The organism is Acrocarpospora phusangensis, assembly GCF_016862995.1.
GTDB classification, from domain to species: domain Bacteria; phylum Actinomycetota; class Actinomycetes; order Streptosporangiales; family Streptosporangiaceae; genus Acrocarpospora; species Acrocarpospora phusangensis.
On record NZ_BOOA01000016.1, the window covers coordinates 56389 to 109730 of the forward strand.

Genomic DNA, 53342 nt, shown 5'->3' on the forward strand with positions numbered 1-53342 from the left:
GACTGCACGCCCGGCACCTGCGCTCGGTAAAAGCTGCGGCCGAGCGGGAGGCCGGGTTGCTGGAGCAGGCGGTGGCCCCCCTGCTGCGCCGCCGGGCGCCCGGAGCCCTAGACCACGCTGAGGAATCCGCGCGCGAGATCTCCGTGCTTCTGCTGCGTTTGCACGCCGCGCTCCTCAATGAGAGGGTTCGGGGCGTTCTCGGGCGCTGACACGCGTCCCGCTCTCGGGTGTTACGTTGAATGCCTGGTGATATATGCCGCATCCCGGAGAGTGAGTCGCCCGTGTTGCAGATGGAGGTCGTGGGGGTCCGCGTTGAGATGCCCTCGAACCAGCCGATCGTCCTCCTCAAGGAGGCGAACGGTGACAGGTACCTGCCGATCTGGATCGGCATGACCGAGGCAACCGCGATCGCGCTGGCTCAGGCCGAGGACCCGCCGCCACGGCCGCTCACCCATGATCTGTTCCGGGACGTGCTGGACGCGCTGGGGATCCAGTTGCGCACCGTGAACATCGTCGCGCTGCGTGACGGGATCTTCTTCGCCGACCTGGTGTTCTCCAACGGCGTAGAGGTCAGCGCCCGGCCCTCGGACTCGATCGCGCTGGCGCTCCGCACCCGCGCGTCGATCTTCGCCAGTGAGGACGTGGTCCGGGAGGCCGGGGTCAGCATGCCCGACGAGCAGGAGGACGAGGTGGAGAAGTTCCGCGAGTTCCTCGACAACATCACGCCGGAGGACTTCGGGCGTGCCGGTTGAGATCGGTCGATTTTTCGGCTTCACGACGCGCCGATCGCGGTCGTTGACTGAGGCTTGCGCCAGTCCTACCGTGCAAGGGAAACCACGGTTGTAGTTCAAGAACCCCCAGATCAGGCCGTGGGATGAGAGAAAGCCGGAGGTCCGCAGTGGCGGTCAGCAGCGGCGAGGGTAAGACGGCCGGGCATGATCCGGTTCAGCGCGAGTCGGCGCGGGAGCGCGCCGGCGAGCAGGGCCTGCTGTTCGACGAGCGGCCTGCGGCGGTTGCCGACGACATCGGCTACCGCGGCCCCACGGCGTGCTCGGCGGCCGGGATCACCTACCGCCAGCTCGACTACTGGGCGCGCACCGACCTGGTCCAGCCGACCATAAGGGCGGCGCAGGGCTCCGGCTCCCAGCGGCTCTACAGCTTCCGCGACATCCTCGTGCTCAAGGTCGTCAAACGCCTCCTGGACACCGGGGTGTCGCTCCAGCAGATCCGTACCGCCGTGCACCACCTGCGGGAACGCGGGGTCAACGACCTGGCTCAGATCACCCTGATGAGCGACGGGGTGAGCGTCTACGAGTGCACCTCGGCCGACGAGGTGATCGACCTGCTGCAGGGCGGGCAGGGCGTGTTCGGCATCGCGCTCGGGCGGGTCTGGCGCGAGGTCGAGGGATCGCTCGCGGAGCTGCCGGGGGAACGCGCGGAGGTCGGCCTCCCGCCTGAGGCCGACCACCCCTCCGACGAACTGGCCCAGCGCCGACGCGCCCGGAAGACCGGTTGAGAGCGTTCCGCCTGGGTAGCGGTATGGTTGTTAGCAGCTGACGACCTTGTGCGGGAGAGTCCCTTCCACTGCCAGTAGGAGGGGCGCCGAAGGAGCAAACCTCCCCGGAATCTCTCAGGCACCGGTACCGCACGGGCGAGGCGACTCTGGAAAGCGTGCCGTACAGCCAGGCGGCCGCACCGAAGGGGAAAGCCAGGCGCCTCATCAGGCACTGGTGAAGCTCTCAGGTCCGATGACAGAGGGGGAGACCGCAAGAGCGGCCGGCCGCGGCCGGGCGCGATGGTCTACGCCCTGGAGCCCTGTCATGACCGTATTCTCCGAATTTGTCGGCCGTCATATCGGTCCGTCCGCTGACGAGCAGGCCCGCATGCTGGCCGCCGTCGGTTACGCCACCACCGAGGACCTCGTGGGCGTGGCCGTGCCCAAGGCCATCAGGACCACCGACCCGCTGGCCCTGCCGCCCGCGCTGAGCGAGGCCGAGACCCTCGCCGAGCTGCGCGAACTGGCCTCCCGCAACCAGGTGCTGACCTCGATGATCGGGCTCGGCTACTACGACACGATCACGCCCGGCGTGGTGCTGCGCAACGTGCTGGAGAACCCGGGGTGGTACACGGCGTACACGCCGTACCAGCCGGAGATCTCGCAGGGGCGGCTGGAGGCGCTGCTCAACTTCCAGACCGTGGTCACCGACCTGACCGGCCTGGACGTGGCCGGGGCCTCGCTGCTGGACGAGGGCACGGCCGCCGCCGAGGCGATGACCCTGGCCCGCCGGGCCTCCCGGCAGCGCAGCGCGGTGTTCGTGGTGGACGCGGACGCGCTGCCGCAGACCAAGGCCGTGCTGGCCACCCGGGCCGAGCCGCTCGGCATCGAGCTCGTCGAGGCCGACCTCGGCGGGGAGCTGCCCGAGTGTTTCGGCGTGCTGGTGCAGTACCCGGGCGTGAGCGGGCGGGTGCGGGACTTCCGCGACCTGGCCGCGCGGGCGCACGCGATGGGCGCCGAGGTGGTCGCCGCCGCCGACCTGCTCGCGCTGACGCTGCTGGAGACCCCCGCCGCGCTCGGCGCCGACATCGCGATCGGCTCCTCGCAGCGCTTCGGCGTCCCGTTCGGGTACGGCGGCCCGCACGCCGCCTACCTGGCTGTCCGGGAGGGACTGCAGCGGCAGATGCCCGGCCGCCTGGTCGGGGTGTCGGTGGACGCCGACGGCCGGCAGGCGTACCGGCTGGCGCTGCAGACCAGGGAGCAGCACATCCGCCGGGAGAAGGCCACCAGCAACATCTGCACCGCGCAGGTCCTGCTGGCCGTGATGGCCTCCATGTACGCGGTCTACCACGGCCCCGACGGCCTGCGCCGGATCGCCCGGCGGGTGCACGGGCACGCGGCCCTGCTCGCCGAGGGCCTGCGGGCCGGCGGCGTCGAGGTGGCGCACGGGGAGTTCTTCGACACCGTGCTCGCCCGGGTGCCCGGCCGGGCCGCCGCGGTCGTCGGGGCCGCCCGCGAGCGGGGCGTGAACCTGCGCCTGGCGGACGCCGACCACGTGGGCGTCTCCTGCGACGAGAAGACCACCCAGGCGCACCTGGAGACGGTCTGGGCGGCCTTCGGGGTGCCCGCGGTCTCCGGCGGCCCGGCGGCGCTCCCGGCGGCCCTGGAGCGCACCTCGGGCTTCCTGGAGCACCCGGTCTTCCACACTCACCACTCCGAGACCTCCATGCTGCGCTACCTGCGGAAACTGCAGGACAAGGACATCGCCCTGGACCGGTCGATGATCCCGCTGGGCTCGTGCACGATGAAGCTCAACGCGACCACCGAGATGGAGCCGGTGACCTGGCCGGAGTTCGCCGGCATCCACCCGTTCGCGCCGGCGGACCAGGCCGGCGGCTACGCCGAGCTGGTCCGGACCCTGGAGTCCTGGCTGGCCGAGGTGACCGGCTACGACGCCGTCTCGCTGCAGCCCAACGCCGGGTCGCAGGGTGAGTTCGCCGGGCTGCTGGCGATCCGCGCCTACCACCGGGCCAACGGCGACCTCGGGCGGGACGTCTGCCTGATCCCGTCCTCCGCGCACGGCACCAACGCGGCCAGCGCGGTCATGGCCGGCATGCGGGTGGTCGTGGTGGCCTGCGACGAGGACGGCAACGTCGACCTGGGCGACCTGGACGCCAAGATCGGGAAGCACCGGGCCGCGCTCGCCGCGATCATGGTCACCTACCCGTCCACGCACGGCGTGTTCGAGGAGGCCATCGCGGACATCTGTGCCCGGGTGCACGACGCGGGCGGCCAGGTGTACGTGGACGGGGCCAACCTCAACGCGCTGGTCGGCCTGGCCAAGCCGGGCGAGTTCGGCGCCGACGTGTCGCACCTGAACCTGCACAAGACCTTCTGCATCCCGCACGGGGGCGGCGGCCCGGGTGTCGGGCCGGTGGCGGTCAAGTCGCACCTCGCGCCGTACCTGCCGGGTAGGGGCGTGGGGGCGGTCAGCGCGGCGCCGTACGGGTCGGCGGGGATTCTGCCGATCTCGTGGGCGTACGTGCGGATGATGGGCGGCGAGGGGCTGAAGGCCGCCACCGAGCAGGCCATCCTGTCGGCCAACTACCTGGCCGTACGGCTCGCGCCGTACTACCCGGTGCTCTACACCGGCCGGGACGGGCTGGTCGCGCACGAGTGCATCGTGGACCTCCGCAAGATCACCAAGGACACCGGGGTGACCGTGGACGACGTGGCCAAGCGGCTGGTGGACTACGGGTTCCACGCGCCCACCATGTCGTTCCCGGTGGCCGGCACGCTCATGATCGAGCCCACCGAGAGCGAGGACCTGGCCGAGCTGGACCGGTTCGTGGCGGCCATGGTCGCGATCAGGGGCGAGATCGACAAGGTCGGCTCCGGCGCGTACGACCGGGAGGACAACCCGCTCAAGAACGCGCCGCACACCGCCGCGAACGTCACCGCCGACGCGTGGCCGCACGCCTACACCAGGGCCGAGGCCGCCTACCCGGTGGCGTCCTTGCGGGACTGGAAGTACTGGTCGCCGGTGGGCCGGATCGACCAGGCGTACGGTGACCGGAACCTGGTCTGCGCGTGCCCTCCGCTGGAGTCCTACGAGGACTGAATTACGTTCCCTTTGCGCATGTCTGCCGCGCCGCGGGGCCTCCAATCGTTAGGATCTCGATGATCCTTTCGTATTGGAGGCGCCCCCCTCATGACGGCCATCGATCCGCGGGCCGGTGCGGTCCGGCAGCTCGACGAGGCACGCCGTCTCTACGAGACGGGACAGCTGGACGAAGCCGCCGCGATCTTCGCCGCGCTGGCCGCGGACGAACGGTCGCCGGACCGGGAGCAGGCGGCGGCCGGGCTGGCCGTGGTGGCCGAGCGCATGGCCGAGATCCTGCTGGAGGAGGGCGATCCGGGGCAGGCGGCCGACCTGCTGCTGGAGGCGCTGGCCGTGCCGGGCGTGGCGGACTCGGCGCGCCTGCGGGTGCTGCTGGGCATCGCCCATCTGGAGCTGGCCTGCGCGGAGTTCGCGGGCGCGGTCGAGGCCGGGCCGGACGCGGACACGGCCGCGCTGGCCATCGAGCTGCTGGCCCGCACGCTGCCGCTGCGCGGGCGCGACGGCGACGCGGAGACGGTCTGGCGCTACGGTCTGGACCACGAGGACGGTGCCCTCGCGGCCCAGGTCAAAGAGCGGCTCGACCGGCCCTGAGAGCCGGGCGAGCCCGGGGGACCGGGCGGCTAGTGCCGCCGGCGGCCGAGCGCGTAGGCCACATTGATCAGCACGATGCCGCCCCAGGCCAGGAACAGGCCCACGACGCCCGCGTTCCCGGCCGCGATGGCCGTCAGCGGGATGGCGATGCCGAGCGAGCCGAGCGCCACGGGGATATGGGAGTTGTCGGGCTTGGCGGGCTTCTGGCCAGGGTGCGAGGACGCGGTGGCCACTTCCGCCCGGACCCGCGCGGTGATCTCGCGGTCGAGTTTCTCCAGGAACGAGTCGACGAGCGCGTCCTCGTACTCGGGACCGAGGTCCCGCCGGGCTTCGAGGGTGGCTCGCAGTTCCTCACGGGGCAAATGAGTGTCCGGCACGTAGTCAAATCTGTCACACGCCCGGCATGACGTCATCCTCCCTTCGGAGGACGAATCGGTAATGCCGCAGGGGGAGCGTGGCGGGCCCGCGGAGGAGGGGCGCTAGCGTCGGGGTATGGAGATCGAGACGCCGTCCGGTCCCGGCCTGGCCGAGATCGACGACGCGGCCGAGCCGTGGCTGCTGCTGGCGCTCACGCACGGGTCGGCCGGGGGAGTCGACGCCGTGGACCTGCTGGCGGTGCGGGACGCGTGCCTGGCGGCCGGGGTGAGTGTGGCCCGCGTGGTCCAGCCGTTCCGGCTGCGCGGGGCGCGGGCGCCCGGCTCCGCGGTCAGGCAGGACGAGGCCTGGCTGGCGCTGATGTCGGCGCTGCGGGAGCTGCGGCCCGGGTTGCCGCTGGTCCAGGGCGGGCGGAGCAACGGCGCCCGGGTCGCCTGCCGTACGGCGACGGCGGCCGGGGCGGCGGGCGTGGTGGCGCTGGCCTTCCCGCTGCACCCGCCGGGCAGACCGGAGCGGTCGCGGGCGGGCGAGCTACGCGGCGCGGGCGTGCCCGTTCTGGTGGTCAACGGCGACCGGGACCCGTTCGGGGTGCCGGAGCGCGCGGACGCGGACAGGCTCGTCGTGCTCCCGGGGGAGGGACACGATCTGAAGAAGGATCCGGCCCTCGTGGGCACGGAGTCGGCGCGATGGCTGAAGACGCGGATCAGACCAGGGCTCAGGCGGCCGAGCTAGCCATGTCGGTGGGCCGGTGCGGGGCGATCACGACACCGTTGGGGAGCAGCTCGCCGGTGTCCTCGAACAGGACGACACCGTTGCACAGCAGGCTCCACCCCTGCTCGGGGTGGGCCGCGACGGTACGGGCGGCTTCTCGATCCTTCGCTTCCGCGCTCGGACAGGACGGGTCATGAGGGCACATCGCCGGGGCTCCGTGTCTTTCTCGGGTCGCTCGTTGGACGGATCCCTCAGGTGTGCGGGGGACGAGCGCTGTGGTTGACGTATCAGTGGACTACACCAGTGTGTGGTAGGTCACTCTCGGAGGACATAGCCCGTTAGGACGATTTTCAACCGGTCCAGCTGGACGACCCCCGACGTGTGATCTGCGACACAAGAGTGCCCTATGGACGATAACAGCCCAAGCGCGACACGCCGTCGTTCCGGTAAATGAGTGGTTACATCCCACCCGCCCGGGCTAGACCGGCCAGCACCGCGTCCAGGCCGCGCTCGAAGTCGTCGTCGCCCGAATCGACCCTGGCGTGCTCCACCGTCGCGTCCGGGTCGGCCCAGCCGGAGCGCTGCACCTCCACCGCCACGCTCCCGAACATGTACGCGCGCAGCGTGCGCACCGCCCCCGCCGGGTCCGGCAGGCCCGCCTCGCGCAGGTGCTCGACCTGGTTGGCGATCGTGGCCAGGGCCATGCCCTTCGGCGGCTTGGTCAGCGCCAGGGACAGCACGCCCGGATGCTCCAGCAGCGCGGCCCGGCCGGCCCTGGCCCAGGCGCGGGCCACCTCCTGCCAGTCCTGCCCCGGAGGCTCCACGTGGATGGTGGTGACGTGCTCGGCGAGCGCGTCCATCAGCGCCTCCTTGCCCCGGGGGAGGTGGTGGTAGATGGCCATCGCCTCCACCTGGAGGGCGTCGCCGAGCCGCCGCATGGTCAGCCGCCGCAGGCCCTGGCCGTCGGCGATGTGCAGGGCCGCGTCGATGATGCGCTCCCGGGAGAGCGGGACGGGCGGTCTCTTGGCAGGCATGCCGAAGATCCTGCCACATGGCCTTACTTCGTACAGGCCGCCGCGCGGGCCGCCCTCGGTGACGGGGTCGCGGCCGGGACCGCGTACGCTACGGGCAGTAGGCATTGAGCTGAAGGCACTGAGCTGATTTCAAGGGGCTGACGATGGCGTTTTTCCGTCCGCGGGTGAGCCGGGAGGCGGAGGTCCGTTACCACGCCGACCAGGAGGCGGCGAAGGGCTATCCGGCGACGCTGGAGCGGGCCAGGACGGCGGAGCGGGAGCTGCGCGCCAAGCAGGCCGCGGGCGCGCGGGGCGAGGAGCTGCGGGAGGCCGGGGTAGAGCTGGACAAGGCGATCTCGGCGGCGCTGCGCTCGGCCGAGTCGGCCCAGCGGGCCACCTTCGGCGTCAAGGCCTACGACGACCGCATCCGCCGCAGGAAGGGCCGGGCCACGCCGGACGGCGCCAAGTGGACCGCCGAGGTGGACCGCCTGCGCACCCTGCGCGAGGAGCACCGCCTCAGGGGCATCGTGCGGGTGCCCTAACCAGGGGTCGCGGCCCGATCCGATCACGGATCGCGTATCCGCCCGGCACGTGCCGCCGCCGGAGCTTACCGTGAGGTACGGGAGGGCGGATGGCCGGACGGGCGCGATACGCGGCGGGCAAGCCGTGCTGGGTCGATCTCGGCACGGGGGACCTGGCCGGGGCTGAGGAGTTCTATCACGGGCTGTTCGGGTGGGATTTCGAGCCGCGCGGCCGGACCCACTCGACCGCGCTGCTGCGGGCGCAGCCGGTGGCCGGGCTGGGGCCCGCCCGGGAGGCCGGGTGGGTCACGCACATGGCGGTGGACGACCTGAACGACACCGTCGAGGCGGCCGTACGGGCCGGGGGCCGGCTGCTGCACGGGCCTGAGCAGGTCTTCGACGAGGGCCGGGAGCAGGGCTGGGGGGCGCTGCTGGCCGACCCCGCCGGGGCGGTGTTCGGCGTGTGGGAGGAGCGCGACCTCCCCGGCGCGGCCATGCACCACGTGCCCGGCACGTTCTGCTGGCACGAGCTGGCCGTGCGCGACACCGAGGCGGCGGCGGGCTTCTACGGGCGGGTGTTCGGCTGGCAGGGCCGGGTGTCCGGCAGCTACACCGAGTTCGACCTGCGCCGGCCGCGGGAGACCGTGACCGGCATGGTGGAGATGACCGACGCCTGGCCGGACGAGATCCCGCCGCACTGGATGGTGTACTTCGCGGTGGCCGACTGCCTGGCCGCGGCCGACCGGGTGGAGGAGCTCGGCGGGGTCGTGGAGATCCCGCCGTTCGCGCTGCCCTCCGGGCGGGTGACGGTGGCCGCCGACCCGCAGGGCGCGGTGTTCTCGCTGATCGAGCTGGCCGGCTAGCTGGCCCAGTCCAGCAGCGGGATGGTGTTGCTGGGGTGGCGCAGCTTGGACAGCGACTCCTTCTCCAGCTGCCGGATGCGCTCCCGGGTCAGGCCCAGGTGCTTGCCGATCTCGTCCAGGGTGTGCGGCTTGCCGTCGGCCAGGCCGAACCGCAGTGCCATGATGCGCGCCTCACGCGGGGACAGGTTGGACAGCACGCCGCGCAGCTGCTCGGCCAGCAGCTGCCGGTCCACCACCTCGGAGGCCTCCAGCGAGTCCACGTCCTCGATCAGGTCGCCGATCCGGGTCTCGCCGTCCTCGCCGATGGTGGAGTCCAGGCTGATCGGCTGGCGGCTGGTGCGCAGCAGCTCCTCGATCTGGTCGGGGGTCTTGTCCAGCTCCACGGCCAGCTCCTCCGGCGTGGGCTCGCGGCCGAGGCGCTGGTGCATGTCCCGCTCCACCCGCGACAGCTTGGACAGCATCTCCAGCACGTGCACGGGCAGCCGGATCGTCCTGGCGGAGTCGGCGAAGCCGCGCTGGATGGCCTGGCGGATCCACCACATCGCGTACGTGGAGAACTTGAAGCCCTTGGTGTAGTCGAACTTCTCGACGGCCCTTATGAGGCCCAGGTTGCCCTCCTGGACGACGTCCAGCAGGGCCATGCCGCGGTCGGTGTACTTCTTCGCGACCGAGACGACCAGGCGGAGATTGGCCTCCAGCATGTGGTCCTTGGCGCGGCGGCCGTCCTCGATCACCCACTCCAGGTCCTCGCGGAAGCCCGGCGGGAGCCGCTTGCCGGACTCCTCGGCCTCCTCCAGCTTGTACTCGGCGTACAGGCCGGCCTCGATCCTGCGGGCCAGCTCGACCTCCTGGGCGGCGGTGAGCAGGGTCCTGCGGCCGATGGACTTCAGGTACGTGTGGACGGAGTCGCCCATCACGGAGGTGTTGTCGTCGATGTCGATCGACTGGGCCTCCGCCTCGGCCTCCTCGGCGTCGAACTCCTCGTCGGCGACCGCCTCGGGGGCCTCCTGCGTCTCGGGCACGGCGGAAGTCTCGGTGGTCTCGGTGGTCTTGCTCGTCTTGGCAGCCGTGGTGCTCCTGGCCTTGGGAGTGGCCTTGGGAGTGTCGGCCAGGCTCACGCCGGCCTCGGTCAGCTCCCGCAGCAGGGCGCGGCCCTCGGCGGGGCTCACCCCCGCCTGGGCGAAGGCCTTGCGCAGCTCGGACAGGGAAAGGTGACCCTGCGCGCGACCTCGCTCCAGAAGCTGGTCGAGCGTCGTGGGGGTCTTCTCGCGCGCACGCGAGCTCGCCACGGCGGTTCGGGGCATGCGGACACCTCCTCCTTGACTTCATGCATAAAGTGGTTCTGGATGGGTTGTTTCCGGCCCGGTCAGGGAGTCGGCGGCGGTGGCTCGTCGCTCCGGCGTGCCAGTAGCAATAACGCGAAAAGGCGTGATTTGTTCCCAGGAACACCAGAAGGGGGCGGCGGTCGGCCCGCCCAGTGGTTCAGTTCAGCGGTTCAGTTCGGCTTGATGCTGATGGACACTTCCGGAATCGGCATCGGCTGAGCGTCCTCCAGCCGTTCCTTGGTCCAGTACTCGGTGATCTCCGCGGGGTTCCCGGGAAGATGGGTGGAGACCACGTAAGGCTCGGGCTCCTCGCTCGTCTCCACGGGCGCGGGAGTGGCCCGGGTGACCTCCTTCAGCTGGAGCGGCTCCTGCAACCGCCCGCCCGCCGCGGTCTGCGCGACGGCGACCCCGCCCACGAGGATCACGCCGACGACTCCGGCGGAGATCAGCATCCTGGGGGTGGGGAACAGCATCGGTACGTCCTCCCGGTGGCAGGCTTACGTCACATATGACGAGCGCAGGTCATATTTGGTTCCGCAAGGCGACCATATCGGGTTTACCGCTCGCGAGCAGCGGGAGGGAACGAACGCGCATGACCGCACGCGGCGCGGCGTAGGCGGGCAGGCGCTCCTTGGCGTAGGCGCGCAGTTCGTCGAGCCCGGCGGGACCGGCGATGACGGCGACCACGATCTCGCCCCACTCCGGGTCGGGACGGCCCAGCACGGCCACCTCGTCCACGCCGGGATGCCCGGCGAGCACGGCCGCGACCGCCCCGGCGACCACCTTCTGCCCGCCCGTGTTGATCACGTCGTCGGCCCGGCCGAGCACGGTCAGCCGCTCCCCGTCCCAGGTACCGAGGTCGGAGGTGACGAAACGCCCGCCGCCGAACGGCTCCCCGAACCGGTAGCCGGCGAACAGCACGGGACCGCCGATCATGATCCGGCCGTCCGCGCCGATCTGGAGGTCCACGTCGTCCAGGGGCGTGCCGTCGTACACACAGCCGCCGCTGGTCTCGCTCATGCCGTAGGTGGTGACGATCCCCGGGTGGGCGGCCAGCAGGTCCGGGGGAGCGGCGGCGCCGCCCAGCAGGATCGTGCGGAACCCGGACAGGTCGGCGCCCGCGTCCACCAGGCGGCGCAGCTGCGTCGGCACCAGGGACACGTGCTCGGCCACGGCCCCGGTCACCGCGCGCACGGAGAATCGTTCCCGCACGACCGGCTCGGTCTCGCTGAGCATGGCCCTGACCAGCACCTGAAGCCCCGAGATGTGGGAGGTCGGCAGGCAGCACAGCCAGCGTTCCCCGGCCCCGGCCCCGATCCTCTTGAGCGAGGCCGTCGCCGACGCGACCAGGGCCTCCGCCGTCAGCTCCACGCCCTTCGGCGTCCCGGTGGACCCGGAGGTGGCGATGACCACGGCCACCTCGTCCCGGACCGGCGCGCCGCCCGCGACCGGCTCCACGCCGTCCGGGGTGACCACGTGGGTGGGGCGCAGCGCGTCCAGCGTCGCGTTCAGGGCCGCCGCCGGGAGGCCGGGGGAGAGGGGCAGCACGGCCGGGCCGCCGCCGAAAACGGCGTTCCGCACCGATTCCAGGAGTTCCGGGCCGGGCGGGAGCAGCAGGGCATGGAGCGCGCGTTCTGGCACATCCGCAAGATTAGTCCGGCGGGCCGCGGACGTGCGGTTGCGGCGCGGCGGCTGGGAGGCCGCCGACGGGTGGTGCGAGGCTTGGTCCCCTGATCGGCACCAGCCCTGTGGAGGAGAGCGCGACGATGACGCGGGTCTTCGGCATTCCCATGAGCCTGCGGTTCCGCGGCCAGACGGACCGGCAGGGGGTGCTGCTGCGCGGCCCGGCCGGCTGGGGGGAGTTCTCCCCCTTCCCGGAGTACGGCCCCGCCGAGTGCGCCCGCTGGCTCGCCTGCGCCCGCGAGGCCGCGTACGACGGCTGGCCGGACCCGGTGCGCGCGTCGATCCCCGTCAACGCCACCATCCCGGCCGTGCCCGCGCGGCGCGCCCACGAGCTGGCCAAGGCGTCGGGCTGCGGGACCGCCAAGATCAAGGTCGCCGAGCGCGGCCAGGACTTCGCCGAGGACCTGGCCCGGGTGGAGGCCGTCCGGGACGCGCTCGGCCCCGGCGGCAGGATCAGGGTGGACGCCAACGGCGCCTGGGACGCCGCCGAGGCCGTCCGGCGGCTCAAGGAGCTCGACCGCTTCACCCTGGAGTACGCCGAGCAGCCCTGCGCAACCCTGGACGAACTGGCCGAGGTCAGGCGCAGGGTGGACGTGCCCATCGCCGCCGACGAGTCCATCCGCAGGGCCGAGGACCCGCTCCGGGTGCGCGCCGCCGAGGCCGCCGACATCGCCGTGGTCAAGGTCCAGCCCCTGGGCGGGGTACGGCAGGCCCTGCGCGTGGTCGAGGCCTGCGGCCTGCCCGCCGTGGTGTCCAGCGCCGTGGAGACCTCCGTGGGACTCGCCGCCGGGCTCGCCCTGGCCGCCGCATTGCCCGAATTGCCGTACGCTTGCGGCCTCGGGACCATGTCCCTCCTGACCGGGGACGTCGTCGTGGACTCGCTCGTCCCGGTGGCCGGGGAGATCGCCGTACGGCGCCCGGAGGTGGACGAAGCCGCGCTGGCGCGCTTCGAGATCGAGTCGCCGCAGTGGGTTCGACGGATGGAGGAGGCGGCCGCATGGCTCGCGCGCTGAAGGGTGACATCGGCCGTACCTCCCGCACGGCGGGCCTGTCGTGAATCCGGCCACCGCGCTGGCGACGGTGCTCGTGGACGAGCTGGTCCGGTGCGGGCTCACCGAGGTCGTGCTCGCGCCCGGCTCCCGCTCAGCCCCGCTGGCCCTGGCCGCGCACGCGGAGTCGCGGCTGCGGTTGCACGTGCGCATCGACGAGCGGTCCGCCGCGTTCCTCGCTCTCGGGCTGGCCAAGCGCGCCGAGAAGCCGGTCGTGCTGATCTGCACCTCCGGCACGGCGGCCGCCAACTTCTTCCCGGCCGTGATCGAGGCGCACGAGTCGGGGGTGCCGCTGCTGGTGCTCACCGCCGACCGGCCGCCCGAGCTGCGCGGCACGGGCGCCAACCAGACCATCGACCAGGTGAAGCTCTACGGCTCCTCGGTCCGCTGGTTCGCCGAGGTGGGGGTGGCGGAGGAGCGTCCGGGACAGGTCGCGTACTGGCGGTCGCTGGCCTGCCGCGCCTACCAGCGGGCGGCCGGGCCGATGGACCCCGGTCCGGTCCACCTCAACGTGGCCTTCCGCGAGCCGCTCGTCCCCGACGGCGACACCACCTGGTGCGAGTCGCTGGAGGGCGACGCCGGCGGCCCCTGGATCAGGTCCAGGGTGGCGCCGCCGTCGGCGGCCCTGCACATCTCCCCGACCCGGCGCGGCGTGCTCGTGGTCGGCGACGGCGCGGCCAACGTGCGGCGCTACGTGGCCGCGGCGGGCATGGCCGGCTGGCCGGTCCTGTCCGAGCCCAGCGGCAACGGCCGGTACGGCGACCACGCCGTCTCCACCTACCACCTCCTGCTCGGCAACCAGGCGTTCGCCGAGGCGCACGTGCCCGACGTGGTGGTCACGCTGGGGCGGCCCGGCCTGTCCCGGCCGCTGCTGTCGTGGCTGAAGCGCGCCCCCGAGCACATCGTCGTCGCCCAGGACCTGACCAGGTGGCCCGATCCGACCCGGTCGGCCACCCAGGTGGCGCAGGCGGTGGAGATCCCGGTCACGGCCGGTGACGACGACTGGCTGAACTCCTGGCGGCACGCCGACCTCACCGCCCGCGACGCGGTGGACCAGGTGCTGGACTCGGGCGGGCTGAGCGAGCCCAGGACGGCCAGGGACCTCGGCTCGCTGCTGCCCAACGGCGCCCAGCTGTTCTGCGGCTCCTCGCTGCCCATCCGCGACCTGGACTGGGTGATGCGCCCCCGGCGCGGGCTGCGGCTGATGGCCTGCCGGGGCGCGTCCGGCATCGACGGCGTGGTGTCGGCGGCGATCGGGGCCGCGCTCGCCCACAACGGGCCCTCCTACGCGCTGGTCGGCGACCTCACGTTCCTGCACGACCAGAACGGGCTGATCCTCGGCCCGCGCGAGCCCCGGCCGGACCTGTGCCTGGTGGTGGCCAACAACGACGGCGGCGGGATCTTCTCGATGCTGCCGCAGGCGGGCCTCGGCGCGCCCTTCGAGCGGGTCTTCGGCACGCCGCACGGGGTCGATCTGGGGTATCTGGCGGCGGCGACGGGCACGCCGTACACGCGGGTGGAGGAGCCGGACGAGCTGTCGCGGGCGATCAAGGGCGACGGGCTGCGGATCGTGGAGGTGCGGACCGACCGGGCCGCCTCGGTGACGGTCCGCGGCGAGCTGCGCCAGGCCGCCATGGACGGGCTGGCCACCCTGGGCTACTGACGGCCGTCCGCAGGTCCGCCGCAAGGCGCGCCTGAGAGGCTCCGTGGTCGGAGCAGCCTTCCGGTCAGGGAAGAATGAGCTGTCCGGGACGACAGGGGTGAGCATGCACGTCGAGGAATGGTTGCAGACGATTCCGGCCATCTGGGTCTACGCGCTGGTCGGCGCGGTGATCGGGCTGGAGAGCCTCGGCATTCCCCTGCCCGGGGAGATCGTGCTGGTCAGCTCGGCGCTGCTCGCCGCCAAGGGTGTCGTGGACCCGGTGACCGTGGGGGTCTGCGCCAGCACCGGCGCCATTGTGGGCGACTCGATCGGTTACCTGATCGGCAAGAAGGGCGGCAAACCGCTGTTCGACCGGCTGGGCCGCCGCTTCCCCAAGCACTTCGGGCCCGAGCACATCGCCAAGGCGGAGTCGATGTTCCAGCGGCACGGGATGTGGGCGGTCTTCTTCGGCCGGTTCGTGGCGCTGCTGCGCATCCTGGCGGGGCCGCTGGCGGGGGCGCTGCGCATGCCGTACTGGCAGTTCCTGGTGGCGAACGTGCTGGGCGGGATCGCCTGGGCGGGCGGCACCACGGCGGCCGTGTACTACCTGGGCGTGGTCGCCGAGCAGTGGCTGAAGGGCTTCTCGTGGGTGGGTCTTGTGGTGGCCGCGCTGTTCGGGATCACCTCCACGCTGTGGCTGCGCAGGCGGGTCGCGGCCAGGGCGGCCGGGGATGTCACCGCCGACGCGGTCAGCGCTCGATCAGCGTGACCTCGAGGGAGTAGTGCGAGGCGCGGTAGGAGTGCGAGCCGTGCTCGACCGCGCGGCCCTGGTCGTCGTACGTGGTCCTGACCATGGTGAGCAGCGGCGCGCCGCGGCGTTCGCCGAGCAGGCGGGCCTCGGACGGGGAGGCCGCGCGGGCGCCGATGCGCTGGTTGGCCACCCGCATGCGCACGCCCGCGCCGCGCAGCAGCTCGTAGAGGCCGCGCTCGGTCAGGGCGTCGGCGGTCAGCGGCGCCAGTCCCGGCGGCAGCCAGTTGCGCAGCAGCGCGAGCGGCTCGCCTGAGGCGAAGCGCAGCCGCTCCACATGCACGACCTCGGCGCCGATCGGGACCGAGAGCGTCTGGGCGACGGTCTCGTCGGCCGGGAGGGCGCCGATGGACAGCACCCGGGTGGCCGGGTCCTGGCCGGCCCTGCGCAGGTCGTCGTAGAGGCTGGTGAGCTCGACCGAGCGTTTGACCTGGCCGTGCACGACCTGGGTGCCGACCCCGCGCTTGCGCACGAGCAGCCCTTTGTCCACCAGGTACTGGATGGCCTGCCGGATCGTGGGCCGGGACAGCCCGAGCCGGTCGGCCAGCAGGATCTCATTGTCGAGGCGGGAGCCGGGGGTCAGCTCGCCGGTCCTGATCGCCTCCGAGATCTGCTCGGCCACCTGGAAGTAGAGGGGGACGGGGCTCGACCGGTCCAGGTCGAATTCCAGCCGGGTCGAGGTCACTCTCCGAGGTTAGCGGAGGTCAGAATGTCCTGACAAACATGGGGTGTGGTGTCAGGAGGCGCCGAGGTCGCGGGCGAAGTCGCTGATCCGGCGGCGCCACTCGGCCAGGGCGGCCTCCGGGTCGCCGGAGTCGGGCGCGGTGACGACCAGGCGCGCGCCGTGGCCGGTCCCGTCCGACAGGTCCCACTCGGCGGGCGGCCAGCCGGCCGCCTCCAGCGCGGCCCGCGCCTGCGGGATGGGCTTGGTGAGCTGGCGTTCGAACCGTACGCCCGCCGGCACGCGGACGCCCTCGTCGAGGTGGAAGCGGATGACGTACTCCTCGTGGAGTTCGGGGAAGTTGCCCTCGGGCGGGGTGAAGGGCCTGCCGTCCAGCAGGGACTCCAGGGCGACCAGGCAGGTCTGCCAGCCGGAGGCGTAGCTGGCCGCCGCGTACCGGTCGTCGAAGGTGTGGGTGAAGATCAGCAGGCAGCCGCCGGCGGGGTCGGGGCGGAGCTCGAAGCGGGCCAGGTCCTCGCGCTCGCGCGGCATCGAGCTGGGGGCGTGCTCGCTGAAGGCGAAGACGCGCGGCGGGTCCAGTTCGGTGATGACGGCCTTCAGCACGGTGCCGGCGCCGTCGTCGAAGATGATCGTGCCGCCGGTGCGCAGGTCCATCTCCGCGACCGGGAACGGGTACCACGCGCCGAGGTGGCCGGGCTCGGTGATCGCGCGCCAGACCTTCTCGACCGGGTGGGCGAGTCTCCTCTCCATCCGCAGCACGGTCCTGCCGTCCACGGTCCGCAGGGTCTCGTTCATCGATCGTCCTCCATCGTGTCCAGGTGGGCTTCCAGGCGGTCGAGGCTGCCGGCCCACAGCCGCCGGTACGGCGTGAGCCACGTGTCGATCTCGGCCAGTGGCGCGGGGCACAGCTCGTACCAGCGGCGCTGGGCGTCGATGCGGACCTGGACGAGACCGGCCTCGCGCAGTACGCGCAGGTGCTTGGAGGTGCCCGGCTGGGTGAGGCCCAGGCGGGCGGTCAGTTCGCCGACCGGGTGCGGGCGCTCCAGGAGCAGATCCAGGATGCGCCGCCGGGTCGGCTCGGCGAGCACGTCGAACAGCACACCTCGAATATACCTCGATAGGAATATACCGGCAAACGAATATAGGACATACTTTGTAAAGCTCGGTACGCTGGGCGTATGCCGTACACCACCGTCGCCGAGGTCGTCGAGCACGAGACCGAGGTGCGGCGGTCGCGCTTCCTGTGCGCGCTCGGCCCGGCCGGCTCCGAGGAGGAGGCCCGCGCGTTCATCGCGGCGCGGCGGCGCGGCGACGCCTCGCACAACTGCACCGCGTACGTGATCGGCACCCGCGTCCGCAGGGCCGACGACGACGGGGAGCCCGGCGGCACCGCGGGCACGCCGATGCTGGACGTGCTGATCCGCCGCGGGTACGCCGACGTGGTCGCGGTCGTCACCCGCTACTTCGGGGGCGTGCTGCTCGGCGCGGGCGGCCTGGTCCGCGCGTACGGCGGCGCGGTGGGGGAGACCCTGGACCGGGCGTCGCCGATCACCATGGTCCCGGCGCGGCTGGTCACGGTCACCGTCGGCCACGCGGACGCCGGGCGCCTGGAGAACGACCTGCGGGCGGCCGGCCATCCGCCGCGCGGCGTCGCCTACGGCAGCCGGGTCGCCTTCGAGGTGGCGGTCGCCGAGAGCGGCCTGCCCGGATTCACGGACTGGCTGGCCACCGCCACCGCGGGCCGGGCGCGCGCGGTGCCCGGCGACGGGCTGCACGTGCCGGCGGGCTGACCGGTCAGCCCTCCAGCGCGTACCGCATGACGCGGAACTTGGCCTGGGCTTCGGCTAACTCCTGGACGGGGTCCGATTCGCCCATGATGCCGCAGCCGGCGAAGAGGCGGGCCCGGTCGCCCTCGACGGCGGCGCAGCGCAGGGCGATGCCCCACTCGCCGTCGCCGCGCGCGTCGATCCAGCCGACCGGGCCGGCGTAACCGCCGCGGTCCATGTCCTCCAGTTCGCGGATGACCTCCAGCGCGGTCGCCGTCGGGGTGCCGCCGACGGCGGCGGTCGGGTGCAGGGCGGCCACCACGTCGAGCACGGACGCGCCGTCGGACAGCCGCCCGGTGACCCGGGTGGCCAGATGCTGTACGTTCGGCAGGACCAGCAGTTCGGGCCGGTCCGGCACGTCCAGGGTGGCGCAGAGCGGGTCCAGGGCGTCCCGGACGGAGGCGACGGCGCAGACGTGCTCGTACTGGTTCTTCTCCGAGCCGAACAGGTCGCCGGGGTCGGAGCCGGTGGGCGCGGTCCCGGCCAGCACGAGCGACTCGATCGCCCGGCCGGTGTGCCGGACCAGCAGTTCCGGCGTGGCGCCGACCAGGCCGCCGACGGAGAAGGTGTAGCACTCCGGGTAGCGGCGGGCGAGCCGGGCCAGCAGGGCGCGCGGGTCGATCCCGCGGTCGGCGGTGGCGATCAGGTCGCGGGCCAGCACGACCTTGTCCAGGCGCCCGCCGCCGATCTCCTTGACCGCGGTGGCCACCGCGTGCTCCCACTCCATCGCGGTGAGCGCGCCGTCGCTGTAGCGGATCCGGCCCGGCGTGCGGACGGGGGTCATCAGGTCCAGCGCGTCCTCGCCGATCGTGGTCAGCCAGGACCGGCCGTCCCGGCGGGCCAGTACGGTCCTGGGCACGACGAGGGTGGACCCGGCGGCGGAGGCGGGGTCGAAGGTGAACGAGCCGAAGGCGACCGGTCCCGAGCCGGGCAGGCCGACCGGGTCGTCGATCTCGGCCGTACGGAAGATCGAGGCGAGCCAGGCGCGGGCCCAGGCGAACCGGGCGGGGCCGGAGAGGCCGGCGGGGACGCGCACACTCGCGGCCTCCCCCCAGCCGACGAGGCCGTCGCCGTGCCTGACCCAGGCGTGGGGCGCGACGCCGGGGAGGCGCGCGATCAGGTCACCGGGGTCGCTGACCGGAACCGTGCGAACCACCAGGGGACGTTTTAGTCCGAGAGCGACACTCACTCCACACACTCTACGCAGAAACTGAACGTGTTCGACATTGGGTCGCCTTCAGGCGGGTGCGCGGTGTCAAGCGCCGATAGGAACTCGGTCATGGAAGGGACGCCTGCCCGGATGGTGATAGAGCAACCATCTGCGTGATCTCTAGCTTGGGCTCCCGGAGGTGCCCATGATCAGGAAGATCACGCCCGTGCTCGCCGCCCTCGCGCTGTGCTGGCCCGCCACGGCCCCGGCGGCCGCGGCGGCCAGGTCCGAGCCGGTGGTGCTGGCGGCGCTCGGGGACTCGATCAGCGTCGGCTTCAACGCGTGCGGCTGGTACGTGGCCTGCACCTCGCGCTCCTGGTCTGCGGGGGACCATCCGGACGTCAACAGTCACTATCTGCGTCTGCTCGCGGCGGGCCAGGCCGTCAAGGGACGGAACCTGAACTTCGCCGTGTCGGGCTCGACCAGCGCCGACCTGCTCGGCCAGGCGGCCAGGGCGGTGGCGGCGAAGGCCACGTACGTGACCATACTGATCGGCGCGAACGACGTGTGCGCGCGTTCGGAGAAGTCGATGACGCCGGTCGCGGTCTACCGCCAGCGCGTCGCGGCGGCCCTCGGCAAGCTGCGTCCGACCGGGGCGCGGGTCTTCCTGGCCAGCGTCCCCGACCTCAAGCACCTGTGGCGGGTGGGCAGGGACAACGTGCTGGCCCGGGCGTTCTGGTCGGTGGGCAAGGTCTGCCCGGTGCTGCTGGCCGCACCGGCGTCCACCGCGAAGAAGGACGCGGAGCGGCGGGACCGGGTGCGGGCGCGGGTCGTCGCGTACAACGCCCAGCTGGCGGAGGCCTGCGCCGAGTACGGCCCGGCCTGCCGCTACGACGGCGGCAAGGTCTTCGGCTACCCGTTCTCCCTGGACCAGGTCAGCGGCTGGGACTTCTTCCACCCCAACGCGGCCGGCCAGCGGGCCCTGGCGGAGATCACGTACGAGGAGATCGCCGAGCACGCGGGGGTCTAGTCACAGCCAGCCGTTGTGGCGGGCCAGCCGGGCCGCCTCGACCCGGTTCCTGGTGCCGGTCTTGCCGATCGCGGCCGACAGGTAGTTGCGCACCGTGCTCTCCGACAGGTGCAGCCGGGCGGCGATGTCCGCGATCGTGGCGCCGTCCCCGGCGACGGCGAGCACGTCCCGCTCCCGGTCGGTGAGCGGGCTCGGCCCGGTGCCGAGCGCGGCCGCCGCCAGGGCCGGGTCGATCACGCGCTCCCCGGCCAGGACCCGGCGGACGGCGGCGGCCAGTTCCTCCACCGGGCCGTCCTTGACCACGAAGCCCCAGGCGCCCGCCTCCATCGCGCGCCGCAGGTAGCCGGGGCGGCCGAACGTGGTGACGATCAGCACCCGGCAGCCGGGGATCCGTTCGCGCAGGTCGGCGGCGGCGTCCAGGCCGCTGCGGCCGGGCATCTCGATGTCCAGCAGGCACACGTCCGGCCGGGCCTCCAGGGCGGCCGCCACCACCTGGTCGCCCCGGCCCACCTGGGCGACGATCTCCATGTCCGGCTCCAGGCCCAGCAGCAGCGCGAGCGCCCCGCGCATCATGGTCTGGTCCTCCGCCAGCAACACCCTGATCATGCCGGTACGGTAACGCGCAGCCGGAACCCGTCCTCCCCGGCCACGGCCAGCCGCCCCCCGGCCGCCTCCACGCGTTCCCGCAGCCCGCCCAGGCCGTTCCCCTCGACGGGTTCCCGCGCGCCCTTCCCGTCGTCGACGATCTCCAGCTCCAGCTCTCCCGCCTGACGCAGGGTGATCCGGCAGGAGCGCGCGGCGCTGTGGCGTACGACGTTCGTCACCCCTTCGCGTACGGCCCAGCCGAGCAGGGCGTCGGTCTCGGGCGGCAGCGGTACGGACGGGGCCTGGACGAGCACGCCGATGCCCGCGTCGGCGAGCACGTCGCGGGCGGCGGCGAGCTCCGCCTCCAGGCCGCGCCCGCGGTATCCGGTGACGGCGGCGCGCACCTCGGCCAGGGCCAGGCGGCCGATCTGCTCGATGTCGGCCGCCTGCCGCGCGGCGGTCTCCCCGTCGCCGGGGATCAGGCGGCGCACCGCCTCGGCCTTGACGACGATGACGGAGAGGGTGTGGCCGAGCAGATCGTGCAGGTCGCGGGAGAAGCGCAGCCGCTCCTCGGAGACGGCCACCCGGGCGAGTTCCCTGCGGGTCTCGGTGAGCTCGTGGATGGTGTCCCAGAGCTGGACGATGATCCACGGGATGAGCCCGGCGACGAACACCCCCCACCCGGAGAAGATCATGGCCAGCGGGCCGAGGCCGGCCTGGGTGAACACGCCGACCGCGGCCAGGGCGAGCAGCAGGATCATGCCGAGGGCGCCGCGCACGGCGGTCCCGGTGGCGATCGCCGCCATGGTGAGCACGAACGACCAGGCGCCCTGAAAGGCGACGCCGCCCGCGACGGCGACCGTGATCAGGGCGGGCAGGGCCAGCCGCACGGCCCTGCCGCGGTCGGCGAAGGCCAGCCTGACCGCCCAGAGGTAGAGGACGGCGGCGGCGGCGAGCGCGGCCCAGGACAGCCAGGCCGGCTGGTTGCCGCCGGACACCGTCTCGGCGGCGGGGAACCCGGTGAGCACTACCCACACGTAGATGCCCGCCTTGTCGGGGGTGCGCACGGGCTCCATCACACCACGCGCCCGCTGCGCAGGTAGCCGAAGCGGGCGTAGCCGGCGAAGACGGCGAACCAGCCCAGGAGCACGAGGGCCGAGCGCAGGTCGGGGGAGTGGTCGAAGGCGACGCTCCACGACAGGTTGGCGTAGCCGTTGACCGGGCTCCAGGAGGCGGCGGCGCCGAGCCAGCCGGGGAAGTTGGTGGTCGGGAACCAGAGCCCACCCACCACCGATAAGCCGATATATCCGGCTAAGTTGGCGGAGGCGGCGTTCTGCGGGGAGAGCAGGTAGCCGTTGCCGAGGGCGAGCAGGCTGAACGGGATCGTGCCCGCCCAGAGCAGGGCGATCACCGTGATCCACTGGACGGGTTCGAGGCGCACCTGGTTGACGAAGGCGCCCGCGGCCAGCACCAGCGCGATCGCGGGCACCACGATGATCGCGGAGGTGGCCGTCTTGCCGGCGATGACCCGGGCCGGGCTGATCGGGGTGAGGCGGAGCTGGCGCATCCAGCCCAGGGACTTGTCCTCGGCGGTGCCGGTGCCGTTGCTGAAGACGCCGCCCAGCGCGCCGTACGCGGCCATGCCGATCATCGACCAGAGGGCGCCCTCCGGCCGGGCCTCGGCGGGGATGGCGAGAGTGGAGAAGAGCAGATACATGGTCACCGGGACGGCCAGGCCCATCACCACGTAGCCGCTGTCGCGGGCCGTCTTGCGCACTTCCAGCCGGATGTAGGCGATCATGCCCAGTCCTCCTTCGAGGTCAGCGCCAGGAAGGCGTCCTCCAGCGGGCTTCCCGCGGCGAGCGCGGCCGCTTCCTTGATCTCCGCGCCGGTGCCCTCGGCGACGATCCGGCCGTCGCCCATGACCACGATGCGGTCGGCGTACCGGTCGGCCTCCTCCAGGTAGTGGGTGGCGAAGACGATGGTCCTGCCCCGGTCGGTGAGGCGGCGCATGGCGGCCCAGAAGTCGCGGCGGGCCCGTACGTCCAGCGCGGCGGTGGGCTCGTCCAGGACCAGCAGGCCGGGGTCGCCGGCCAGGGCCATCGCGAACCGCACCCGCTGGCGCTGGCCGCCGGACAGGCGGTCCACGCGCGCCCGTTCCAGGCCGGTGATGTGCGCGGTGGCGGCGACCTCGGCCAGCGGCATCGGGCCGGGATAGCAGGCCCGGACGAAGGTCAGCAGCTCCTTCACGGTGACCCGCGGCGGCGTGCCGCCCTCCTGCTGCATCGCCCCGACCCTCCCTTCCCGTACGGCCTGCCGGGGGTCGCGGTCGTAGAGCCGCGCGGTCCCGGAGTCCGGGCCGACCACGCCGAGGAGCATGCCGATGGCCGTGGACTTCCCGGCGCCGTTGGCCCCCAGCAGGGCCAGGGTCTGGCCTTCGGGGACGGTGAGGGAGAGTCCCGCGACGGCGGTGACGTCCCGGTAGCGCTTGTGTACGTCGTCGAGGACGACTGCGTTCGTCATGCTCAGGACGGTATTTTCCGGGCCGTCGCGGGGGCAGGCCGTGCCGTACTCGATCGGGCGGGACAAATGTCACGGGTCACCTCGTTGTGAGGTGTAATCAAGTAAGTGGTGTAGGAGAGCGGGTGCGCATGGACGAGTACTCCCTGATCGTCTCCTCCGTGGCGGCGGAGCTGACGCCGAAGGTCGCCGCCATCAAGGCCGGCAGGTCCAGCGGCTCCGCCGTGGTCTTCACGGCGGACGGCTTCCTGCTGACGAACGCGCACGTGGTCGGCTCGGCGCGGACCGGCTCCGCCGCGTTCTCCGACGGGACCACCGCGGAGTTCGCCGTCGTGGGCGCGGACCCGCTGTCGGACCTGGCGGTGCTCCGGGCGCTGGAGCCGACCCCGCCGCCGGTCACGCTGGGGGACAGCGACGGGCTGGTGGTCGGGCAGCTGGTGGTGGCGGTCGGCAACCCGCTCGGGCTGGCGGGTTCGGTGACCGCCGGGGTCGTGTCCGGGCTCGGGCGTTCCCTCCCGGCCCGGAGCGGGTCGGCGGTACGCCTGATCGAGGACGTCATCCAGACCGACGCCGCGCTCAACCCCGGCAACTCGGGCGGCGCGCTCGCCGACGCGCGCGGGCACGTGGTGGGCGTCAACACGGCGGTCGCCGGGACCGGGCTGGGGCTGGCCGTGCCCGTCAACGCGACCACGCGCTCGATCGTGGCCGCCCTGATGCGCGACGGCCGGGTCCGGCGCGCCTACCTCGGCCTGGTCACGACGCCCGCGCCGCTGCCCCCGGCCATCCGCGAGCGGGTGGGGCAGCCGAGCGCGCTGCGGGTGGTCGAGGTGGTGCCGGGCTCCCCGGCGGCGCGGGCGGGATTACGGGCGGGGGACCTGGTGCTGAGCGCCGGGCGCCGGCCGGTGGGGGACGCCCAGGGGCTGCAGCGGCTGATGTTCGCGGAGGCGATCGGGCGGCCGTTGCCGGTGACGGTGCTGCGCAACGGCGCCCTGGTGGACGTGATCGCCGAGCCGACGGAGCTGACGCCTTACTCTACTTTGTAAAGGCGACCGCCCGGAGCAGCGCGGAGAGGTCGGCGGGACGGGAGAACATCGGCCAGTGGCTGGTGGAGAGTTCGCGGATCTCCCACTCCGGGCCGGCCATCGCGGCGAAGTACGGGTGGCCCTGAGCCCTCAGCTCCGCGATCTCGGCCGTCGAGAACTGGCAGCTCACCAGCGTCTTGGGCAGCTTGTCCCACGCGCCGGTGAGCGCGAAGGGCCGGCTGATCGGGCCGTACGGGTGGGCGGTGGCGCGGGCGGTGATCAGGTCCATGGTCTCCCGGGTCAGGCCGTCCAGGCTGGTGCCCGCCTGGCCCTGGATCTCCAGCGGGACGAAGGGCAGGCGGAAGCCGTCCACCAGGGCGGCCTCCACGTCCTCGCGGCCCGCGAGGTCGATCTGGGCCACGCCGTCCGGGACCGGGCCGCTGTCGACGTACACGATGCGGGCGACACGTTCGGGGATGCGGTCGGCGGCCGCCGTGACCACGCCGCCGCTGCCGCTGTGGCCGACCAGGATCACGTCGTGCAGGTCCTCGTACGTGATCAGGTTCACGATGTCGGCGATGTGGTCGTCCGGGGTGAGGGCGGGCGAGGCCAGGTGGGCGCGGTCGGCCAGCCCGGTGAGGCTGACCGGGTACGCGGTGTGCCCCGTCGCACGCAGATCGGCGACGACGTCCTTCCAGGCCCACGCGCCCAGCCAGAAGCCCGGAACCAGAACATAGGTGCTCATGCTTACTCCTTCGGTTCGTTGACTCGACCGTACGGAAATATCCGGACAGAATCGGTCCTGATATGACGACGAATCGTGTGCTGACCCTGCTGGAGCTGTTGCAGGCCCGGCCGGGCCTGACCGGGCCCGAACTGGCCGCCCGGCTGGACGTGGACGAGCGCACGGTGCGCCGGTACGCGGCCCGGCTGACGGAGCTGGGTGTCCCGGTCGTGGCGGATCGCGGGCGTTACGGCGGGTATCGCCTGCTGCCGGGCTACAAGCTGCCGCCGCTGATGCTCTCGGAGGACGAGGCCGCGGCCGTGGTGCTGGGCCTGCTCGCGGGACGGCACAACGGGGTCGCCCTCGGCACGGAGAGCGCCTTGGCGAAGATCGAACGCGTGCTGCCGAAGGCTCTGGGCGAGCGCGTCCGCGCGATCTCCGAGACCGTCGGCCTCGCCTTCCACCGCCCCGCCTCGCCCCCGCTCCCCGCCTCCGTCCTGCTCTCCCTCGCGGACGCCGCCCGCCGCCGGCGCCGAGTCCGCCTCTCCTACCGCTCGTTCCGCGGCGCGCCCACCACCCGCGACCTGGACCCCTACGGCCTCGTCCTCAACTCCGCCCGCTGGTACGTCACCGGCTTCGACCACCTGCGCGGCGAACTGCGCACCTTCCGCGTCGACCGCGTGACCTCGGCCGAGGTCCTGGAAACGCCCTTCCCGCCCGCTCCCGACGATTTCGACCCGGTCGCGCACGTCCTGAACAGCCTCGCCGGAGTCCCCTTCCGCCACGAGGTCGAGGTCATCGTCCACGCGCCCCTCCCCGAGGTCCGCCGCCGCGTCCCCCCGACCGCGGCGACCCTGACCGCGGTCGACTCCGGCGTACGCCTGGTCGCCCGCGCGGAACGCCTCGACGGCATGGCCCAGATGCTCGCCGGCCTCGGCTGGCCCTTCACAGTGATCCACCCAGCAGAACTCCGCAGAGAGATCACAGCCCTCGCGGACCGCCTACGCAAGTACGCCGACGCCTAGCAGCGCCTCAAGGCCGCCGCTCCTCGCCGTTATCCGGCGCTGTCCTCCGGTGACCGGTCTCGGAGGTCGCGGAGGAATTTGTCCCAGCGGGCGCCTATGACGGTCATGTCGTACTCGGCGGCCGTGGTCTGGGCCTGGGTGGCGAGTTTCGTGCGGAGGTCGGGGTCGGCGATGAGGCTGGAGATGGCGTCGGCGAGGGCGTGGATCTTGCCGGGGGGTACGAGCAGGCCGTCGTGGCCGTGGGTGATGATCTCGGCGGGGCCGGTGGGGCAGTCGTAGGCGACGACGGGGACGGCTTTGCTCATGGCCTCGAGGATGGTCATGGGCATGCCTTCGCGGCGGCTGCTGAGGACGTTGACGGCGGCCTCCCCGAGGGCGGCTCCGACGTCTTCGGCCGCGCCCATCAGGTGCACGCTGCCGGTGAGCCCTTTGTCCTCGATCGATTGCCGGAGTTTGTCCTCACGCGGGCCGCGGCCGTAGATGCGCAGCGTCCACTCGGGGTGACGCTGGTGCACGTGCGCCCAGGCCCGGATGAGGAGATCATGGCCTTTCGCGTGGTTGAGGCGGCCGATGGCGACGGCCACGGGTTCGGTGCGGCGGGCGGGCGGGCCGTTCAGGCGGGTGACCGCGTTGGGGATCTGCGCGAGCCGCCCGGGCCGGCGTTTGAGCGCTTTCCGGTACGCCCTCAGGTCGGCCTGGGTGAGAGTCACCAGGGCGCTGAGCCGGCCGTACCGGCGGAGGATCTGCTTGCGGGTTTCGGGCTGGTGGGAGGCGAGGTTGGCGTGCTCCTGCCCGATGGTGATGATCTCCGGTCCCGCGGCTCTGGCGATGAGCAGGTTGAGGGCCGGGCGGGTGCCGATGAGCACGCCCCGGCGGCGGCCCCGGATGTAGCGCAGCAGGGCGAGGTCGGTCCTGAGGGTGAACCAGTGACTCGCGGTCTCGTCCGCCGGCGTGAGCCGGCTGCGGAACCGATTGAGAATTCCCTTCCGGCCGTTCACACGGTCGTCGAGATAACGGACTCGAACCCCCGGCGGGACATCGAAGAACGGCTCCGGGCTTTCACGTACGACGCTGACGATTTCGACGTCGTGGTTTCTGGCGAGATGCCCGGCGAGATTGAAGACGGTGCGGATGGTGCCGCCCATGCCGTTGGCGTGGAGTAACAGGATGCGGATCTCCCGGGTGTCGGGAGGCGGGGCCTTTCTGGCCCGGCGCCGGTCCCGTTCTTCGAGTGCCCTGATGGCGACGCGTCGTACAGCCCCCGGCATCGGCAAAATGAGTTCCCTCTGATCGTGTGTGGTCCCCTCACTTCCCTAGGACGGCTTGGACCGCCCGGATGTTGATGTGATGTGGGTCACATTGCCCGCTGATCAGCGCATTTACAGGCTTGTTGAGTGGTTTCCGGTGAATAGTGGCTGCTCAAGCCTTGATTGGCGATTCGTGGCGAGTTGCCGTTGCCGGCCAACGGCCGGTAAATACCCGACCAGCAAACGGCTAACGATCTTCATGGTTGGGCAGAACGTCGGCACACACCTTGCATCCCGGGGAGGTGCGCCATGGCCTGGTCGCAGGACGAGGAGCGGATGCTGGCGATGATCGAGCGGCACCTCAGCGATGAGGATCCGCGGCTCGCCGCCCGCCTTGAGTCGTTCAACGAGCGCGTGGAGCGCGGGGAACACGGCCGGCGACGGGGTGATCGCCGAAGGCGCAGACGTCCACGGCGCTCCACCGTGGTGATCGCGGTGAGCTGGCTCCTGATCGCGACCTTGATCGCCACTCTCCTGATCATGGCCTTCCGCCACGACGCGGCGGCCGCCCTGATCCTCTAGCGGCCGCCCGGGACGGTCAGAGGCCGTTGAGGAATTGTGCCGCCACGGGGGCGGCGATCTTGCCGCCGCCGCCTCCGCCCTCGACGACCACGGCGAACGCGAGATCCCCCTTGAAGCCGTGGAACCAGGCGTGCGACTCCAGCTCGGGTCCGGTGCCGAACTCGGCGGTGCCGGTCTTGCCGTACGTGCCGTCGGGGAGGCCGGCGGCCTGGGCGGTGCCCTTGGTGACGACGGCCCGCATCATGGCGCGCAGCTGTTCGGCGACGCCGTCCGGGAGGGCCTGCTCGGTGGCCTTCTGCTTGAGGTTGGGGACCAGGGTGGGCGGGCGCCACGAGCCGTCGGCGATGGCGGCGGCCACGGAGGCCATGACCAGCGGGCTGGCGGTGATCTTGGCCTGGCCGAAGGACTCGGCGGCGAGTTCGGCGTCGCTGGTGGCGCGCGGCATGCTCGCCTTCGTGGCCGGCACGCCGATGTTGAGCGGCTGGTTGAAGCCGAGCGCGGTGGCGGTGTCGTACAGGGCCTTGGCGCTGAGGTGCTGTTTGGTGAGGGGGGCGAACGTGGTGTTGCAGGAGTGCGCGTAGGAGTCCAGGAAGCTGAGGGTGCCGTAGGCGGCGTGGTCGCTGTTGCGGATCTTCAGGCCGCCCACGTTGGCGTTCTTGGGGCAGGTGACCTGGTCGGCGGGGTTCACGCCGGCCGCGAGCAGCCCGGCCGCAGTGACGGTCTTGAAGGTGGAGCCGGGGGCGTACCGGCCGTCGAGGGCCCGGTTGAAGCCGCCCTGGTTGTTGACCACGGCCAGGATCTCGCCGGTGGACGGGCGGATCGCCACCAGTGAGGTGGGTTTCTCCATGTCGCGTACGGCGTTCGCGGCCGCCTGCTGCACGTTCAGGTCGAGCGTGGTGGCGACCGCCTTGCCGTCGGTGCCCTCGATGGTGGTCAGGCTCTCCTCCCCGGCCATGACCTCGGTGGTGGGCGTCCCGGCGAGCCGCTTCTGGAAGGTCTCCTGGAGCCCGCCCCGGCCGATGGCCTGCCCCGTGCGGTAGGCGGGGCCGAGCTTCTTCACGTCCTTCTGGGTGGCCTTGTCCAGGTAGCCGACGAGCTGCTGGACGGATCCGCCGACGTCGCTGCCGTCGATGCGGGTGCCGCCGGAGTCGGTGACGGCGGCCCGGTTCGGCCAGGTGGTCTTGAGCTTGAGGTGGTTGGCGCCGGTCAGGGACGGATGTACGGCGGCCGGCGACCAGTCCACCCGCCAGTGCCGGTCGGCGACGGTCAGGTCGATGGTGCCGGTGTACGTCCAGTCGCCGACGTTCTTGAGGGCGGCGGTGGCGGTGTAGGCGGCGGTCGCCTTGTCGTCGCCGTTCGCGGTGATCTGGCCGAGCTTGACGTCCACGGCGGTGGCGTTGAGGTTCTTGGTCAGCTCGGCGTACGCGGCGTCGAAGTCGCCGCTCGGCGGGGCGGCGAGTTCGGCCTTCATGGCCGCCATGTCGCCCTTCGTCCAGGCGGCGGCGAACCGCTGCGCGGTCTCCTGGGGAGTGCCGCGCGTGTGCAGCAGGTACCACGCGCCTCCGCCGGCCGCCCCGGCGACCACCACCACCGCCACCGATGTGATCGCAATTGTCCGTCCGCGCACGCTATGCCCCCTTTATGCTCGCCAGAGATCCTAGCGCGCCCGTTTCGTTACCTTTCGGGTTTTAACAGGCCGGGGTACGGGGTGACCTGGATCGGACGATGCCGCGCGGCTGGTCAGGCGGGGGTGTCGGCGCTCGGGCGCTTCGCGTACGAGGGCACGTACTCCTGGCCGGAGAGCCGCTGGATGGCGGCCATCACGTCGTCGGTGACCTGCCGCCGGTCGCGGGCCCTGGCGGGGTCGCCGGTGAAGGTCATGGGTTCGCCGATCCGTACGCCGATGCGGTGGACGCGCGGCACGGAGGCGCCGGGCGGCAGGACCCGCTCGGTGTCGATCATCGCCACCGGCAGCACCGGGGCGCCGGTGGTGAGGGCCAGCCAGGCCACGCCGATCTTGCCCTTGTACAGCCGGCCGTCCGGCGAGCGGGTGCCCTCCGGGTAGATGCCGAAGAGTTCGCCCGACTTCAGCACTCCGGCCGCCGCGTCGAGCATCTCCTGCCCCGCACGCGCGCTGTCCCGGTCGATGGCCAGATTCCCCTGCATGATCACGCGAGTGAGGGGGTTGCTGCTGGTGAAGTACTCGTTCTTGGCCACGAACGTCACCCGCCGGGGGAGGAGCGCGGGCAGGAAGAAGGAGTCCAGGATGGACAGGTGGTTGGACGCCAGAATCGCCGGCCCCTGCTCGGGCACATGCCCCAGCCCCTCGACCTTCGGCCGCCACACCAGGTGCACCGCGGGAACGCTGAGAAACTTGGCGACACGGTAGAACACAGACCACTCCTCGGCTAGGCGACCAGGTCAAGCGTAGTTCCCCACGCCTTGATCCTCACCGAGGCGGGCTGGTCGTCGTTCCCGGCGTCGCCGTACGGCGTCCGAGGGGTGCGGAAACACGAGCGCCCCGCTCTGGGCGGGGCGCTGGAAAAGCATTAGGCCGGTGTGGTGGTCGCCTCCTCGGCGAGATGCACAACACGGCTCCAGCCGAACGGTATTCCGTGAAGGCGGTAAATGCGGCCCGGGGGACACATCCACACCGGCATACGTAGTTAACCACACGGCCCGACCCCTTGTTCCCGCACGACATCCGGTCCGCGGGTGTTTCCGCGACAATGACGGCATGGATCTGTCGACTGAGCGGCTGCTTCTCCGGCGGTGGCGTGACTCCGACCGGGAGCCGTTCGCCGCGCTGAACGCCGACCCCGAGGTGATGGAGCACTTCCCCGCGACGATGACCCGCGAGCAGAGCGACCTCCTGGTGGACAGGATCGAGGCCGGTTTCGAGGCGCGCGGTTTCGGGCTGTGGGCGGTGGAGGTGGCCGCCACCGGCGAGTTCGTCGGCTTCACCGGCTTGGCGATCCCCGGTTTCCGCCCGGGCGTCGAGATCGGCTGGCGCCTGGCCCGGTCCGCCTGGGGGTACGGCTACGCCACCGAGGCGGCCCGCGCCGTCCTGGCCGAAGGCTTCCGGCTGCACGGCCTGAAGGAGATCATCTCGTTCACGGCCGTGGGCAACCTCCGCTCCCGCGCCGTGATGACCCGCATCGGCATGACGTACGACCCCGCCGACGACTTCGACCACCCGTCCGTCCCGGCCGACCACCAGGTCCGCCGCCACGTCCTCTACCGGATCTCCGCGCCCTAGTGGGGGAGCCACTGCACGTCGTGCACGGCCGTGGGATCGGTGAAGGCCAGGAGGCCGGCCCCTTCCCGCTCCACCTCGGCGCGCACGGCGGGGGAGAGCGGGGTGAAGGGTTTGACGCGCATGGTCGCCGTGCCGCGGGCGCGGGCGATCCGCCAGTGGGCGCCGGTGAAGCCGTCGATCAGGACCATGCTGGGCATGGGCCCGTGCGGGGAGAAACCCTGGCTGAAGTACTCGGCGGTGATGACGCGGCTGCGGTCGGCGTGGGACAGCAGCAGGTTGTCGAAGTCGTAGAGGAAACGCACCGGGGCAGGGGTGTCGGCGGGCGGGCGTGGCGCGTCGGGCAGGTCGTAGAGCACCCGTGACTGTTCGTCGGTGAAGACGGCCAGGCGCCCGCCTTCGCCGAGACGGGTGGCGACCTCGGACAGGCGGGTCAGCCCGCACCAGGTCTGCATGTCCCTCACCGACGCGGGCCCGAACGCGGCCAGATACCGCAGGACGAGTTCGTCCGGTGTGGCGTCGGTGGCCAGCGGGCGGCCGAGCCAGGCGTCGGTCGTGGTGTGCGCGGTCGCGCCGCTGCGGCCCCACACACCGCGCGGCGGCACCTGCACCAGCGGCAGCCACATCCGGATCGCCTGCGAGAGCGCCAGCGGATCCCGGCCCGGCCACCGCTCGGCCAGCAGCTTTCCCAGTTCGGCCGGTGTCCGTGGCGCGCTGTCCACGAGTTCCCGCCCGTCGGCGGTCAGCGCCTCCCGGTCGACGCCCTTGAGGTCCTTGCCGAACGCTCCGTTGGTGCTGCGTTCGATGACCGGCTGCACCAGAGGCCGCAACCAGACCGCGTCGCGCGCGGTCACGAAGTGGATCGTGGACCGCATGAGCGCGATCCGCACCGCCTCCCTGCCGGCCAGCAGCTTCGCCGCGTCCTCCGCCTCGAATCCGGCCAGCCGCGTCCATAAGCCGACATACCAGCTGTGCGGCGTCTGCGCCTGTAACCCGACCAGGTGCTCCAGCGCCTCGACGACGCTCATGCGCGATCGGCTCAGCAGTGACTGCCGGGCGAGCGTGGCCCGGTTGAGCTCCCGGAGCGTGAGCACGGTCATGCCGCAAACGTAACCGCCGCCACCGACATAGTCGCCAGGCGTACGGCTGCCGTTCTGTCGGTGGGTCCCCGTAGCGTGTGGGTGTGCGGGTGATGAGTGAGCGGGCGTTGAACCGGGCGCTGCTCGCCCGGCAGGGGTTGCTCGATCGGCTGCGAGGGCCGGTCGGGTCGGTGGTGGCCTCGGTCGGCGCGTTGCAGATGCAGTACTGGCCCGCCTTGCGGCCGGCGTTGTGGAGCCGCATGGCGGACTGCCCTCCGGAGGGGGCGTTCCAGGCACACGACGCGGGCGAACTGCTGACAGGGACACTGCTGCGAGGAACCATCCATACGGTCGCCGCGGGGGAGTATGCGGCTTATGCGACGGTCGCCGCCGCCTCGAAGGTGACACGGTGGCGGGCAGGGCAGGATCCGGATCCGGATCCGGGGATGGCGGAACTGACCGCCGCGTTACGGCGGCACGGCACGACCGCGCGGCCGGTGTCGGAACTCGTGGAGTTCGTCGAGTCATGGGTCGCCGCGAATCCGGACGCGGTCAGTGCGGCGGAGTTGCAGCTCCAGCGGGAGTTCAAGTGGACGGGCCTGATAATGCAGGCGCGGTTCCTGCGAGCGCCCGCCGACGGGATCTGGGGAACCCGAACCCCCGCCCTTTTCGTGGCTGCTCCACTGCCAGGCGCGGCGGGGAAGCTCGCCGAGCCGGGCAGGCTCGGCGAGGCGCGCCGGGCTGACAGTGCGGGCAGTGCTCAGGGAGCGGACCCAGGTTCTCAAGCCCGCGAGGTGGCTGAGCCGGCGGATGTCCAGGCGGCGCTGGAGCAGGTGATCGGGTGTCATCTGCGGGCGTTCGGGCCGGCCGCCGCCGAGGATGTGGCCAGCTGGATCGCCTGGAACCTCACCCCGGTGCGTGCGGCCCTCGAAAGAATGCCCGGACTGGTCAGATTCACTGATGAGTCCGGGCGGATTCTCTACGATCTGCCCGGCTCTCCGCGTCCCGATCCGGCCACTCCCGCCCCTGTCCGGCTGCTGCCCTGGTTCGACAGCACCCTCCTGGCGTACGCCCCCAAGCGGCGGACCCGCATCCTCCCCGAGCCCTACCGCAACGTCGTTTACGTCAAGGCCAACGCCCAGCTGAAGCCGACCTTCCTGGTCGACGGAATGGTCGCGGGGATGTGGTCGGTCAAGGTGGCGCGGGGAGCGGCCACGCTGAGCCTGATGCCGTTCCAGCCGCTCTCCGCCTCGGTCAGGAAGGAACTCCTCGCCGAGGCGGAAGGCCTGCTGACCTTCAGCCGGCCCGACGCGCGTTCCCATCACGTCGAGCTGGCGTGAGATCGAGGGTCAGACGCCTCGGCGCATCGAGCGGGTGCCGAGGGTCAGGCCGAGGGCGGCCACGGCGACGGCGGCGAGCAGGCCGTACAGGAGGGAGATGTCGGTGAAGCCGCCGGAGAACAGGGCGCGTTCGGCGTTGACGATGTAGGTGACGGGGTTGAGGGCGGCGGCGGTCTGGAGCCAGGCGGGGCCGTACTCGACGGGGAGCAGCACGCCCGACAGCAGCAGGAGCGGGAACATGATCAGCTGGGTGACGCCGTAGAAGAGTTCGCCGCCGGGCGCGGAGGCGATGGCCAGGACGAAGGAGAGCGCGCCGAGGCCGACGCCGAAGACGATCAGAAGGGCCAGTCCGGCGAACACGCCGACCGGGTTGGCGGAGAAGCCCAGCGGGATGGACAGGCCGATGATCAGCGCGGACTGGGCGAGCAGGACGACGAACTCCTTGAGGGTGCGGCCGACCAGCATGGCCGTGCGGCTGATCGGGGTGACCAGCATGCGCTCCATGGAGCCGCCGATCAGCTCGACCAGGAGCATGTATCCGGCCATCATCGGCCCGGACAGGCACATCATGATCAGAATTCCGGGCACGAACCACTGCCAGGGCGCGTCGTTCATGCTGGTGGTGCCCGAGAGCAGCGGCCCGAACAGGAAGAGGAACAGCAGGGGCTGCATCATCGTGAAGAGCAGCCCGAGCGGATCTCGGAGGGTCGGCGCGATCTCACGCTCGAATACGGTCACCGTGTCACGGACGAATGCCATGGTTCATCCCTTCGGGGACGTCTAGACCGAGGCCGGGGCGGCGTCGGCGGGTTCGGATTCGGATTCGGATTCGCGAAGAGTGCGACCGGTGAGGGCGAGGAAGACGTCGTCCAGGGTGGGGCGGGAGGTTTCGGCCGCGACGACCTTCACCCCGGCCGCGTCGAGGGCGCGCAGGTACTCGGGGAGGGCGGTGCCGGCGTGCGGCACCCGCAACTGCAGGATCGCGCCTGAAACCGCTGTTGAGACGGGAGCGGAAGCACCGGATTCCACGATCTCGCCCGCGGCGGTCACGGAGACGGCCGGGGCGGAGATGGCGGGCGGGATGGTGGTCAGGCGTTCGGCTATGGCCGCGGCTTGGGGGGCGTCGGAGTCGGTGGAGAGGGTGACGGTGACGCGGTCGCCGGCCAGGTCGCTTTTGAGCTGGGTGGCGGTGCCGTCCGCGATGATGCGGCCGTGGTCGATGATGATCACGCGTTCGGCCATGCTGTCGGCCTCTTCGAGGTAGTGCGTGGTGAGGAAGAGGGTCGTGCCGTAGTCGGCGCGCAGGCGCAGGATGTGTTCCCAGATGTTGGCGCGGCTCTGCGGGTCCAGGCCGGTGGAGGGCTCGTCGAGGAAGAGCAGGGCGGGCCGGTGCACCAGGCCGAGCGCGATGTCCAGACGCCGGCGCTGCCCGCCGGACAGGGTGCCGGGCCGGCGCAGGGCCAGGGGTTCCAGGTCGAGTTGCGTGAGGACCTCGTCGGCGCGTACGCGGGCGTCGGCGCGGCTGAGCCCGTAGCAGCGCCCCTGGCTGACCAGCTCGTCGCGGACCCGGAAGTTCTCGCCCGCGCCGTTCTTCTGCCCGATGTATCCGATTCGCGCCCGTACGGCCGAGGGTTCTTTCACGACGTCGTGCCCGGCCACGATCGCGGTCCCGGAGGTCGGCGGGAGCAGCGAGGTGAGCATGCGCAGGCTGGTGGACTTGCCCGCGCCGTTCGGGCCGAGGAACGCCACCAGTTGCCCGGCTTCGACGTCGAGGTCGAGACCGCGTACGGCGTGGACGGGGCCTCCCTTCATTTTGAAGCTGCGAGTCAGTCCGCGGGCATGGATCATCGCCCCTCCTCGGGGTGGTGATTATGGGCATGGCGAAGAAAGCCCTGGTCGGGGCCTGTTTGGTGGAAGTTCAACCATCTTGACTAGGCGAACCCGCTTTGGCAAACGTGTAACATACATTCACGTTTTGCCTGACCTGCGGAAACGTGCCCCCGTCGATCCGGGCGCGATCGGCGACGTGAAGAAATATCTGGCCGCTGGCCTGCGCATTCACCGGAATCGCGAAATTTCCTGAGGTTTCTCTCCCGGCCGCCCCCCGAACGACTGTCGAGCACCGCTCCCCAGCGGCCCGGCCGTCCATACCGAGGTGGTAAATCGCGGTATATGCCCGTGTCTGGGCCCTCGGGCGAACGAGCAAGTACCGTCGGCTGAAGGGCGCCCTTACACCGCCCGTACCAGCCTCTTCGGGAGCCGCGCATGAGCGACGTCCACATCACCCACATCGGCGGCCCGACGGCCCTGATCGAAGTAGGCGAGTGGCGGTTGCTGACGGATCCGACTTTCGACCCGCCCGGCCGGCGGTACTCCTTCGGCCTGGGCACGAGTTCCCACAAGACGGCCGGCCCGGCGATGGCCGCGTCGAGCCTGCCGCCCATCGACGCGGTCCTGCTCACCCACGACCACCACGGCGACAACCTCGACGACAGCGGTCGCGGCCTGCTGCCCTCCGCCAAGGTCGTGATCACGACGGTGGCGGGCGCGCGGCGGCTCGGCGGTCGTACGCGCGGCCTGAAACCGTGGGCGGCGACGAAGCTGGAGGCCCCGGGCCAGCCCACCCTGGAGATCACCGCCACGCCCGCCCGGCACGGCCCGCCGCTCAGCCGCGCGCTCACCGGCGACGTGATCGGCTTCGCCCTGACCTGGAAGGGCCAGCGGCACGGCGCCCTGTGGATCTCCGGCGACACCGTCCTCTACGAAGGGGTGCGGCGCGTCGCCGACCGCATCCAGATCGGAACCGCCCTGCTGCACCTGGGCGGCGTGCGCTTCCCGATCACCGGCCCGATCCGGTACACGATGACCGCCCGCGACGCCGTGGAACTCTGCCGCGTACTCCGCCCGCAGACGGCGATCCCCATCCACTACGAGGGCTGGCACCACTTCCAGCAGGGCCGCCACACCATGGAACGCGAGTTCGCCCGCGCCCCCGAGGACATCCGCAGCCGCATCCACTGGCTCCCCGTCGGCGTCACCACCGTCCTTACCGCGTGACCTCGCGCACGTCCTGCGCCCCGGCGGACGCGGCCACGTGACAGGCCCCCCGCCCCTCGGCGCGCAGCACCACGCGCCCACCCCGGATCCGCAGCGCCACCTCGGTGTCGTCACCGGCGGCCACTCCGGCGACGGCGGCCAGCCCGCCCCCGTCCACCACGACCCGCACCTGCGGCCAGGCCGCCACCGGGAACGCCTCCCGCAGGCAGCCGGTCAGCTCCGCGACCACCAGCCGCGCCAGCGGCGCCAGCTCGTCCGGGTCGCTCGTCACGAGGATCGCGGTGACCGCCGACCCGGCCCGTACCGCCTCCTCGGCCGCTTCCAGCCGGTTCAGCCCCAGCACCGCGACCACCCCGTCGCCGTCCAGCCGCGTCTGCTCCCCGCGCACCAGATCATGCCCGTACGGCTCCGCCCATCCCTCGTCCACCGCCCGCACCCGGGGGATCCACGGCAGCACCGGCCACCAGTCCCCGAGATCCAGCCCGGCCAGCCGTTCGCAGACGCTGACCACGCCGAACGGCTCCACGAACCCGGGCGCCGCCGCCGACAGCTGGCGGGCGCCGTGCAGCGCCGCCAGCACCGACTCGGCCACCTTGACCCGCCGCCCCGGGAACCCCTCCAGCCGTTCGAGGGCCAGCCCGAGCAGCACGGCGTCGAGCTTCAGCAACTGCGCGTACGGCCGGCGGATGCGCTCCTCGGCCAGGATCTCGGGGTGCAGGTCGCGGGTGAGGCGGGCCGACTCGGGCTCGCCGGTGAGCGGCAGGCGGGCCAGCCAGGCGCGGGCCAGGGCGCCGAGCGCCTCCCGCGCGTCACCGGCGGCTTGCGGGCCCGCGGGCGGGGCGGCGTGCTCGGCGAGGTCGGCCAGGACGGCGAAGTAGAGGGCACGCTTGCCGGGGAAGTTGGAGTAGACCGCGCCGCGGGTGAACCCGGCCCGGTCGGCGATGGTGTCGATTCTGGCGCCGCGGAAGCCGTGCGCGGCGAACTCCTGGCGGGCTGCGGCGAGCACTCTGGCCCGGTTGCGTGCCTGAAGTTGCGCCCGGCTGAGCCGACCCAATAGTCCTCCTCGCCGGACTTGCCGGTTTTCTAGCCGTATTCTGGCCGCGTTGCCGTACCCTTCTAACCAAGATACCGTCACCATCTGGATGATGGGATCATTTGAGGAGACGCGTGGCTCGCATGGGTGATGGCGCCGACTTGCTGAAGTGCACGTTCTGCGGGAAGAGCCAGAAGCAGGTCAAGAAGCTCATCGCGGGGCCTGGCCGGATCTGCATCTGCGACGAGTGCGTGGAGCTGTGCAACGAGCTCATCGAGGAGGAGCGGCAGGAGACGTCCGGGCAGGAGCGCCCGGATCTGCCCAAGCCGCGCGAGATCTTCGACTTCCTGGCGCAGTACGTGATCGGCCAGGAGCGGGCGAAGATGGCCCTCTCGGTGGCCGTGTACAACCACTACAAGCGGGTCAGGGCCGGGAAGGCCGGCGACGAGGTCGAGCTGGGCAAGTCCAACATCCTGCTCATCGGGCCGACCGGCAGCGGCAAGACGTACCTGGCGCAGACGCTGGCGCGGATGCTGAACGTGCCGTTCGCGATCGCGGACGCCACCGCGCTGACCGAGGCCGGCTACGTCGGCGAGGACGTGGAGAACATCCTGCTGCGCCTCCTGCAGGCCGCCGACTTCGACGTGAAGCGCGCCGAGACCGGGATCGTCTACATCGACGAGATCGACAAGATCGCGCGAAAGAGCGAGAACCCGTCGATCACGCGGGACGTGTCCGGCGAGGGTGTGCAGCAGGCGCTGCTGAAGATGCTGGAGGGCACGACGGCCAGCGTGCCGCCGCAGGGCGGGCGCAAGCACCCGCACCAGGAGTTCATCCAGATCGACACGGCCAACGTGCTGTTCATCGTGGGCGGCGCGTTCGCCGGCCTGGAGAAGGTCATCGAGCAGCGCGTCGGCCGCAAGGGCGCCGGGTTCGGGGCCACGCTGCGCTCCCGGGAGAAGAAGGACGGCCTGGCCGGCGTCATGCCGCAGGACCTGGTCAAGTTCGGGCTGATCCCGGAGTTCGTCGGGCGGCTCCCGGTCGTCTCCACCTTCGAGCCGCTGGACCGCGCCGCCCTGGCCCGCATCCTCACCGAGCCGCGCAACGCGCTCATCAAGCAGTACAAGCGGCTGTTCGAGATGGACGGCGTGGAGCTGGAGTTCGCCCCCGACGCGGTCGAGGCCATCGCCGAGCAGGCCCTGCTGCGCCGCACCGGCGCCCGCGCCACCCGCGCCATCCTGGAAGAGGTCCTGCTCAACGTCATGTACGAGGTGCCCAGCCGGGACGACGTCGCCCGCGTGGTGGTCACCCGCGACACCGTGCTGGACAACGTCAACCCCACCCTGATCCCGCGCGACCGCCGCGCCTCCGGCCACCAGGAGAAGTCGGCCTGACGCTTCCCCTACGATCGGGGTGGTGACGCGGGACCCCGGCCTCGACGACCTGCTGCGCGGGCTCGCGCCGCAGGTCCTGGGCCTGCTCGTCCGCCGGTACGGCCAGTTCGACGCCTGCGAGGACGCCGTCCAGGAGGCGATGCTGGCGGCGGCCGTGCAGTGGCCGGAGGAGGGCGTGCCGGACAGCCCGAGGGCGTGGCTGGTCACCGTCGCGGGACGCCGCCTGACCGACCAGTGGCGGAGCGAGTCGGCGCGCACCCGCCGGGAGGCCGCGCTCGCGGCGATGGCGCCCGTGGACACCGAGCCCTCCGGCCAGGACGACACGCTGACGCTGCTGTTCCTGTGCTGCCATCCCGCGCTGTCGGCGCCGTCGCAGGTGGCGCTCACCCTGCGCGCCGTCGGCGGGCTGACCACGGCGCAGATCGCGCACGCCTTCCTGGTGCCCGAGGCGACGATGGCGCAGCGCATCACCCGGGCCAAACAGCGCGTCAAGGCCACCGGGAGCGAGTTCCGGCTGCCGCCCGAGGGGGAGCGCGCGGAACGCCTGCGGGTGGTGCTGCACGTCCTCTACCTGATCTTCAACGAGGGCTACACGGCCACCTCCGGGCCCGACCTGGCCACGCCCGAGCTGACCGGGGAGGCGATCCGGCTGACCCGGGCGGTGCACCGGCTCCTGCCGGAGGACGGCGAGGTGGCCGGGCTGCTGGTGCTCATGCTGCTCACCGACGCCCGCCGGGCCGCCCGTACCACCGCCGACGGAGGGCTGGTCCCGCTGGCCGAGCAGGACCGCTCCCGGTGGGACCGGCCCGCCATCGAGGCCGCGTCCGGCCTGCTCACCGCCACGCTGAGCCGGTCGCCGCTCGGGCCGTACCAGCTGCAGGCGGCGGTGGCGGCCGTGCACGCGGAGGCGGCGCGGGCGGAGGACACCGACTGGCCGCAGATCCTCGGCCTGTACGAGCTGCTCGCCCGCCTCTCACCCGGCCCGATGGTGACCCTCAACCAGGCGGTCGCCGTCGCCATGGTGCACGGCCCGGCCGCCGGCCTCGACCTGCTGGCCACCCTGGACGGGGACGGCCGGGTCAACCGGCACCACCGGCTGGCGGCCGTGCGCGCGCACCTGCTGGAGATGGCCGGGGACCTGCCCGCCGCCCGCGACCGCTACCGGGAGGCCGCCCGGCGCACCACCAGCCTGCCCGAGCGCCACTACCTGGAGTCCCGGGCCGCCCGGCTAGCCGGGGATCGCGCCGCAGGAGATGTTGATCGCTGACGCGGTGATCGACCTGGCGCGGTCGGAGGCGGCGAAGGCGGCCACGTGGCCGACGTCGGCGAGGGTGGCGGCCCGTCCGAGCAGGGTCTGGCCGACGATGTCGGCCACGATCTCCTGGCCGCCGGGGAATCCTTCGGGGATCGTCTCGGTGATGCCGCCGGTCTGCAGGGTGATCACGCGGACGCCGTACGGGCCGAGTTCGGCGGCCAGGGCGTTGCGGAGGGACTCCAGCGCGCCGAAGGCGACCTGGAGGCCGCCCAGGTTGGGCATGGGCGGGCCGTACCCGCCGAAGACGAGGATCACGCCGGAGCCCTGTTTGGCCATGTGGCGGCCCGCGGCGCGCGCGGTCAGGAACGTGGTGCGGATCGCGGTGACCACGGGGCGTTCGAAGTCGGCCAGGGACATCTCGGTCAGCGGGGCGCCCTGCACGTCGCCGTGCGAGATCAGGTTGAAGCTGACGTCGACGCTGCCGGCCTCGGCGGCCACCAGGTCCAGATGTTCGCCGATCGCCCGCTCGTCCAGGGCGTCCACGCGGGCCGTCTCCACCGAGCCGCCCACCGAACGGATCTCGCCGGCGACGGTCTCGACCGCGTCGAGCGATCGCCCGGTCAGGTAGACTCTGGCGCCCTCCGCCGCGAACGCCCTGGCCACCGCGCCGCCGATCGCGCCGCCGCCTCCGTAGATCACCGCGTTCTTCCCGGCCAGCAGCATGACCCCTCCTCCTGAGTGATCGAGTGATGTGGTGCCCCCACCCTTACCCCGCCGTGACCCGTTGATGAAAGGGCCAGGCCGATTCTGGATACATGGGGACCGATGGGCATGAGCTGCGGGATTGCCTGCGGGCGGTGAACGAGGAGCTCACCGCGCGGCTGGGGGAGGACGTGGAGCGCGGGTGGCGGCTGAAGTTGCAGACCGCGCAGGAGGTGATCGAAACTATCGGCGGAGAAAAGGCTTGAGTCTCCAGTAGGTGGAAGGTCGAGGCTGGGGTCGTGAGCGAACGTACCGAGCTGTTCACCATCGGGCAGCTCGCTCGGAGCACCGGTCTTCCGGTGCGCACCATCCGGTTCTGGTCCGACCAGGGCGTGCTGCCGGAGACGCGGCGTTCGACCGGCGGATACCGGTTGTACGACGTGGCCGCGGTGGCCCGGCTGGAGCTGGTGCGCACCCTGCGCGAGCTGGGGCTGGACCTGGACACCGTGTGCCGGGTGGTGCGGCGGCCGGAGAGCGTGGCGGAGATCGCCGGCGCGCACGCCGACGCGCTGGACGCGGAGATCAGGGCCCTGCGGCTGAAGCGGGCGGTGCTGCGGTCGATCGCTCGGCGGGGAAGCGACGCAGAGGAGATGAGACTCATGCACCGGATGGCCCGGTTGTCCGCGCGGGAGCGGCAGAACCTGATCGACGATTTCGTGGACCACACCTTCGCGGGCCTGGATCCGGCCGCGCCCGGGGCGGGGATCGCGGACGCGATGCGCCGCATGCCGGCCGAACTGCCGGACGAGCCGACCGACGAGCAGGTGGACGCCTGGGTGGAACTGGCCGAACTGGTCGCCGACGAGGCGTTCCGGCGGCGGGTGCGGGAGATGGCCGAGGCCGGGGCGCGCGGCGGCGACGCCGGGCCGGCCCTGGACTCTGACGCGATCCTGCGGCACGCGGGCGCGGCGGCCGATTCGGGCGTCGATCCCGCGTCGCCGGAGGGGCAGGCCGTGGTGGATCTGGTCGTCGGTACGGAGCGCGCCGGCCGGGGGGTGCTGGCCGATCAGCTGGCGACGTTCACCGACGCGCGGGTCGAGCGGTACTGGCTGTTGATGGGGGTGCTCAACGGCCTGCCGCCGTTCACACCGGCGGTGGCCGCGTACGAGTGGCTGATCGCGGCGCTGCGGGCCTCACCCGAACTCGGGTGACCGCGTACGGGAGCGCTTGAGCTCGAAGAAGCCGTCCGTGCCCGCCACGAGCAGGACGCCGTCCCAGAGGCGTCCGGCGGCCTCGCCGCGCGGGATCGGGGTGACGACCGGGCCGAAGAAGGCGATGAGCTCCCCGTCGGAGCCGGGGATGTGGATCACCGGGGTGCCGACCTCGTAGCCGACCGGCTCCATGCCGGTGTGGTGGCTGGCCCGCAGCCGCTCGTCGAAGGCGTCGCTGCCGGCGGCGTCGGCGAGATCCTCGGAGAGGCCGAGTTCGGCGAGCACGTCCCGGAACAGGTCCGGGCCGACGGGGGTCTTGTCGTGGTGGATGCGGGTGCCGAAGGCGGTGTAGAGATCGCGCAGGATCTCGGGGCCGTACTTCTCCTCGGCGGCGACGGCGATGCGGACGGGGCCCCAGGCCGTGGTCATGAAGTCCCGGTACCGCTCGGGGAGCTCGTCGCGGCCCTCGTTGAGCACGGACAGGCTCATGACGTGGAAGTTGATCCGCACGTCGCGGACCCGCTCGACCTCCAGCAGCCAGCGTGAGGTGATCCACGCCCACGGACAAACCGGATCAAACCACATGTCTGCGGTCGTTGTCACAATATTTGCTCCTATTCATGGCGAAAAGGTGTTATTGATCAACCCTAGAGGAGACATTGGCTGAGTGTAAGGTCCAATATCGGGGGATCTGATTGGGCCAATGGAGGTGGCGGGTGGACATCGACGTCGAGCTCGGCGGGCGTGGGGACCTGGCGGCCGGGATCTACCGGTTCCTGCTGGACGCGATCCTGGACGGGCGGCTGCGGCCGGGGGAGCGGCTGCCGCCCACCCGCGAGATGGCCGGACGCCTGGGGGTGTCGCGGAACACCGTCACCGGCGCGTACGACCGGCTCACCGCCGAGGGGTTCCTGGTCGGCAGGACCGGCGCGGGCACGTACGTGTGCCCGCGGCACCTCATCCACGAGCGTCCCCGGGCCGCGCCCGCCGGGCGGGGGCTCCGGCCGAGGGCGCTGTGGGAGACGCTGGCCGCCCAGGCCGTACCCATGCGGACTCCCGGAGACGTCCCCCTGTACGACTTCCGGTTCGGCAGCCCCGACCCCGAGCTGTTCCCGCTGGAGCCCTGGCGGCGGATGGTCACCCGCGAGCTGCGCCGGGCCAACGTGCGCGTGCCCGGGTACGCCGATCCCGCAGGGCATCCGGGGCTGCGGTCCGCGATCGCCCGTCATGTGGGTGTCTCCCGGGCCGTACGCGCCGGGGACGACGACGTCCTGATCACCAACGGCGCCCAGCAGGCCCTGGACCTCATCGGCCGCGTCCTCGTCGAGCCCGGCGACGTGGTCGCCGTCGAGGACCCCGGCTACCCGCCCGCCCGGGAACTCTTCAGCTCCCTCGGCGCCCGCGTCGCCGGCGTGCCCGTCGACCACGACGGCCTGGACGTCTCCGCGCTTCCCGCCGGCGCCCGCCTGGTCTACGTCACGCCCTCCCACCAGTTCCCGCTCGGCACGCCGATGTCCCTGCCCCGCCGCGCCGCCCTCCTGGCCTGGGCCGAACGCCACGACGCCGTCATCGTCGAGGACGACTACGACAGCGACTACCGCTTCGAGTGCCGCCCGCTGGAACCCCTCCAGAGCATCGACGCCTCCGGCCGCGTCATCTACATCGGCACCTTCTCCAAGGCCCTGCTGCCCATGCTCCGCCTCGGCTACCTGATCGCCCCCGCCTCGCTGCAGCCCGCCCTGCGCACCGCCAAACAGCTCACCGACTGGCACGGCGACCAGACCTCCCAGGCCGCCCTCGCCGCCTTCATCGACGAAGGCCTGCTCTCCCGCCACCTCCGCAAAGCCACCCAGGAGTACGCGACCCGCCGCGAAACCCTCCTCGCCGCCCTCCACACCCACTTCGCCGGCACCCTCGACGTCATCCCCTCCTGCGCCGGCCTCCACGTGAGCGCCCGCCTCACCCCCGGCACCCCCCTCGACCTCGAAGCCGCCCTCACCCGCGCCCACACCGCCGGCCTTGCCCTCGACCCCCTCACCCGCTTCTACGCCACCCACCCCCAGCCCGGCCTCATCCTCGGCTACGGCCTGATCCACCCCGACCGCATAGAAAAAGGCATATCCCTACTCGCGGATACTTTCCGCCAATGAGAATCTCCGGGAAGTCCCAATGAAGTTCGCCGCCCTGCTGGCTAATTCTCCACCGCACTCCAGGGCTGTAGAGCGCCTATGCACTTTGATTGATCAAAACTAACTGAAATCAATCGCATGGCTTCGGTAATCTCCGCGACATGGCTGCGAATTCGTTCCTCTATCAGCACCCTTACGCGCAGAAGCTCCTGGCGGAGGGCCGGGCAGAGGGGAAGGCGGAGGGCAAAACGGAGGGGAAGGCGGCGACGCTGTTGCTGATGCTGGACGGGAGGTGTATCGCGCTGTCCGATGATGATCGCGCGCGTATCGAGTCCTGTACCGATGAAGCCACGCTCGATTCCTGGATCAAACGAGCGCTTGACTTCAACGTGAGTTCCATTGAAGAGGTCATCGGGTGACCGGACACGCCGCTCTGGGGCGTGTATCGAAAGCGCCTGTCACAGCCACCCGTTGCTCTGGGGCAGGGATAAACCGCTACTTCGGCGATGGATGTGGCGAGTACGGTGTGGCTGTGGGCCGGTGATCGCGTGCGGCGGCGGCTCACGGAGACAGACGTGCGGACGCGAAGGAGCGGATGGTGCCAGGCGCTGTACTGCGAGGGGTGACTCTGGACTGTGCCGACCCGCGGACGCTGGCCGGCTTCTACGGTGCGCTGACCGGGATGCGCGAACTCTTCGGTACGGACGAGTTCGTCGCTCTGACGGACGACTCCGGCTGTGATCTGGGGTTCCAGCGGGTTGACGGATACCGGGCTCCGCAGTGGCCGGGTCAGGACGTGCCACAACAGTTCCACCTGGATTTCCGCGCTGACGACCTCGATGCGATGGAAGAGCTGGCCCTGGAACTCGGCGCGGCCAAACCGGACCATCAGCCCGGCGACGGACGCTGGCGGGTACTCCTGGATCCCGCTGGCCACCCCTTCTGCCTGACGTCTTTCTGACATCACCGGCGTGACAGGTATCCCCCGTCAGCCGCCGTAGCGCTCAGGTCCGGTGTGGGGTCAGACAGGCGGTCGTGCGCTGGTCAGCTGTTCAGGGACTTTTGGTTGCGGCGTTGGGATCGGCGTTCCCAGCTGTTGGGGTGGCGGATGACCACGCCGGCGGCGCCGCCGGTGCCGGTGAGGCGGATCAGGGGGGTTCGGGGGAGGCGGTCGGAGGTGGTCTTGTCGCGGAAGCCGCCGAGGCCGGGGTCCATGTCGGCGGTCGCGGCCACCCAGCCGTCGGGGATGACGATGGTGACGCCGCCCATCTGGCCGTGGACCTCGATGGCGACCTCGGGCAGGCGGCACTCGGTCTGGGTGAAGTCGAGTTTGGCGCTGCCCATGCCGCCGTACACGGTGATCTGGGCGGGGACCTGCCAGCGGCCGGAGCGGGTCGCGCCGTTCATGCCGCCCTTGATGACGAGAGGGCCGCGGTTCACGGGAGCCTCGGGGGGCAGGTCGGCGGTGAGGGGGGCCAGGTCGGCGTAGGTCTTGGCGTTCAGGGCCAGGTCCAGGCGCACGTCCAGCTCGCTGAGGTCGATCCGGCCTTCGGCCGCCGCCGTGCTCAGCCGCTCCACCACGGCTTCGCGCTCCTCGTGCGAGACGCGTAACTGATCACGGGAGACAGGTTCCGGAAGCCCAGCGGTCATATCCCGATGGTACGGAGTTTCGGTCACCCGTGCGTCCACGCAATACGGCAGATCTCGCGACAGCCCCGCCATTCCCGGCGACGTGGAGGATGATCAGTAGAATGCCAGGGTGATTCCTGAGCGTGTCATCGACGGGACGGTCGCGAACCTCGGTGATCTGCCGTCGCAGCTGGACCGGCTCAAGAAGGCGTGGCTGGTGTCGTTCGCCTCGCCGCACACCCGCGCCGCGTACGGCACCGATCTCGACCAGTGGTTCACCTTCTGCGCCGTACACGAGCTCAATCCGCTCCAGGTCGCCCGGGTGCACGGGGACGCCTTCGCCCGATGGCTGGACGCGGGCCCGGCCCCGACCGCTCCGCGCACGCTCGCCAGGAAACTCTCCGCGATCTCCAGCTGGTATGGCTACGCCACCGAGGAAGGCGTCATCCCCGCCAACCCGTTCGCCAAGGTCCGCCGCCCCAAGGTGGAACGCTTCCAGTCGGAGACGGCGGGGCTCACCGAGGAGGAGGCCCGCGCCATGGTCGCCGCCGCCGACGCGGCCCCCGGCCCGACCGGCCCGCGCACGGCCGCGTTCATCCGGCTCATGATCGAGCTGGGGCCGCGCGTCTCCGAGGCGCTGGCCGCCACCATCGGCGATCTCGGCCACCAGCGCGGCCACCGCACCCTGCGCATCGTCGGCAAGGGCCAGAAGATCCGGGTACGCAACCTGCCGCCCGCCACCGCGGCCGCCGTCGACGCCTATCTGGAGTCCCGCGCCGCCGCCGCAGGAATCCCCGTCGCCCAGCTCACCGGGCCGCTCTTCGCGACCGCCTCCGGGCGCCCCCTCGACCGTACCGACGCCTACCGCCTGGTGATCCGGGTCGCCAAGGCCGCCGGTCTCGAGGCCAAGATCACGCCGCACTCGCTCCGCCACACCTTCGCGACCGTGGCCAGCGACCGCGGCGCCTCGGTCAAGCAACTCCAGCAGGCCCTCGGCCACGCCAGCTCCGCCACCACCGACATCTACATCCACACCCGCGACCAGCTCGAACGCGACCCCTCCCAGATCGTCGCCGCCGTCATCGGCTGACCCCCGACCAGGGTGTCGGTCATCGCCGCATCCTTCGCCCGATGATCAAAGAAAGAGGTCCACATCAGGGCGAATCCCGTGCCGGAGTGGACCTGTGCGGCGGCCCCGGAGGACGGTTGCATTACCGGTGGGAGAACACTGGGCGCGGTGCTCCGGGGACGGTCTGGGGTGCCGCGCCAACCTCAGCCGGATGCGGTGAACGCCGCTGCCGCTCGTCCTTGGCGGCGTGCGGCGTGCTGCGGCGAGTCCCGGCGAATCCGTAGCCGGTGATACGGCGACCGGGTACGGGTCGTATCCGGTGCCCGAGACGACTGACGCCTGCCTCGCAAGCGTATTGCCATCCGGCTGAACGTTTGTTTAGCATGCTGAACATGTGTTCAATGCATGCGGATCTCACCGCGCGCGCCGTTATCCGCGACCGCGCTCTGGAGCTGTTCGCCGCGCGCGGCCCGGACGGGGTGAGCGTGCGTGCCGTCGCCGCCGCAGCCGGGGTCTCGCCCGCGCTCGTCATCCATCACTTCGGCTCCAAGGACGGGCTGCGCGCGGCGGTGGACGACCACGTCGCGGCGGCCTTCGACGGCCTGCTCGGCGAGGCGCCCGACGCCGCCTCCCTCGCCGAGACGATGCTCCGGGAACTGCCCGCCGGATCGCCCGCCTACCTGCGGCGGCTGCTGCTGTCCGGCGACCCGGCCGGCACGGCGATCTTCCGCCGCTGGTACGAGGTGACCCGGTCCGCGACCCAGGCGATGATCGCCGCGGGGACGATGACCGAAGGCCGGGACCCCGTCGTGCGCGCGGCCTTCCTGATGGTCAACGACCTGGTCCTGCTGCTGGTGCGCGACCAGCTCGCGGAGGTGCTCGGCGTTGATCCGCTCGGCGCCGAGGGCATGGCCCGCTGGGCCGGGGAGGCTCTGACGGTCTACCGGGAGGGGATCTTCCGATGAGGGTCGTGATCTGCGGCGCCGGCATCGCCGGCCTGACCCTGGCCTGGTGGCTGCGGCGGGCCGGAGCGGAGGTGCTCCTGGTGGAGAAGGCCGCCGGGCCGCGCAGCGACGGCTACATGATGGACTTCTTCGGCTCCGGCTACGACGTCGCGGAACTCATGGGCCTCCTGCCGGACCTGCGGGCGGTCGCCGCCGACATCACCGAACTCGCGTATGTGGACCGCCGCGGCCGCCGTACCGGCGGAATCCGGTACGAGACGTTCTCCCGCCTGCTGCGCGGGCGCGTGCTCAGCCTCATGCGCGGCGACCTCGAACAGGTCCTGCGCGCCGCGCTTCCCGGAATCCCCATCCGGTACGGCACCAGCGTGACCGCCTACCGGGAGACCCCGGCCGGGATCGACGTGGACCTCGCCGACGGCGGCACCGAGTCCGCGTCCTGGCTGGTGGGGGCGGACGGCATCCACTCGGTGGTGCGCCGGGCGGCGTTCGGCCCCGAAGCCGGGTTCCTGCGTCCGCTCGGCTATCACACCGCTTCGTATCTGCTGGACGACCCCGGTCTCAGCGCGGCGATCGGCCGCAGGTTCGTCCTGGTCGGCGTGCCGGGCCGGCAGGCCGGTCTCTACCCGGCCAGGTCGGGCCGGCTGGCCGCCTCCCTCATCCACGCCGGGGACCGGCTCCCGGAGGATCCGCGCGCCGAGATCCAGGCCGTCTACCGGGGGCTGGGCGATCTGGTGGAGCGGGCGCTCGCGCACTGCCCGCCGGACCCGTACTACGACCACGTCGCCCAGGTGGTGATGCCGGGGCCGTGGCACTGCGGGCGGGTGGTGCTGCTCGGCGACGCGGCGTACGCGGTGTCGCTGATGGCCGGTCAGGGCTCCTCGACCGCCATGGGCGGCGCGTACCTGCTGGCGGAGGCCCTGCGCACCGGTGACGTGGCCGGATACGAGGAGCGCATGCGCCCGTTCGTCGCTGGAAAGCAGCGGGCCGGCCGGGACACCGCCGACTGGATGGTGCCGCACCGGCACTGGCAGATCGCCGTGCGCAACCGGGTGTTCAGCCTGGCGGGCCTGCCCGGCGCGTCGGCCCTGGCAAGCCGCGCGCTCGCGCGGCTGGGCGCCAGCGTCGTCGATCAGCGGGCCTGAGCCGCGACGAGGACCTCGCCCGCGTCCGTGCGGTAATACAGGACCGATCGCCCGGAACGCCGTCGCTGCACCAGCCCCGCGTCCAGCAGGACCTTGAGGTGACGGCCGACCGAGCCGAGTCCCTGGCCGGTCAGGGCCACCAGGTGGGAGGTGCTCTTCGGGCTGCCGAGCAGCATCAGGACGGCCGCTCGCCCGCCGCCCAGCAGCCGCGCCAGCGCGTCGGGGACCTGCCCGGCCCCGGGTTCGGCCAGCACGCCGGAACACGGGTAGACGATGGAGAAGCGGCGGTCGCTGCTCCAGGAGACCCAGCCCATACGGGGGGTCACGGGCACGAACATGAGCCGCGCGTCCGTCACGTCGCGCGGCGGATAGTCCAGGGTGTTGATCTGGAGGCGGTTCTCGCCCAGCCAGCGCATGCCGGGCCGCATGTCGTCCAGCGCCGCCGCCCAACCGCGCTGCCCCAATTGGCCGGTACGGGCGACGATGTCGGCCTCCAGGACGCGCCGCCGCCTCGGCCAGTAGGGCAGTACGGTCTCCGCCCACACCCATTCCAGCAGGCCGGCGGCGCGTTCCGCGAGGTCGTCCCGGCGCAGCGCCGCCGGGAGAGAGCCGCGCAGCGACACCTCCAGGTCGGCGTGCACGACGTCGGGCGGCGTACGCCGGATGCGGTCGATCTCGTCGGAGAAGTCCGGGGCGTCGTCGGACGGCGGCGTGGGCGTGAGGAAGTCGGCGATCCAGTGGTTCCCCCAGGCCGCGCGCAGCAGCAGCGCCGTGATCGGGTCGCCCGCCAGCCTGGCCTCGTACGCGGGGGAGTGCGCGTCCAGCCAGACGCGTTCGCCCGGATTGCGGGCCCGGCCCTTGTGCAGGGCGAACATGCACGCGGACGCTTCGGCCGCCGCGGAGACCACGAACCGGCTCCCCGCCATCGTGTCCGCGTTGACCTGCCACAACCCCATCGTTTCGCCTCCCCGCGAAACAATAACGCCCACGCGGCGGCACCCCGGAGACTTCCCGGCATGCGCACCTACCGGGATCTCTTTCGCGTGCCCGAATTCAAGCCCCTCTTCACCGTCGTATCCGTACAGGTCGGCGCGTCGACCGTGAGTGGTCTGGCGCTCGGCGTGCTCGTCTACGGCGCCACCCGTTCGCCGCTGCTGTCGGCGCTGAGCATGTTCGGCCCGTCGTTCGCCCAGATGATCGGCGCGCTGGCCCTGCTCTCCGCGGCCGACCGGCTTCCGCCGCGGGCCGCCATGACCGCGATCGCCCTGGTCTTCGCCGCCGGTACGGCCGCCCTCGCCATCCCGGGCCTGCCGCTCTGGGCCACCTTCGCGATCATCTTCACGCTCGGCCTGGTCGCTTCCGTCGGCGGGGGCGTACGCTTCGGGCTGCTCAACGAGATCCTCCCCAAGGACGGCTACCTGCTCGGCCGCTCCACGCTCGGCATGTCCGTCGCCGTCCAGCAGATCGCCGGGTACGCCCTGGGCGGCCTGCTCGTCACGCTGCTGACGCCCGCCCTGACCCTGCTCACCGGTGCCGCCCTCTACCTCCTGGCGGCGGTGATCGCCCGGGTGGGTTTCACCGCCCGCCCACCCCGCGCGACCGGCCGTCCATCCATCCGGGAGACCTGGCGCACCAACCGTACGCTCTGGTCGGCCAAGCCCCGCCGCTACCTCTACCTCGCGCTCTGGGTGCCGAACGGCCTGATCGTCGGCTGCGAGTCGCTGTTCGTCTCCTTCGACCCGGTCCACGCCGGCCTGCTGTTCGCCGGAGCCGCGCTCGGCATGCTCGCGGGCGACGTCACGGCGGGCCGTTTCATGACGCCGTACTGGCGGGCGCGCCTGGGTGCCCCCCTGCGTCTCCTGCTCGCCGTCCCCTACCTGGTCTTCTTCATCGAGCCGCCGTTCCCCGTCGCCCTGCTCGCCGTCACCCTGGCCAGCGTCGGCTTCTCCGCCAGCCTCCTGCTCCAGGAACGCCTCCTGGCCCTCACCCCCGACCACATCGGCGGCCAGGCCCTCGGCCTGCAGTCCTCCGGCCTCCTCACCATGCAGGGCGTCGGCGCCGCCATCGCCGGTACGGTCGCCCAGTTCACCGACCCGGCCGCCGCGATGGGCGTCATGGCCGTCGCCTCGGTCGCCGTCACCCTGCTCCTGGCTCCCGGGCTCGCCGCCGGCCGGGAACGGGTTCCGCGCTAGGGCTCACCCGGTGGCCGCGGCCGTCCGGCCGGTCAGCACGATCGGCAGGGCGGCCATGGCCGGGGCCAGGGTGAACAGGACGACGGCCAGGATCGGGTCGCCGTTGTTGTCGATCGCGGCGAACGCGGCCGCCAGCGCGTACGCGACGACGGCGAAGGCGAGGAACGGGGGGACGGCGCGCCAGCGGGTCCAGGTCGCCGCGAAGGCGAGCAGGACGAGGGACTGGGCGGTCAGCATGAGGAGGATGGAGCGCGAGGTGCCGTCGGGCGCGTCGTCGGCCAGGTTCTGGACCGACACCAGGAGCCAGGGGGCGACCGTGAAAAGCCCCAGGAGAGAACACCAGCGACGAGGCATGCGCACCTTCCAAACGTGGCGGATCCGCCACTATTGGGTGAGTATCACCTATCGCAGCGAAGAAAATCGAGTGCCTGTTGAGGCCAGGGTGGGACAAATCGCAATTTGGGTCCTTCCTAATGGCCAGGCATGGACGGAAATGACGGGATTTGGCGGGATGTCGCCCGGTCGGCTAATGGTGGAAGCCGACGTGGGGGCGTTTCGCGGTGGTTCCGGTGAGTTCTTTGACCGCCCGGCGGATATCGTCCGCGAGCAGTGCGATCACCTCGCGGCTGATGCCGTGCCGGACGAGCACCCGCTGCACGACCGTTTCCTGCCGATCCGGCGGCAGTGGATACGCGGGCACCTGCCAGCCGTTGACGCGGAGGCGGGCGGACAGGTCGTACAGGGAGAATCCGGCGTCCTCCGTGGTGGTGTAGCAGACGGCGGGGAGGCCGCCGCGGCCGTCGTACAGGAGGGTGAAAGGGCCCAGGCGGTCGAGGCGCCGGGCCAGGTGGGCGGCGGTGTCGAGGCAGACGCGCTGGATGGCGGTGTAGCCTTCGCGGCCCAGGCGCAGGAAGTTGTAGTACTGGGCGACGATCTCCCCGGCCGGGCGGCTGAAGTTGAGGGCGAAGGTCGGCATCTGGCCGCCCAGGTAGTCGACGCGGAAGACGAGGTCCTCCGGGAGCATCTCGGCGGAGCGCCAGACCACCCAGCCGACGCCGAGCGGGGCCAGCCCGTACTTGTGGCCGGAGGCGTTGATCGAGGCCACCCGGGGGACGCGGAAGTCCCATTCCAGGTCGGGCTGGACGAACGGCGCGATGAACCCGCCGCTGGCGGCGTCCACGTGCACCGGGATGTCCAGCCCGGTGCCGGCCTGGATGGCGTCCAGTTCGGCGGCGAGGGCCGCGACCGGTTCGTAGTCGCAGGTGAAGGTGACGCCGAGGATGGCGACCACGCCGATGGTGTTCTCGTCGACGTGGGCGCTCAGCTGGTGGGGCCGCAGGCCGGTCGCGCCCGGTTCCAGCGGGACCTGCCGGAGTTCGACGTCGAAGTAGCGGGCGAACTTCTCCCAGCAGACCTGGACGGGACCGCACACCAGGTTGGGACGGCCGGTTCCCCGCCGCGCGCGCCAGCGCCACTTGAGCGCGAGCCCGGCCAGCATGGCCGCCTCGCTCGATCCCGTCGTCGAGCAGCCGACCGAGCGGGCGCCGCTCGGGCGGTTCCACAGATTGGCCAGGATGTGCACGCACCGCTTCTCGATCTCCGCCGTGCGCGGATACTCGTCCTTGTCGATCATGTTCTTGCCGAGGCAGTCGTCCATCAGCCGGTGGATTTCCGGTTCCGTCCAGGTCGTACAGAATGTGGCGAGATTCTGTGAGGAATTGCCGTCGAGGGCGAGTTCGTCCCGGATCAGGGCGTAAACCGTGCGGGGGTCGTTGGGTTCGTCGGGAATGGCGAGTTTCGGCAGGGTACGCCGGCCGAGATGCCCGGAGTAGATGTCCTCGTACTCATCCTCGGCGAGGTCGGTGGCGTGCAGCATGCCCAGGTCCTGCCCGCTCCGAAGGCCGGTTCTTCGCGCATTGACCGGAAATATTCCAGAGGCATTTCAAACACACGACAGAGTCAATCTCATTACAGAGCGTAGTTGGATATTTGGTGCAAACGGGGAATCTTCATCGGAGGGCGCCGGGAGTGGGGATCTTGGCGAGGGGGGCTCATGTGTGCCACGCTTCGCCCATTGTTTGCATGATCTGTCTGGGGGACTTGTGAGCTTTCTGAGTAGCTCACTGCGGGTGCCGGTGGCGCTGGCATACGCGGGGTTCGTACTGGTCGGGCTGAGCGCCGGCGCCAACGGGGTGCTGCTGGCGGCGCAGATCGACGACTACGGCGTGGAGAAGGCGACGATCGGGATCACCTTCTTCACCTTCTCGGCGGGCTTCATGCTCGCCGGCGCCACCTCGGG

At 71.6% G+C, this 53342-nt stretch carries 58 protein-coding genes and 2 riboswitches (2 of these 60 only partly in view); of the genes, 30 read left to right on the forward strand and 28 right to left on the reverse strand.

The window, feature by feature from the left end; all coding sequences use genetic code 11:
* The 5 genes from ftsR to Aph01nite_RS12205 all read left to right on the forward strand — a co-directional run.
* On the forward strand, positions 1–209 hold the final stretch of the coding sequence (ftsR, locus tag Aph01nite_RS12185; RefSeq protein ID WP_239161612.1) for a transcriptional regulator FtsR. Its footprint begins 418 nt before the window's first position; the window shows 209 of its 627 coding nt (coding positions 419–627); the start codon falls outside the window, past its left edge; its stop codon occupies positions 207–209.
* A 72-nt stretch (positions 210–281) separates the two neighbouring features.
* Positions 282–752: a bifunctional nuclease family protein gene (locus Aph01nite_RS12190; protein ID WP_204040939.1), complete on the forward strand. Its 471-nt coding sequence runs from the start codon at positions 282–284 to the stop codon at positions 750–752.
* A 146-nt stretch (positions 753–898) separates the two neighbouring features.
* Positions 899–1516: a MerR family transcriptional regulator gene (locus tag Aph01nite_RS12195; RefSeq protein WP_239161613.1), complete on the forward strand. Its 618-nt coding sequence runs from the start codon at positions 899–901 to the stop codon at positions 1514–1516.
* A gap of 41 nt (positions 1517–1557) precedes the next feature.
* Positions 1558–1656, forward strand: a riboswitch (glycine riboswitch).
* Positions 1657–1765, forward strand: a riboswitch (glycine riboswitch). It begins immediately after the preceding riboswitch.
* Positions 1766–1820: 55 nt separating this feature from the next.
* The gene (gene gcvP / locus Aph01nite_RS12200; protein ID WP_204040941.1) at positions 1821–4616 is read left to right on the forward strand and encodes an aminomethyl-transferring glycine dehydrogenase; all 2796 of its coding nucleotides are present in this window, start codon (positions 1821–1823) and stop codon (positions 4614–4616) included.
* Between the two features lie 90 nt (positions 4617–4706).
* On the forward strand, positions 4707–5207 hold the full coding sequence (locus Aph01nite_RS12205; RefSeq protein ID WP_204040942.1) for a hypothetical protein: 501 nt from the start codon (positions 4707–4709) through the stop codon (positions 5205–5207).
* 29 nt (positions 5208–5236) lie between these two features.
* Here the strand turns inward: Aph01nite_RS12205 and Aph01nite_RS12210 are convergent, their stop codons facing one another.
* On the reverse strand, positions 5237–5584 hold the full coding sequence (locus Aph01nite_RS12210; protein ID WP_204040943.1) for a hypothetical protein: 348 nt from the start codon (positions 5582–5584) through the stop codon (positions 5237–5239).
* 115 nt (positions 5585–5699) lie between these two features.
* Between Aph01nite_RS12210 and Aph01nite_RS12215 the strand changes: the two genes are divergently transcribed.
* Positions 5700–6314, forward strand: a complete 615-nt coding sequence (locus tag Aph01nite_RS12215) for an alpha/beta hydrolase family protein (protein ID WP_204040944.1) — start codon at positions 5700–5702, stop codon at positions 6312–6314.
* Here the strand turns inward: Aph01nite_RS12215 and Aph01nite_RS12220 are convergent.
* Positions 6298–6498, reverse strand: a complete 201-nt coding sequence (locus Aph01nite_RS12220; protein WP_204040945.1) for a DUF5999 family protein — start codon at positions 6496–6498, stop codon at positions 6298–6300. The genes Aph01nite_RS12215 and Aph01nite_RS12220 overlap by 17 nt on opposite strands.
* Before the next feature lie 253 nt (positions 6499–6751).
* Entirely contained in the window at positions 6752–7327 is a 576-nt protein-coding gene (locus Aph01nite_RS12225; RefSeq protein ID WP_204040946.1) for a TetR/AcrR family transcriptional regulator C-terminal domain-containing protein, read from the reverse strand.
* Positions 7328–7470: 143 nt separating this feature from the next.
* Between Aph01nite_RS12225 and Aph01nite_RS12230 the strand changes: the two genes are divergently transcribed.
* Both Aph01nite_RS12230 and Aph01nite_RS12235 read left to right on the forward strand, forming a co-directional pair.
* Positions 7471–7848: a hypothetical protein gene (locus Aph01nite_RS12230; protein WP_204040947.1), complete on the forward strand. Its 378-nt coding sequence runs from the start codon at positions 7471–7473 to the stop codon at positions 7846–7848.
* A gap of 89 nt (positions 7849–7937) precedes the next feature.
* Complete coding sequence (locus Aph01nite_RS12235; RefSeq protein WP_204040948.1) at positions 7938–8690, forward strand: VOC family protein; 753 nt, start codon at positions 7938–7940, stop codon at positions 8688–8690.
* Here the strand turns inward: Aph01nite_RS12235 and Aph01nite_RS12240 are convergent.
* From Aph01nite_RS12240 to Aph01nite_RS12250, 3 genes are all read right to left on the reverse strand, one after another.
* Entirely contained in the window at positions 8687–9994 is a 1308-nt protein-coding gene (locus Aph01nite_RS12240; protein WP_239161614.1) for an RNA polymerase sigma factor, read from the reverse strand. The genes Aph01nite_RS12235 and Aph01nite_RS12240 overlap by 4 nt on opposite strands.
* Before the next feature lie 191 nt (positions 9995–10185).
* The gene (locus Aph01nite_RS12245; RefSeq protein ID WP_204040949.1) at positions 10186–10488 is read right to left on the reverse strand and encodes a hypothetical protein; all 303 of its coding nucleotides are present in this window, start codon (positions 10486–10488) and stop codon (positions 10186–10188) included.
* Positions 10489–10537: 49 nt separating this feature from the next.
* Positions 10538–11656, reverse strand: coding sequence for an AMP-binding protein (locus Aph01nite_RS12250; RefSeq protein WP_204040950.1), 1119 nt, complete (start codon positions 11654–11656; stop codon positions 10538–10540).
* Positions 11657–11763: 107 nt separating this feature from the next.
* On the opposite strand from Aph01nite_RS12250, the gene Aph01nite_RS12255 reads away from it, so the two are divergent.
* From Aph01nite_RS12255 to Aph01nite_RS12265, 3 genes are all read left to right on the forward strand, one after another.
* Positions 11764–12711, forward strand: a complete 948-nt coding sequence (locus tag Aph01nite_RS12255; protein ID WP_275419186.1) for an o-succinylbenzoate synthase — start codon at positions 11764–11766, stop codon at positions 12709–12711.
* Between the two features lie 40 nt (positions 12712–12751).
* Positions 12752–14410, forward strand: coding sequence for a 2-succinyl-5-enolpyruvyl-6-hydroxy-3-cyclohexene-1-carboxylic-acid synthase (gene menD, locus Aph01nite_RS12260; RefSeq protein WP_204040952.1), 1659 nt, complete (start codon positions 12752–12754; stop codon positions 14408–14410).
* 103 nt (positions 14411–14513) lie between these two features.
* Complete coding sequence (locus Aph01nite_RS12265; RefSeq protein WP_204040953.1) at positions 14514–15158, forward strand: DedA family protein; 645 nt, start codon at positions 14514–14516, stop codon at positions 15156–15158.
* Here Aph01nite_RS12265 and Aph01nite_RS12270 read toward each other — a convergent pair.
* Genes Aph01nite_RS12270 through Aph01nite_RS12280 form a run of 3 tightly spaced genes read right to left on the reverse strand, consistent with a single transcriptional unit; the run spans position 15139 to position 16979 of the window.
* The gene (locus Aph01nite_RS12270; protein WP_204040954.1) at positions 15139–15882 is read right to left on the reverse strand and encodes a GntR family transcriptional regulator; all 744 of its coding nucleotides are present in this window, start codon (positions 15880–15882) and stop codon (positions 15139–15141) included. The two genes, Aph01nite_RS12265 and Aph01nite_RS12270, sit on opposite strands and share 20 nt — an antisense overlap.
* Positions 15883–15933: 51 nt before the next feature.
* Positions 15934–16674 carry an SRPBCC family protein gene (locus tag Aph01nite_RS12275; RefSeq protein WP_204040955.1) on the reverse strand — a complete coding sequence of 247 codons (741 nt, stop codon included), beginning with the start codon at positions 16672–16674 and terminating at the stop codon, positions 15934–15936.
* Positions 16671–16979: an ArsR/SmtB family transcription factor gene (locus Aph01nite_RS12280; protein ID WP_204040956.1), complete on the reverse strand. Its 309-nt coding sequence runs from the start codon at positions 16977–16979 to the stop codon at positions 16671–16673. Before Aph01nite_RS12280 ends, Aph01nite_RS12275 begins: the two co-directional genes overlap by 4 nt.
* A gap of 78 nt (positions 16980–17057) precedes the next feature.
* Here Aph01nite_RS12280 and Aph01nite_RS12285 point away from each other — a divergent pair, with 78 nt between their 5' ends.
* Positions 17058–17669, forward strand: a complete 612-nt coding sequence (locus Aph01nite_RS12285) for an IMPACT family protein (RefSeq protein WP_204040957.1) — start codon at positions 17058–17060, stop codon at positions 17667–17669.
* 4 nt (positions 17670–17673) lie between these two features.
* Here Aph01nite_RS12285 and Aph01nite_RS12290 read toward each other — a convergent pair whose 3' ends face one another.
* A complete protein-coding gene (locus Aph01nite_RS12290) occupies positions 17674–18894 on the reverse strand; it encodes an isochorismate synthase (RefSeq protein WP_373872289.1) in 1221 nt (406 codons plus the stop codon).
* Between the two features lie 166 nt (positions 18895–19060).
* Between Aph01nite_RS12290 and Aph01nite_RS12295 the strand changes: the two genes are divergently transcribed.
* Positions 19061–19885 carry a GDSL-type esterase/lipase family protein gene (locus Aph01nite_RS12295; RefSeq protein ID WP_204040959.1) on the forward strand — a complete coding sequence of 275 codons (825 nt, stop codon included), beginning with the start codon at positions 19061–19063 and terminating at the stop codon, positions 19883–19885.
* Here Aph01nite_RS12295 and Aph01nite_RS12300 read toward each other — a convergent pair whose 3' ends face one another.
* From Aph01nite_RS12300 to Aph01nite_RS12315, 4 genes are read right to left on the reverse strand one after another with little or no spacing between them, the layout of a single operon-like run.
* Positions 19886–20491: a response regulator transcription factor gene (locus tag Aph01nite_RS12300; protein WP_204040960.1), complete on the reverse strand. Its 606-nt coding sequence runs from the start codon at positions 20489–20491 to the stop codon at positions 19886–19888.
* Entirely contained in the window at positions 20488–21537 is a 1050-nt protein-coding gene (locus Aph01nite_RS12305; protein ID WP_204040961.1) for a sensor histidine kinase, read from the reverse strand. Before Aph01nite_RS12305 ends, Aph01nite_RS12300 begins: the two co-directional genes overlap by 4 nt.
* A gap of 8 nt (positions 21538–21545) precedes the next feature.
* Positions 21546–22271, reverse strand: coding sequence for an ABC transporter permease (locus tag Aph01nite_RS12310; RefSeq protein WP_204040962.1), 726 nt, complete (start codon positions 22269–22271; stop codon positions 21546–21548).
* Positions 22268–22993 carry an ABC transporter ATP-binding protein gene (locus Aph01nite_RS12315; RefSeq protein WP_204040963.1) on the reverse strand — a complete coding sequence of 242 codons (726 nt, stop codon included), beginning with the start codon at positions 22991–22993 and terminating at the stop codon, positions 22268–22270. The genes Aph01nite_RS12310 and Aph01nite_RS12315 overlap by 4 nt, the downstream gene beginning before the upstream one ends.
* 128 nt (positions 22994–23121) lie before the next feature.
* Here Aph01nite_RS12315 and Aph01nite_RS12320 point away from each other — a divergent pair, with 128 nt between their 5' ends.
* Complete coding sequence (locus Aph01nite_RS12320; protein ID WP_204040964.1) at positions 23122–24033, forward strand: S1C family serine protease; 912 nt, start codon at positions 23122–23124, stop codon at positions 24031–24033.
* Here Aph01nite_RS12320 and Aph01nite_RS12325 read toward each other — a convergent pair.
* Complete coding sequence (locus tag Aph01nite_RS12325) at positions 24023–24757, reverse strand: alpha/beta fold hydrolase (RefSeq protein ID WP_204040965.1); 735 nt, start codon at positions 24755–24757, stop codon at positions 24023–24025. The two genes, Aph01nite_RS12320 and Aph01nite_RS12325, sit on opposite strands and share 11 nt — an antisense overlap.
* Positions 24758–24819: 62 nt before the next feature.
* Between Aph01nite_RS12325 and Aph01nite_RS12330 the strand changes: the two genes are divergently transcribed.
* Complete coding sequence (locus Aph01nite_RS12330) at positions 24820–25761, forward strand: helix-turn-helix transcriptional regulator (RefSeq protein ID WP_204040966.1); 942 nt, start codon at positions 24820–24822, stop codon at positions 25759–25761.
* Between the two features lie 29 nt (positions 25762–25790).
* On the opposite strand, the gene Aph01nite_RS12335 is transcribed toward Aph01nite_RS12330, so the two are convergent.
* Positions 25791–27029 (reverse strand): glycosyltransferase family 4 protein, encoded by a 1239-nt coding sequence (locus Aph01nite_RS12335; RefSeq protein WP_204040967.1) that lies wholly within the window; start codon positions 27027–27029, stop codon positions 25791–25793.
* A gap of 288 nt (positions 27030–27317) precedes the next feature.
* Here Aph01nite_RS12335 and Aph01nite_RS12340 point away from each other — a divergent pair, with 288 nt between their 5' ends.
* Complete coding sequence (locus Aph01nite_RS12340; RefSeq protein ID WP_204040968.1) at positions 27318–27590, forward strand: DUF3040 domain-containing protein; 273 nt, start codon at positions 27318–27320, stop codon at positions 27588–27590.
* Positions 27591–27606: 16 nt separating this feature from the next.
* On the opposite strand, the gene Aph01nite_RS12345 is transcribed toward Aph01nite_RS12340, so the two are convergent.
* Positions 27607–29187: a penicillin-binding transpeptidase domain-containing protein gene (locus Aph01nite_RS12345; RefSeq protein ID WP_239161615.1), complete on the reverse strand. Its 1581-nt coding sequence runs from the start codon at positions 29185–29187 to the stop codon at positions 27607–27609.
* Positions 29188–29330: 143 nt separating this feature from the next.
* Positions 29331–29984 carry a lysophospholipid acyltransferase family protein gene (locus tag Aph01nite_RS12350; protein ID WP_204040970.1) on the reverse strand — a complete coding sequence of 218 codons (654 nt, stop codon included), beginning with the start codon at positions 29982–29984 and terminating at the stop codon, positions 29331–29333.
* 343 nt (positions 29985–30327) lie between these two features.
* Between Aph01nite_RS12350 and Aph01nite_RS12355 the strand changes: the two genes are divergently transcribed.
* The gene (locus Aph01nite_RS12355; RefSeq protein WP_204040971.1) at positions 30328–30849 is read left to right on the forward strand and encodes a GNAT family N-acetyltransferase; all 522 of its coding nucleotides are present in this window, start codon (positions 30328–30330) and stop codon (positions 30847–30849) included.
* On the opposite strand, the gene Aph01nite_RS12360 is transcribed toward Aph01nite_RS12355, so the two are convergent.
* Positions 30846–31946, reverse strand: a complete 1101-nt coding sequence (locus Aph01nite_RS12360) for a winged helix DNA-binding domain-containing protein (protein WP_204040972.1) — start codon at positions 31944–31946, stop codon at positions 30846–30848. The genes Aph01nite_RS12355 and Aph01nite_RS12360 overlap by 4 nt on opposite strands.
* A 92-nt stretch (positions 31947–32038) precedes the next feature.
* Here Aph01nite_RS12360 and Aph01nite_RS12365 point away from each other — a divergent pair, with 92 nt between their 5' ends.
* Complete coding sequence (locus Aph01nite_RS12365; RefSeq protein ID WP_239161623.1) at positions 32039–33265, forward strand: winged helix DNA-binding domain-containing protein; 1227 nt, start codon at positions 32039–32041, stop codon at positions 33263–33265.
* Between the two features lie 9 nt (positions 33266–33274).
* Here Aph01nite_RS12365 and Aph01nite_RS12370 read toward each other — a convergent pair whose 3' ends face one another.
* Complete coding sequence (locus Aph01nite_RS12370; RefSeq protein WP_204040974.1) at positions 33275–34024, reverse strand: ABC transporter permease; 750 nt, start codon at positions 34022–34024, stop codon at positions 33275–33277.
* A gap of 21 nt (positions 34025–34045) precedes the next feature.
* Positions 34046–35113 carry an ABC transporter ATP-binding protein gene (locus Aph01nite_RS12375; protein ID WP_204040975.1) on the reverse strand — a complete coding sequence of 356 codons (1068 nt, stop codon included), beginning with the start codon at positions 35111–35113 and terminating at the stop codon, positions 34046–34048.
* Positions 35114–35530: 417 nt separating this feature from the next.
* Here Aph01nite_RS12375 and Aph01nite_RS12380 point away from each other — a divergent pair, with 417 nt between their 5' ends.
* The gene (locus Aph01nite_RS12380) at positions 35531–36322 is read left to right on the forward strand and encodes an MBL fold metallo-hydrolase (protein ID WP_204040976.1); all 792 of its coding nucleotides are present in this window, start codon (positions 35531–35533) and stop codon (positions 36320–36322) included.
* Here Aph01nite_RS12380 and Aph01nite_RS12385 read toward each other — a convergent pair.
* Positions 36312–37376: a TetR/AcrR family transcriptional regulator gene (locus tag Aph01nite_RS12385; protein WP_204040977.1), complete on the reverse strand. Its 1065-nt coding sequence runs from the start codon at positions 37374–37376 to the stop codon at positions 36312–36314. The genes Aph01nite_RS12380 and Aph01nite_RS12385 overlap by 11 nt on opposite strands.
* A gap of 113 nt (positions 37377–37489) precedes the next feature.
* Between Aph01nite_RS12385 and clpX the strand changes: the two genes are divergently transcribed.
* On the forward strand, positions 37490–38749 hold the full coding sequence (clpX, locus tag Aph01nite_RS12390; RefSeq protein WP_275419199.1) for an ATP-dependent Clp protease ATP-binding subunit ClpX: 1260 nt from the start codon (positions 37490–37492) through the stop codon (positions 38747–38749).
* A gap of 19 nt (positions 38750–38768) precedes the next feature.
* Entirely contained in the window at positions 38769–40016 is a 1248-nt protein-coding gene (locus tag Aph01nite_RS12395) for an RNA polymerase sigma factor (RefSeq protein ID WP_204040979.1), read from the forward strand.
* Here the strand turns inward: Aph01nite_RS12395 and Aph01nite_RS12400 are convergent.
* Positions 39978–40727 carry an SDR family NAD(P)-dependent oxidoreductase gene (locus Aph01nite_RS12400; RefSeq protein ID WP_204040980.1) on the reverse strand — a complete coding sequence of 250 codons (750 nt, stop codon included), beginning with the start codon at positions 40725–40727 and terminating at the stop codon, positions 39978–39980. The two genes, Aph01nite_RS12395 and Aph01nite_RS12400, sit on opposite strands and share 39 nt — an antisense overlap.
* A 278-nt stretch (positions 40728–41005) precedes the next feature.
* Here Aph01nite_RS12400 and Aph01nite_RS12405 point away from each other — a divergent pair, with 278 nt between their 5' ends.
* Positions 41006–41917, forward strand: coding sequence for a helix-turn-helix domain-containing protein (locus Aph01nite_RS12405; RefSeq protein ID WP_204040981.1), 912 nt, complete (start codon positions 41006–41008; stop codon positions 41915–41917).
* Here Aph01nite_RS12405 and Aph01nite_RS12410 read toward each other — a convergent pair.
* Positions 41900–42502: a mycothiol-dependent nitroreductase Rv2466c family protein gene (locus Aph01nite_RS12410; protein ID WP_204041010.1), complete on the reverse strand. Its 603-nt coding sequence runs from the start codon at positions 42500–42502 to the stop codon at positions 41900–41902. The genes Aph01nite_RS12405 and Aph01nite_RS12410 overlap by 18 nt on opposite strands.
* 131 nt (positions 42503–42633) lie before the next feature.
* Here Aph01nite_RS12410 and pdxR point away from each other — a divergent pair, with 131 nt between their 5' ends.
* The 3 genes from pdxR to Aph01nite_RS12425 all read left to right on the forward strand — a co-directional run bounded on the left by pdxR (position 42634) and on the right by Aph01nite_RS12425 (position 45007).
* A complete protein-coding gene (gene pdxR, locus Aph01nite_RS12415; protein WP_204040982.1) occupies positions 42634–44067 on the forward strand; it encodes a MocR-like pyridoxine biosynthesis transcription factor PdxR in 1434 nt (477 codons plus the stop codon).
* 140 nt (positions 44068–44207) lie between these two features.
* Entirely contained in the window at positions 44208–44465 is a 258-nt protein-coding gene (locus tag Aph01nite_RS12420) for a hypothetical protein (RefSeq protein WP_204040983.1), read from the forward strand.
* A 176-nt stretch (positions 44466–44641) separates the two neighbouring features.
* Positions 44642–45007, forward strand: coding sequence for a VOC family protein (locus Aph01nite_RS12425; protein WP_204040984.1), 366 nt, complete (start codon positions 44642–44644; stop codon positions 45005–45007).
* Between the two features lie 83 nt (positions 45008–45090).
* Here Aph01nite_RS12425 and Aph01nite_RS42125 read toward each other — a convergent pair whose 3' ends face one another.
* Positions 45091–45696, reverse strand: coding sequence for a DUF1707 SHOCT-like domain-containing protein (locus Aph01nite_RS42125; protein WP_204040985.1), 606 nt, complete (start codon positions 45694–45696; stop codon positions 45091–45093).
* 109 nt (positions 45697–45805) lie between these two features.
* On the opposite strand from Aph01nite_RS42125, the gene Aph01nite_RS12435 reads away from it, so the two are divergent.
* The 3 genes from Aph01nite_RS12435 to Aph01nite_RS12445 all read left to right on the forward strand — a co-directional run bounded on the left by Aph01nite_RS12435 (position 45806) and on the right by Aph01nite_RS12445 (position 48851).
* Entirely contained in the window at positions 45806–46765 is a 960-nt protein-coding gene (locus tag Aph01nite_RS12435) for a tyrosine-type recombinase/integrase (RefSeq protein WP_204040986.1), read from the forward strand.
* A gap of 380 nt (positions 46766–47145) precedes the next feature.
* A complete protein-coding gene (locus Aph01nite_RS12440; RefSeq protein WP_239161617.1) occupies positions 47146–47709 on the forward strand; it encodes a TetR family transcriptional regulator in 564 nt (187 codons plus the stop codon).
* A complete protein-coding gene (locus Aph01nite_RS12445) occupies positions 47706–48851 on the forward strand; it encodes an FAD-dependent oxidoreductase (RefSeq protein ID WP_204040988.1) in 1146 nt (381 codons plus the stop codon). The genes Aph01nite_RS12440 and Aph01nite_RS12445 overlap by 4 nt, the downstream gene beginning before the upstream one ends.
* On the opposite strand, the gene Aph01nite_RS12450 is transcribed toward Aph01nite_RS12445, so the two are convergent.
* Positions 48839–49807 (reverse strand): ArsR/SmtB family transcription factor, encoded by a 969-nt coding sequence (locus tag Aph01nite_RS12450; protein WP_204040989.1) that lies wholly within the window; start codon positions 49805–49807, stop codon positions 48839–48841. The two genes, Aph01nite_RS12445 and Aph01nite_RS12450, sit on opposite strands and share 13 nt — an antisense overlap.
* Positions 49808–49867: 60 nt before the next feature.
* Here Aph01nite_RS12450 and Aph01nite_RS12455 point away from each other — a divergent pair, with 60 nt between their 5' ends.
* The gene (locus Aph01nite_RS12455; protein ID WP_204040990.1) at positions 49868–51043 is read left to right on the forward strand and encodes an MFS transporter; all 1176 of its coding nucleotides are present in this window, start codon (positions 49868–49870) and stop codon (positions 51041–51043) included.
* A gap of 3 nt (positions 51044–51046) precedes the next feature.
* Here the strand turns inward: Aph01nite_RS12455 and Aph01nite_RS12460 are convergent, their stop codons facing one another.
* Positions 51047–51397 (reverse strand): hypothetical protein, encoded by a 351-nt coding sequence (locus Aph01nite_RS12460; RefSeq protein WP_204040991.1) that lies wholly within the window; start codon positions 51395–51397, stop codon positions 51047–51049.
* A gap of 172 nt (positions 51398–51569) precedes the next feature.
* Positions 51570–52919 carry a glutamate decarboxylase gene (gene gad, locus Aph01nite_RS12465; RefSeq protein WP_204040992.1) on the reverse strand — a complete coding sequence of 450 codons (1350 nt, stop codon included), beginning with the start codon at positions 52917–52919 and terminating at the stop codon, positions 51570–51572.
* A 226-nt stretch (positions 52920–53145) separates the two neighbouring features.
* Between gad and Aph01nite_RS12470 the strand changes: the two genes are divergently transcribed.
* Positions 53146–53342: the start of an MFS transporter gene (locus Aph01nite_RS12470; RefSeq protein WP_204040993.1), read on the forward strand. 985 nt of this gene lie beyond the right edge of the window; the window shows 197 of its 1182 coding nt (coding positions 1–197); the start codon lies at positions 53146–53148; its stop codon lies beyond the right edge, outside the window.

What these genes read in the sequence shown, in the direction of transcription:
- gcvP (WP_204040941.1), top strand. Translation starts at nt 1,821, where the DNA reads ATGACCGTATTCTCCGAATTTGTCGGCCGTCATATCGGTCCGTCCGCT.
- Aph01nite_RS12205 (WP_204040942.1), top strand. Translation starts at nt 4,707, where the DNA reads ATGACGGCCATCGATCCGCGGGCCGGTGCGGTCCGGCAGCTCGACGAG.
- Aph01nite_RS12215 (WP_204040944.1), top strand. Translation starts at nt 5,700, where the DNA reads ATGGAGATCGAGACGCCGTCCGGTCCCGGCCTGGCCGAGATCGACGAC.
- Aph01nite_RS12220 (WP_204040945.1), bottom strand. Translation starts at nt 6,498, where the DNA reads ATGTGCCCTCATGACCCGTCCTGTCCGAGCGCGGAAGCGAAGGATCGA.
- Aph01nite_RS12225 (WP_204040946.1), bottom strand. Translation starts at nt 7,327, where the DNA reads ATGCCTGCCAAGAGACCGCCCGTCCCGCTCTCCCGGGAGCGCATCATC.
- Aph01nite_RS12230 (WP_204040947.1), top strand. Translation starts at nt 7,471, where the DNA reads ATGGCGTTTTTCCGTCCGCGGGTGAGCCGGGAGGCGGAGGTCCGTTAC.
- Aph01nite_RS12235 (WP_204040948.1), top strand. Translation starts at nt 7,938, where the DNA reads ATGGCCGGACGGGCGCGATACGCGGCGGGCAAGCCGTGCTGGGTCGAT.
- Aph01nite_RS12240 (WP_239161614.1), bottom strand. Translation starts at nt 9,994, where the DNA reads ATGCCCCGAACCGCCGTGGCGAGCTCGCGTGCGCGCGAGAAGACCCCC.
- Aph01nite_RS12245 (WP_204040949.1), bottom strand. Translation starts at nt 10,488, where the DNA reads ATGCTGTTCCCCACCCCCAGGATGCTGATCTCCGCCGGAGTCGTCGGC.
- Aph01nite_RS12265 (WP_204040953.1), top strand. Translation starts at nt 14,514, where the DNA reads ATGCACGTCGAGGAATGGTTGCAGACGATTCCGGCCATCTGGGTCTAC.
- Aph01nite_RS12275 (WP_204040955.1), bottom strand. Translation starts at nt 16,674, where the DNA reads ATGAACGAGACCCTGCGGACCGTGGACGGCAGGACCGTGCTGCGGATG.
- Aph01nite_RS12285 (WP_204040957.1), top strand. Translation starts at nt 17,058, where the DNA reads ATGCCGTACACCACCGTCGCCGAGGTCGTCGAGCACGAGACCGAGGTG.
- Aph01nite_RS12295 (WP_204040959.1), top strand. Translation starts at nt 19,061, where the DNA reads ATGATCAGGAAGATCACGCCCGTGCTCGCCGCCCTCGCGCTGTGCTGG.
- Aph01nite_RS12300 (WP_204040960.1), bottom strand. Translation starts at nt 20,491, where the DNA reads ATGATCAGGGTGTTGCTGGCGGAGGACCAGACCATGATGCGCGGGGCG.
- Aph01nite_RS12310 (WP_204040962.1), bottom strand. Translation starts at nt 22,271, where the DNA reads ATGATCGCCTACATCCGGCTGGAAGTGCGCAAGACGGCCCGCGACAGC.
- Aph01nite_RS12315 (WP_204040963.1), bottom strand. Translation starts at nt 22,993, where the DNA reads ATGACGAACGCAGTCGTCCTCGACGACGTACACAAGCGCTACCGGGAC.
- Aph01nite_RS12320 (WP_204040964.1), top strand. Translation starts at nt 23,122, where the DNA reads ATGGACGAGTACTCCCTGATCGTCTCCTCCGTGGCGGCGGAGCTGACG.
- Aph01nite_RS12325 (WP_204040965.1), bottom strand. Translation starts at nt 24,757, where the DNA reads ATGAGCACCTATGTTCTGGTTCCGGGCTTCTGGCTGGGCGCGTGGGCC.
- Aph01nite_RS12330 (WP_204040966.1), top strand. Translation starts at nt 24,820, where the DNA reads ATGACGACGAATCGTGTGCTGACCCTGCTGGAGCTGTTGCAGGCCCGG.
- Aph01nite_RS12335 (WP_204040967.1), bottom strand. Translation starts at nt 27,029, where the DNA reads ATGCCGGGGGCTGTACGACGCGTCGCCATCAGGGCACTCGAAGAACGG.
- Aph01nite_RS12340 (WP_204040968.1), top strand. Translation starts at nt 27,318, where the DNA reads ATGGCCTGGTCGCAGGACGAGGAGCGGATGCTGGCGATGATCGAGCGG.
- Aph01nite_RS12355 (WP_204040971.1), top strand. Translation starts at nt 30,328, where the DNA reads ATGGATCTGTCGACTGAGCGGCTGCTTCTCCGGCGGTGGCGTGACTCC.
- Aph01nite_RS12360 (WP_204040972.1), bottom strand. Translation starts at nt 31,946, where the DNA reads ATGACCGTGCTCACGCTCCGGGAGCTCAACCGGGCCACGCTCGCCCGG.
- Aph01nite_RS12365 (WP_239161623.1), top strand. Translation starts at nt 32,039, where the DNA reads ATGAGTGAGCGGGCGTTGAACCGGGCGCTGCTCGCCCGGCAGGGGTTG.
- Aph01nite_RS12370 (WP_204040974.1), bottom strand. Translation starts at nt 34,024, where the DNA reads ATGGCATTCGTCCGTGACACGGTGACCGTATTCGAGCGTGAGATCGCG.
- Aph01nite_RS12375 (WP_204040975.1), bottom strand. Translation starts at nt 35,113, where the DNA reads ATGATCCATGCCCGCGGACTGACTCGCAGCTTCAAAATGAAGGGAGGC.
- Aph01nite_RS12380 (WP_204040976.1), top strand. Translation starts at nt 35,531, where the DNA reads ATGAGCGACGTCCACATCACCCACATCGGCGGCCCGACGGCCCTGATC.
- Aph01nite_RS12400 (WP_204040980.1), bottom strand. Translation starts at nt 40,727, where the DNA reads ATGCTGCTGGCCGGGAAGAACGCGGTGATCTACGGAGGCGGCGGCGCG.
- Aph01nite_RS12410 (WP_204041010.1), bottom strand. Translation starts at nt 42,502, where the DNA reads ATGTGGTTTGATCCGGTTTGTCCGTGGGCGTGGATCACCTCACGCTGG.
- Aph01nite_RS12420 (WP_204040983.1), top strand. Translation starts at nt 44,208, where the DNA reads ATGGCTGCGAATTCGTTCCTCTATCAGCACCCTTACGCGCAGAAGCTC.
- Aph01nite_RS12425 (WP_204040984.1), top strand. Translation starts at nt 44,642, where the DNA reads ATGGTGCCAGGCGCTGTACTGCGAGGGGTGACTCTGGACTGTGCCGAC.
- Aph01nite_RS42125 (WP_204040985.1), bottom strand. Translation starts at nt 45,696, where the DNA reads ATGACCGCTGGGCTTCCGGAACCTGTCTCCCGTGATCAGTTACGCGTC.
- Aph01nite_RS12440 (WP_239161617.1), top strand. Translation starts at nt 47,146, where the DNA reads ATGCATGCGGATCTCACCGCGCGCGCCGTTATCCGCGACCGCGCTCTG.
- Aph01nite_RS12445 (WP_204040988.1), top strand. Translation starts at nt 47,706, where the DNA reads ATGAGGGTCGTGATCTGCGGCGCCGGCATCGCCGGCCTGACCCTGGCC.
- Aph01nite_RS12450 (WP_204040989.1), bottom strand. Translation starts at nt 49,807, where the DNA reads ATGGGGTTGTGGCAGGTCAACGCGGACACGATGGCGGGGAGCCGGTTC.
- Aph01nite_RS12455 (WP_204040990.1), top strand. Translation starts at nt 49,868, where the DNA reads ATGCGCACCTACCGGGATCTCTTTCGCGTGCCCGAATTCAAGCCCCTC.
- Aph01nite_RS12460 (WP_204040991.1), bottom strand. Translation starts at nt 51,397, where the DNA reads ATGCCTCGTCGCTGGTGTTCTCTCCTGGGGCTTTTCACGGTCGCCCCC.
- gad (WP_204040992.1), bottom strand. Translation starts at nt 52,919, where the DNA reads ATGCTGCACGCCACCGACCTCGCCGAGGATGAGTACGAGGACATCTAC.